56 protein-coding genes and 1 tRNA gene (1 of these 57 running past the window's edge) are annotated in these 57,671 nt (G+C 45.3%); 21 read left to right on the top strand and 36 right to left on the bottom strand.

What is annotated here, in order from left to right:
• The 11 genes from BUB19_RS21970 to BUB19_RS21920 form a co-directional block, all read right to left on the bottom strand.
• Nucleotides 1-132, bottom strand: partial view of an RHS repeat-associated core domain-containing protein gene (locus BUB19_RS21970; RefSeq protein WP_073097784.1) — the start only. 711 nt of this gene lie to the left of the window's left edge; only the first 132 of its 843 coding nucleotides appear in the window; it begins with the start codon at nt 130-132; the stop codon falls past the left edge of the window.
• On the bottom strand, nt 114-260 hold the full coding sequence (locus tag BUB19_RS24290; RefSeq protein ID WP_178371553.1) for a hypothetical protein: 147 nt from the start codon (nt 258-260) through the stop codon (nt 114-116). The genes BUB19_RS21970 and BUB19_RS24290 overlap by 19 nt, the downstream gene beginning before the upstream one ends.
• Nucleotides 261-659: 399 nt before the next feature.
• Nucleotides 660-893: a type II toxin-antitoxin system HicA family toxin gene (locus BUB19_RS21960; RefSeq protein WP_073097782.1), complete on the bottom strand. Its 234-nt coding sequence runs from the start codon at nt 891-893 to the stop codon at nt 660-662.
• Nucleotides 890-1,126 carry a type II toxin-antitoxin system HicB family antitoxin gene (locus BUB19_RS21955; protein ID WP_205603658.1) on the bottom strand — a complete coding sequence of 79 codons (237 nt, stop codon included), beginning with the start codon at nt 1,124-1,126 and terminating at the stop codon, nt 890-892. The genes BUB19_RS21960 and BUB19_RS21955 overlap by 4 nt, the downstream gene beginning before the upstream one ends.
• 36 nt (nt 1,127-1,162) lie before the next feature.
• Nucleotides 1,163-1,312, bottom strand: coding sequence for a hypothetical protein (locus tag BUB19_RS24285; protein ID WP_178371552.1), 150 nt, complete (start codon nt 1,310-1,312; stop codon nt 1,163-1,165).
• A 763-nt stretch (nt 1,313-2,075) separates the two neighbouring features.
• Nucleotides 2,076-2,813: an alpha/beta hydrolase gene (locus tag BUB19_RS21945; protein ID WP_073097779.1), complete on the bottom strand. Its 738-nt coding sequence runs from the start codon at nt 2,811-2,813 to the stop codon at nt 2,076-2,078.
• 157 nt (nt 2,814-2,970) lie between these two features.
• On the bottom strand, nt 2,971-4,422 hold the full coding sequence (locus BUB19_RS21940) for a c-type cytochrome domain-containing protein (protein WP_073097778.1): 1,452 nt from the start codon (nt 4,420-4,422) through the stop codon (nt 2,971-2,973).
• Nucleotides 4,423-4,426: 4 nt separating this feature from the next.
• Nucleotides 4,427-5,917, bottom strand: a complete 1,491-nt coding sequence (locus BUB19_RS21935) for a DUF1501 domain-containing protein (RefSeq protein ID WP_073097776.1) — start codon at nt 5,915-5,917, stop codon at nt 4,427-4,429.
• Nucleotides 5,914-8,730, bottom strand: a complete 2,817-nt coding sequence (locus BUB19_RS21930; protein ID WP_245802925.1) for a DUF1553 domain-containing protein — start codon at nt 8,728-8,730, stop codon at nt 5,914-5,916. The genes BUB19_RS21935 and BUB19_RS21930 overlap by 4 nt, the downstream gene beginning before the upstream one ends.
• A gap of 161 nt (nt 8,731-8,891) precedes the next feature.
• The gene (locus BUB19_RS21925) at nt 8,892-9,140 is read right to left on the bottom strand and encodes a hypothetical protein (RefSeq protein WP_073097774.1); all 249 of its coding nucleotides are present in this window, start codon (nt 9,138-9,140) and stop codon (nt 8,892-8,894) included.
• A 74-nt stretch (nt 9,141-9,214) separates the two neighbouring features.
• Nucleotides 9,215-11,056, bottom strand: a complete 1,842-nt coding sequence (locus tag BUB19_RS21920) for a rhamnogalacturonan lyase (RefSeq protein WP_073097773.1) — start codon at nt 11,054-11,056, stop codon at nt 9,215-9,217.
• 363 nt (nt 11,057-11,419) lie between these two features.
• Here BUB19_RS21920 and BUB19_RS21915 point away from each other — a divergent pair, with 363 nt between their 5' ends.
• Genes BUB19_RS21915 through BUB19_RS21890 form a run of 6 tightly spaced genes read left to right on the top strand, consistent with a single transcriptional unit; the run spans nt 11,420 to nt 15,449 of the window.
• Nucleotides 11,420-11,983 (top strand): RNA polymerase sigma factor, encoded by a 564-nt coding sequence (locus BUB19_RS21915; RefSeq protein WP_073097772.1) that lies wholly within the window; start codon nt 11,420-11,422, stop codon nt 11,981-11,983.
• Nucleotides 11,955-13,139, top strand: a complete 1,185-nt coding sequence (locus BUB19_RS21910; protein ID WP_073097771.1) for a hypothetical protein — start codon at nt 11,955-11,957, stop codon at nt 13,137-13,139. Before BUB19_RS21915 ends, BUB19_RS21910 begins: the two co-directional genes overlap by 29 nt.
• Before the next feature lie 12 nt (nt 13,140-13,151).
• A complete protein-coding gene (locus tag BUB19_RS21905; RefSeq protein WP_073097769.1) occupies nt 13,152-13,658 on the top strand; it encodes a CHRD domain-containing protein in 507 nt (168 codons plus the stop codon).
• A gap of 28 nt (nt 13,659-13,686) precedes the next feature.
• Nucleotides 13,687-14,013, top strand: coding sequence for a hypothetical protein (locus tag BUB19_RS21900; RefSeq protein WP_073097768.1), 327 nt, complete (start codon nt 13,687-13,689; stop codon nt 14,011-14,013).
• A 6-nt stretch (nt 14,014-14,019) separates the two neighbouring features.
• Complete coding sequence (locus tag BUB19_RS21895; RefSeq protein WP_073097767.1) at nt 14,020-14,562, top strand: YceI family protein; 543 nt, start codon at nt 14,020-14,022, stop codon at nt 14,560-14,562.
• Nucleotides 14,559-15,449 carry a DUF5777 family beta-barrel protein gene (locus BUB19_RS21890; protein WP_073097765.1) on the top strand — a complete coding sequence of 297 codons (891 nt, stop codon included), beginning with the start codon at nt 14,559-14,561 and terminating at the stop codon, nt 15,447-15,449. The genes BUB19_RS21895 and BUB19_RS21890 overlap by 4 nt, the downstream gene beginning before the upstream one ends.
• Before the next feature lie 2 nt (nt 15,450-15,451).
• Here the strand turns inward: BUB19_RS21890 and BUB19_RS21885 are convergent, their stop codons facing one another.
• The gene (locus BUB19_RS21885; protein ID WP_073097829.1) at nt 15,452-15,838 is read right to left on the bottom strand and encodes a VOC family protein; all 387 of its coding nucleotides are present in this window, start codon (nt 15,836-15,838) and stop codon (nt 15,452-15,454) included.
• Between the two features lie 271 nt (nt 15,839-16,109).
• The gene (locus BUB19_RS21880; RefSeq protein ID WP_073097764.1) at nt 16,110-17,513 is read right to left on the bottom strand and encodes a Gfo/Idh/MocA family protein; all 1,404 of its coding nucleotides are present in this window, start codon (nt 17,511-17,513) and stop codon (nt 16,110-16,112) included.
• Between the two features lie 401 nt (nt 17,514-17,914).
• Between BUB19_RS21880 and BUB19_RS21875 the strand changes: the two genes are divergently transcribed.
• The gene (locus BUB19_RS21875; protein ID WP_073097763.1) at nt 17,915-18,919 is read left to right on the top strand and encodes a Gfo/Idh/MocA family protein; all 1,005 of its coding nucleotides are present in this window, start codon (nt 17,915-17,917) and stop codon (nt 18,917-18,919) included.
• 3 nt (nt 18,920-18,922) lie between these two features.
• Here the strand turns inward: BUB19_RS21875 and nagA are convergent, their stop codons facing one another.
• The 10 genes from nagA to BUB19_RS21825 all read right to left on the bottom strand — a co-directional run bounded on the left by nagA (nt 18,923) and on the right by BUB19_RS21825 (nt 30,227).
• Entirely contained in the window at nt 18,923-20,116 is a 1,194-nt protein-coding gene (gene nagA / locus BUB19_RS21870; protein WP_073097761.1) for an N-acetylglucosamine-6-phosphate deacetylase, read from the bottom strand.
• A gap of 15 nt (nt 20,117-20,131) precedes the next feature.
• Complete coding sequence (locus BUB19_RS21865) at nt 20,132-21,559, bottom strand: sodium:solute symporter family protein (protein ID WP_073097760.1); 1,428 nt, start codon at nt 21,557-21,559, stop codon at nt 20,132-20,134.
• Entirely contained in the window at nt 21,556-21,783 is a 228-nt protein-coding gene (locus BUB19_RS21860; RefSeq protein WP_073097759.1) for a hypothetical protein, read from the bottom strand. The genes BUB19_RS21865 and BUB19_RS21860 overlap by 4 nt, the downstream gene beginning before the upstream one ends.
• Nucleotides 21,784-21,897: 114 nt before the next feature.
• Nucleotides 21,898-22,668, bottom strand: coding sequence for a 3-ketoacyl-ACP reductase (locus BUB19_RS21855; RefSeq protein ID WP_073097758.1), 771 nt, complete (start codon nt 22,666-22,668; stop codon nt 21,898-21,900).
• 15 nt (nt 22,669-22,683) lie between these two features.
• Entirely contained in the window at nt 22,684-23,826 is a 1,143-nt protein-coding gene (locus BUB19_RS21850) for a Gfo/Idh/MocA family protein (RefSeq protein ID WP_073097756.1), read from the bottom strand.
• Between the two features lie 16 nt (nt 23,827-23,842).
• Nucleotides 23,843-24,673 carry a sugar phosphate isomerase/epimerase family protein gene (locus tag BUB19_RS21845; protein ID WP_073097755.1) on the bottom strand — a complete coding sequence of 277 codons (831 nt, stop codon included), beginning with the start codon at nt 24,671-24,673 and terminating at the stop codon, nt 23,843-23,845.
• On the bottom strand, nt 24,670-26,052 hold the full coding sequence (locus BUB19_RS21840) for a glycoside hydrolase family 88 protein (protein ID WP_073097753.1): 1,383 nt from the start codon (nt 26,050-26,052) through the stop codon (nt 24,670-24,672). Before BUB19_RS21840 ends, BUB19_RS21845 begins: the two co-directional genes overlap by 4 nt.
• 152 nt (nt 26,053-26,204) lie before the next feature.
• A complete protein-coding gene (locus tag BUB19_RS21835) occupies nt 26,205-27,101 on the bottom strand; it encodes a helix-turn-helix domain-containing protein (protein WP_073097752.1) in 897 nt (298 codons plus the stop codon).
• 633 nt (nt 27,102-27,734) lie between these two features.
• Nucleotides 27,735-29,114: a TIGR00341 family protein gene (locus tag BUB19_RS21830; protein WP_073097750.1), complete on the bottom strand. Its 1,380-nt coding sequence runs from the start codon at nt 29,112-29,114 to the stop codon at nt 27,735-27,737.
• 210 nt (nt 29,115-29,324) lie between these two features.
• The gene (locus BUB19_RS21825) at nt 29,325-30,227 is read right to left on the bottom strand and encodes a DUF3078 domain-containing protein (protein WP_073097749.1); all 903 of its coding nucleotides are present in this window, start codon (nt 30,225-30,227) and stop codon (nt 29,325-29,327) included.
• A 147-nt stretch (nt 30,228-30,374) separates the two neighbouring features.
• Here BUB19_RS21825 and BUB19_RS21820 point away from each other — a divergent pair, with 147 nt between their 5' ends.
• Together BUB19_RS21820 and BUB19_RS21815 are read left to right on the top strand one after the other, a co-directional pair.
• On the top strand, nt 30,375-30,650 hold the full coding sequence (locus tag BUB19_RS21820) for a DUF202 domain-containing protein (protein WP_073097747.1): 276 nt from the start codon (nt 30,375-30,377) through the stop codon (nt 30,648-30,650).
• A gap of 84 nt (nt 30,651-30,734) precedes the next feature.
• On the top strand, nt 30,735-30,944 hold the full coding sequence (locus tag BUB19_RS21815) for a hypothetical protein (protein ID WP_073097745.1): 210 nt from the start codon (nt 30,735-30,737) through the stop codon (nt 30,942-30,944).
• A gap of 327 nt (nt 30,945-31,271) precedes the next feature.
• On the opposite strand, the gene ppk1 is transcribed toward BUB19_RS21815, so the two are convergent.
• From ppk1 to BUB19_RS21785, 6 genes are all read right to left on the bottom strand, one after another.
• Nucleotides 31,272-33,395, bottom strand: coding sequence for a polyphosphate kinase 1 (gene ppk1, locus BUB19_RS21810; RefSeq protein WP_073097744.1), 2,124 nt, complete (start codon nt 33,393-33,395; stop codon nt 31,272-31,274).
• Nucleotides 33,396-33,504: 109 nt separating this feature from the next.
• A complete protein-coding gene (gyrB, locus tag BUB19_RS21805) occupies nt 33,505-35,466 on the bottom strand; it encodes a DNA topoisomerase (ATP-hydrolyzing) subunit B (protein ID WP_073097742.1) in 1,962 nt (653 codons plus the stop codon).
• Nucleotides 35,467-35,814: 348 nt separating this feature from the next.
• Nucleotides 35,815-36,198, bottom strand: coding sequence for a CoA-binding protein (locus BUB19_RS21800; RefSeq protein ID WP_073097741.1), 384 nt, complete (start codon nt 36,196-36,198; stop codon nt 35,815-35,817).
• Between the two features lie 20 nt (nt 36,199-36,218).
• Nucleotides 36,219-37,802: an NAD(P)/FAD-dependent oxidoreductase gene (locus BUB19_RS21795; RefSeq protein WP_073097739.1), complete on the bottom strand. Its 1,584-nt coding sequence runs from the start codon at nt 37,800-37,802 to the stop codon at nt 36,219-36,221.
• Nucleotides 37,803-37,805: 3 nt separating this feature from the next.
• Complete coding sequence (locus BUB19_RS21790) at nt 37,806-38,768, bottom strand: tryptophan 2,3-dioxygenase family protein (RefSeq protein WP_073097738.1); 963 nt, start codon at nt 38,766-38,768, stop codon at nt 37,806-37,808.
• A 189-nt stretch (nt 38,769-38,957) separates the two neighbouring features.
• Nucleotides 38,958-40,055 (bottom strand): DUF1573 domain-containing protein, encoded by a 1,098-nt coding sequence (locus BUB19_RS21785; RefSeq protein WP_073097737.1) that lies wholly within the window; start codon nt 40,053-40,055, stop codon nt 38,958-38,960.
• 69 nt (nt 40,056-40,124) lie between these two features.
• On the opposite strand from BUB19_RS21785, the gene trpS reads away from it, so the two are divergent.
• Nucleotides 40,125-41,099 (top strand): tryptophan--tRNA ligase, encoded by a 975-nt coding sequence (gene trpS, locus BUB19_RS21780; protein ID WP_073097735.1) that lies wholly within the window; start codon nt 40,125-40,127, stop codon nt 41,097-41,099.
• Between the two features lie 69 nt (nt 41,100-41,168).
• Here trpS and BUB19_RS21775 read toward each other — a convergent pair whose 3' ends face one another.
• Complete coding sequence (locus BUB19_RS21775; protein WP_073097734.1) at nt 41,169-42,752, bottom strand: glycoside hydrolase family 99-like domain-containing protein; 1,584 nt, start codon at nt 42,750-42,752, stop codon at nt 41,169-41,171.
• A 61-nt stretch (nt 42,753-42,813) separates the two neighbouring features.
• Entirely contained in the window at nt 42,814-43,236 is a 423-nt protein-coding gene (locus BUB19_RS21770) for a hypothetical protein (protein ID WP_073097733.1), read from the bottom strand.
• Between the two features lie 30 nt (nt 43,237-43,266).
• Here BUB19_RS21770 and BUB19_RS24280 point away from each other — a divergent pair, with 30 nt between their 5' ends.
• Nucleotides 43,267-43,419: a hypothetical protein gene (locus tag BUB19_RS24280; protein WP_178371551.1), complete on the top strand. Its 153-nt coding sequence runs from the start codon at nt 43,267-43,269 to the stop codon at nt 43,417-43,419.
• Nucleotides 43,420-43,433: 14 nt separating this feature from the next.
• Nucleotides 43,434-45,161 carry a phospho-sugar mutase gene (locus BUB19_RS21765; RefSeq protein WP_073097731.1) on the top strand — a complete coding sequence of 576 codons (1,728 nt, stop codon included), beginning with the start codon at nt 43,434-43,436 and terminating at the stop codon, nt 45,159-45,161.
• A 51-nt stretch (nt 45,162-45,212) separates the two neighbouring features.
• Here BUB19_RS21765 and BUB19_RS21760 read toward each other — a convergent pair whose 3' ends face one another.
• The 4 genes from BUB19_RS21760 to BUB19_RS21750 all read right to left on the bottom strand — a co-directional run bounded on the left by BUB19_RS21760 (nt 45,213) and on the right by BUB19_RS21750 (nt 47,988).
• Nucleotides 45,213-46,055: a universal stress protein gene (locus tag BUB19_RS21760; RefSeq protein WP_073097827.1), complete on the bottom strand. Its 843-nt coding sequence runs from the start codon at nt 46,053-46,055 to the stop codon at nt 45,213-45,215.
• Nucleotides 46,056-46,334: 279 nt separating this feature from the next.
• Nucleotides 46,335-46,511, bottom strand: coding sequence for a hypothetical protein (locus BUB19_RS24275; protein WP_178371550.1), 177 nt, complete (start codon nt 46,509-46,511; stop codon nt 46,335-46,337).
• Entirely contained in the window at nt 46,508-46,930 is a 423-nt protein-coding gene (locus tag BUB19_RS21755; RefSeq protein ID WP_073097730.1) for a DUF2141 domain-containing protein, read from the bottom strand. The genes BUB19_RS24275 and BUB19_RS21755 overlap by 4 nt, the downstream gene beginning before the upstream one ends.
• Nucleotides 46,918-47,988, bottom strand: coding sequence for an AMP-binding protein (locus BUB19_RS21750; RefSeq protein WP_073097729.1), 1,071 nt, complete (start codon nt 47,986-47,988; stop codon nt 46,918-46,920). The genes BUB19_RS21755 and BUB19_RS21750 overlap by 13 nt, the downstream gene beginning before the upstream one ends.
• Before the next feature lie 113 nt (nt 47,989-48,101).
• Here BUB19_RS21750 and BUB19_RS21745 point away from each other — a divergent pair, with 113 nt between their 5' ends.
• The 7 genes from BUB19_RS21745 to BUB19_RS21710 all read left to right on the top strand — a co-directional run bounded on the left by BUB19_RS21745 (nt 48,102) and on the right by BUB19_RS21710 (nt 55,616).
• Entirely contained in the window at nt 48,102-48,938 is an 837-nt protein-coding gene (locus BUB19_RS21745; protein ID WP_178371549.1) for a 1,4-dihydroxy-2-naphthoyl-CoA synthase, read from the top strand.
• Between the two features lie 253 nt (nt 48,939-49,191).
• Entirely contained in the window at nt 49,192-50,454 is a 1,263-nt protein-coding gene (locus BUB19_RS21740; RefSeq protein WP_073097727.1) for an NAD(P)/FAD-dependent oxidoreductase, read from the top strand.
• Between the two features lie 129 nt (nt 50,455-50,583).
• Nucleotides 50,584-52,161 (top strand): phosphoenolpyruvate carboxykinase (ATP), encoded by a 1,578-nt coding sequence (gene pckA / locus BUB19_RS21735; protein ID WP_073097726.1) that lies wholly within the window; start codon nt 50,584-50,586, stop codon nt 52,159-52,161.
• Nucleotides 52,130-53,131 (top strand): 6-bladed beta-propeller, encoded by a 1,002-nt coding sequence (locus BUB19_RS21730; RefSeq protein WP_073097725.1) that lies wholly within the window; start codon nt 52,130-52,132, stop codon nt 53,129-53,131. Before pckA ends, BUB19_RS21730 begins: the two co-directional genes overlap by 32 nt.
• A 15-nt stretch (nt 53,132-53,146) precedes the next feature.
• Nucleotides 53,147-53,326: a hypothetical protein gene (locus tag BUB19_RS21725; protein WP_073097723.1), complete on the top strand. Its 180-nt coding sequence runs from the start codon at nt 53,147-53,149 to the stop codon at nt 53,324-53,326.
• Between the two features lie 272 nt (nt 53,327-53,598).
• Nucleotides 53,599-54,786, top strand: coding sequence for a patatin-like phospholipase family protein (locus BUB19_RS21715; protein WP_073097720.1), 1,188 nt, complete (start codon nt 53,599-53,601; stop codon nt 54,784-54,786).
• Nucleotides 54,783-55,616: an alpha/beta hydrolase gene (locus tag BUB19_RS21710; RefSeq protein WP_073097719.1), complete on the top strand. Its 834-nt coding sequence runs from the start codon at nt 54,783-54,785 to the stop codon at nt 55,614-55,616. Before BUB19_RS21715 ends, BUB19_RS21710 begins: the two co-directional genes overlap by 4 nt.
• Before the next feature lie 523 nt (nt 55,617-56,139).
• On the opposite strand, the gene BUB19_RS21705 is transcribed toward BUB19_RS21710, so the two are convergent.
• A complete protein-coding gene (locus tag BUB19_RS21705) occupies nt 56,140-56,832 on the bottom strand; it encodes a VIT1/CCC1 transporter family protein (protein WP_073097824.1) in 693 nt (230 codons plus the stop codon).
• A 446-nt stretch (nt 56,833-57,278) separates the two neighbouring features.
• On the opposite strand from BUB19_RS21705, the gene BUB19_RS21700 reads away from it, so the two are divergent.
• Together BUB19_RS21700 and BUB19_RS24805 are read left to right on the top strand one after the other, a co-directional pair.
• A tRNA-Asp gene (locus BUB19_RS21700) sits at nt 57,279-57,352 on the top strand.
• A 34-nt stretch (nt 57,353-57,386) separates the two neighbouring features.
• Nucleotides 57,387-57,641, top strand: a complete 255-nt coding sequence (locus tag BUB19_RS24805; RefSeq protein ID WP_073097717.1) for a GIY-YIG nuclease family protein — start codon at nt 57,387-57,389, stop codon at nt 57,639-57,641.
• Nucleotides 57,642-57,671: the final 30 nt, after the last annotated feature.

The following is a 57,671-nucleotide window of genomic DNA, read 5'->3' as shown; positions in this document are numbered from 1 at the left end:
ACCCAGCATGACGTAGGGAGACGAATACTGATTCTTGGGGTCCCTGCTCCAGGTCCTGCCAATCCCAGGATCATGCTGCCTGAAATGCGTCGTGTAGGACTTTCCTGAACCTTTTATCTCGTCATCAGCCACCCAGCCTTGAAACCCATAACGGTATGCTCCCGCACAACAATTTCCAAAGCTTTTCCAACCTTCTCACAACCTTTTTCCGGGCCTGCCAGCAGGTAAACAAAGAACGTTTCGCCCCATTGGACAACCATAAAGATAGTTTTTTTCTTTCAGTTGAAAAGTTTTTCAGTTGAAAAAAAAGAAGGCGTGCGCCGGCTGCCTCTTTGTAAAACATTCCTTAAAAGAAATAACGAAAAAAAAGAAAACCCCCAATCCGGCGGGTATGGGTAAAAAGCAAGGGAGTGGAGCGGTCTAAGGAGCGCAAAAGACATGACAGGCTCGGAGCGTAGCGGAGACCCGGAGGACGGTGCAGCTGCCTGGAACACCTTGTTTTTTAAACTGACCGTGGAAGGCTGCCGCGCCGGGCTGGCGTGGCTTTTTGCCCGATGACGATGACGAACGCCGCTTTACCTGTGAACGGTGTCGCTACTCCAGGCGTCATTTCGGAGCGTCCGGCTGTGTCGCTTGAGAGGAGATGTGTAACGGATGGTTTATATACCGCCTAACAGTTCAATGAATTCCTCTTGCGTAATTTCTACCTGCCGAAGCACCGCCCGTAATAATGAACGGCTGATATCTCTGCCCTTATGATGTGGTATTGTGGTATAACGGCCATCGGGATGACGATAAAAAACATGGCTTCCTTTTTGCCTTTTTATTTCAAACCCCAACAGTAAAAGAACCTTTTCTAAGGTTTTGGCATCTACCAACGGTAGTTTACTCATACAGCTATCGATATCTGTTGGAAGCCTATAAACTCGGACAGGTCGCTTAGTTCTTCAGGGCTCAGCTCTTCCAGGCACAACTCAATAACTTCTTTTAAATTAGTTTGTAACTCGTCTAATGTGGCTGCTTGGGTATAGGCACCCGGCAGGTTAGGAACAAGCCCCACATAGAGGCCTGTCTCCTTATCTTTTTCTATTTGGGCCGTAAACTGATAAGTTTTCATAGTAATCATAAAGGTAAACATTTTATATGGTTATTTAAGTTTCTTTCACCCCAAAGGATGGTGTTTCTGTACAGCCCTTTTCAACTCTTCCACCTGTGCCTGTTTGTATTTCTCCGTTGCCGAGGGGTATTTATGTCCGGCAAACACCTGGACAATCCTCAGGTCCTGCCCTGCCTTAAGCAGGTTGCTGACCACACTTTGACTGATCGTCCGGCAGTTGACCTTTCTGGGTGCATAAAGCCTCTTAAAGCTCCTTGTGACCTGCTTGGTGATATCTTCCGAAGTTACCGGGGTTCTGGTCCAGTATACCCCTGCACAACAATTTCCAACCTTCTCACAACCTTTATAAAGAACGTTTCGCCCCTTTGGACAACCATAAAGATAGTTTTTCTTTTTCAGTTGAAAAATTATTTGCTAATAAACATAAAAAGAAGTTGGGTCAAATTTATTGCCTAATCACTCCCATCCAATACTGAAGAAGGTGGAGCTTATCACTAATGCTTCGATTAGTCCTACCAAAAATCGGGCTGGTGTTATGGGCCGTTGCGTATGTATCAATGGTTATATTGTTGTTCAACGGACTAGTGAATAAAACTATGTAGTGAATACTCCACCTTGAGGAGGCTTTAACATCATGTTTTATCCTAAAAGAAAATATTACCATCCCATGGACTTAATGTTCCTCTAAGAAAAGTCATCTGAAGTAAAACCCACAACATAAATGTACCTGCAACAATCAAAACTAATTTTTGATTATTGTGAAAAAAACCAGTTCTTCTCAAAGACAAAAGATAGGCTATATCAATAACCACAACAAATACGAAAATAATTCCAAATATGATAGCATCACCTAAACCGAGGCCAAAATGGATACTTCCTTTTGCAGTTAATAGTGCGATTGACCATAGGATAAGGTTTCAAAAACCCATCAAAATTTTATTAACCATCTCAATTTATTTCATTCTTTGTTTAGTAATTGAGGATTATTCCTATGAATTGAATGTGACTCAACCGGATTATTTAGCGGTACATCGACCTTTTCCTTCATGCCTGGGTTCGTGGCATCAGGAAACGACACCTTCTTTATGTCATTAACCTTAAAATTTTTGGTTAGAGTACTTTTGTAGGTACGGGAGGCATCTTTGGATCCAAATAAGTTGGCACCAAAAGTCTGAATAATGTCACTCTCACTATAAAAATGAGTATGCGAATCCATTCCCGAGTTAGCCGGATTTCCTAGATCAAAAGCTCCGTTGTATGCTGGAGTAGCTATTGAAATAATATTTAATTTTCTATTATCTCCCTCTTGAAGCTGGCCTTTAATCAACTTTACAGCTTGCAGCGCAACATTTCCACCGTGACTATACCCTATTATGGTACTATCTTCTCCACTTTTCATATTCGAAATGACGTGCTTTGAAAGTGCTTGTGCGGCCTCATATCGATCACCTTGATCATTAAAAAACGAATTATTAAAACCTCTATCAGACTCCCAAGAAAAATCTCGATTTACAGTCTTGTTGCCAGATAATCGCTTAATATCACGATCCGTCATTTTATTGAATGTCGCCGGATTTGATGCTGTACCATGAACGGTAAAAGCTTCGAGCCCTTCAAGTTCAATAGCATCAATTAGCCTATTCTCACTAAACGCATAAGGGGTATTCCAAGGAAATAAATTAATTAAAGGATCCAAACTTAAAAACCTACCTACCCTCAGGTCATGTATCCTAAAGGTAAAATTATATAAGTTTCCTAAGTCCTTTATTCCATCATCCCTCTCCTGACCCTGGAACCCATAGCGGTACACCCGTGACCATTTTCCGATCGCACCTGGTCGTACCTGCTATCTTTTACTCCTGATTGGCTACCGGCAGGACTTTTACCGTGAGCGAATCGATGACTTCTACCTCATAGCCCAGGTTAATGTCCAGCTGGGCAGACCCCTCCTTAAGCCTTGCTGCTCCTTCCCTGCTGACCTGGGTATCCCAGGCATACAGCCGCCGCAGATTGGGCAATTCGGCCAAATGATCCAGCCCCTCATTTCCTACCTCTGTGCCATAAATATTAAGGGATTCCAGGTATTCAAGATTTTTCAGGTGGGCAAGACCCGCATCCGTTATCGACGTTTTCTCCGCCCGCAACCGCGTCAGGTGCTTAAACCGGCCAATGGCAGCCAGTCCTTCGTCCGTCAGAGGAGTATCCTTGACATCCAGCCAGGTAATCTGCTCCGGGAAATCTGCGACCAACCGGCCCAGAATTTCATCCACCGGATCCTTTTTGTAAAGGGTGACCTGCAGCCAGTTCGTATCATTGGAAAGCGGCTTGATGGCGATACCTTCCTGCACATAGGCGTTCAATTTCTCCTGATCCGGAGCCGTTGTCCCCTCCGCCAGGAGAATCTCCACGGCAGTCTTATTGGCATTCGGATCGGTGAGGGTGAGCAATACAGTCTGTACCTCCTGGTCGGCCTCTAGCTCAGCTACTTTCTTGTCAAAGGGTGCTCCTTCATTGATCCACCATTCCAGCAACAAAACCTGTTCGTCAGACAGCTGGGATTTGCCTTTTGGAGGCATGTGATCGTCATGGTTTGGATCCAGGTGGATTCTTTTGATCATTTCACTTTCCGCAGCATTCCCTGCCGTGAATACAGGCCCATTTTCACCTCCCTTCATCAGGGCCTCCCGGGTATGCATCTGCAGATCTCCTTTTTTCTTGTCTGCATTGTGGCAGGAGTTGCAGCGAATTTCCATAATGGGGTGGATGATGTCGGTGTAGACCACTGCTTCATCCAGATTTTCGATTAGTTTTGGCCCTTTTTCTTCTACCGGTATACCGGCCAGCTTCTTAAGCCCATTTGGCATGTACTGGGTCAGGTAATTGGACCCATGGGTCAGCGAGCCGCCATAGTGTCCCGCCACTCCCAAAAATAGCATCATCAGGACCAGTGATCCCAGGTAGGCCCGCTGTAGTTTCAGATCGCTTTTCTTCTGCTTTTGTGCATAAAACCACCAGGAACCAAAGGCAAAGAGTACCAGCAGAATACCAGCCCACTGGTGGATGAATAAAAGGTCCTCTCCGTAGTCACCTGCCTGGGCCAGCATCAATCCCAGAATGGCGGTACCCAATGCGGAAATGGCGCCCAGCCCGAGCACAAAGCCAATGGCAGGTTTCAGGTAAGCAAACTGCTCCTTTCGGGACAACAATTCCATAAGGAATCCCAGAACGAGAAAGCCTATGGGAAGATGTAACAACAAGGGGTGAAATCTTCCGAAGAAGATGATGATTTCTGACGACTGCTCCATGTATTTATGCGATAACTTTTCTTACTACTTTTCCTGACACATCGGTCAGCCTGAAATCCCTTCCCTGGGAAAAATAAGTGAATCTTTCGTGATCCATGCCCATAAGATGCAAAATGGTGGCCTGCAAATCATGAACGTGAACCTTATCTTTGACCCCATAATAACCTATTTCATCGGTTTCACCAAGTGTAAAGCCGCCTTTTACGCCTCCACCTGCCATCCAAACCGGGAATGCCTCGGTATGGTGGTCCCTGCCCTTATAGGGCCACTCTCTGCCACCCCTGTTTTCCTGCATGGGCGTGCGACCAAATTCTCCTCCCCAGACCACCAGGGTTTCATCCAGCAAACCCCGCTGCTTCAGGTCCTTTACCAAAGCTGTCATGGCCTGATCCACTGGTTTGCACTTAATGGGCAGCCCTTCATCCAGCGATTCACGCTCCGCTACACCGTGCATGTCCCAGCCCCAGTCAAACAACTGCACAAAGCGAACGCCTTTTTCCACCAGTCTTCTTGCCAGCAGGCAATTGTTGGCAAATGACGTTTTACCCGGCTCCGTGCCATACATCTCGTGAATATAAGCCGGCTCATCCTTTATATCCATAACCTCCGGTACGGAAGTCTGCATGCGGTAAGCCATCTCATATTGAGAAATCCGCGTGAGGGTTTCCGGATCGCCAAATTCATGGTATTCCTTTTCATTGATGCGGTTGATGGCATCTATGGTTTGTTTGCGCAAACTTCCATCCATGCCTTCCGGGTTGGAAACGTAAAGTACCGGATCTCCCTCAGAGCGGCATTGCACACCCTGGTATACTGAAGGCAGAAAGCCGCTTCCCCAGACAGACTTTCCGGCATCCGGCGTATTTCCACCGGATACCAGGACCATAAAGCCCGGCAGGTCCTCATTCTCAGAACCCAGCCCGTAGGTTACCCAACTCCCCATACTGGGCCTTCCCAGCCTCGGAGAACCTGTCTGCAGCAGCAACTGCGCGGGTGCATGGTTGAATTCATCGGTATGCATGGTTTTGATCAGGGTCACATCGTCTGCTATGGTGGAAAAATGAGGCAGGTTGTCTGAAATCACCATGCCTGAATCTCCCCTGGGCCTGAATTGTGCCTGAGGACCGAGCATCTTGGGAATACCCTGAATAAAAGCAAATTTCTTACCTTCCAGCAGCGATTGCGGACAATCCTGTCCGTCCAGTTTGGCCAGTTCCGGCTTGTAATCAAACAATTCCAGTTGTGAAGGAGCACCCGCCATGTGCAGGTAGATGATCCGCTTGGCCTTGGGTGCAAAATGGGGCACCTGTCGGAGCAATTCATCCACCTTTCCTTCCATTTCCCGGGGATGGGGTGAACTGCTGTTGCATCCCACCAGACCACCCAATGCAAGTGCTCCCAGCCCTGTGGTACATTGCTTGAGAAAATGCCTGCGTGTCTGGAGCTGCAACAGGCGGTATTGATGTTCGTCTGCTATATTAATTCTTTTGCTCATGATTTCATCAGGAATTCATCCAAATTCATTACTGCATTGGCCACCACTGTGTAAGTGGCCAGGCTTTCATCTTCTTCTCCTATCAATTGGCATACTGCCTGAGGCTGGTTTTCAAAGTATATTTTCGTCTGCTCGTAAAGTGATTTCAAATCCGCCAATTTTTCCTGACTGACTCCCCTCCTCACTGCCAGGCTGTACATCAGGGATAACCTCTGCTCTTCATTCCAGGAAGTTTCTTTAAGCACCCTCCTTGCCAAAGCCAGGGAGGCCTCCAGATAAACTGGGTCGTTTAGTGTCACCAAAGCCTGCAGGGGTGTATTGGTCGGGATGCGCTCCGGAAGGCAAAACTCCCTGCTGGGCGCATCAAAGGCAATAATTGAAGGATAAGGACTGGTTCTTCGCCAAAAAGTATACATGGCCCGGCGGTATTTGTCCTCTCCTTTGCTGGTCTGCCACTTTTCTCCGCTATACACTACCTGCCAGATGCCCTCCGGTTGATCAGGCATGACACTGGGCCCGTACATTTTTTCGCTCAACAGTCCGGATACGGCGAGTGCCTGATCCCTGATTTGCTCGGCTGTTAGCCTCAATCGTGGACCTCTTGCCAACCATTCGTTCAATGGGTCAATTTGCACAAGCTCTTCCCTGAAGTGTGACGATTGTCTGTAACTGGCAGACATCACCAGCTCTTTGAGCAACCTCTTAATATCCCAGTTCATATCCTCCATAAACCTAAGGGCCAGCCAATCCAGCAATTCCGGATGGGTGGGAGCAGATCCCTGAGAACCAAAATCCTCCAATGAGGGGACCAGACCTCTTCCAAATAATTGCTCCCAAAGCCTGTTTACCATTACCCGGGCAGTTAAGGGATTAGCCGGGCTGAATAACCACCTACTGAACCCCAATCTGTCAGCCGGATATTGGTCATCAAAAGCATTCCATATTTCGGGTACTCCCGCAGATACCCTGTCCCCGGGAACCATCCAGCTTCCCCGCTCAAAAAGGCGTGTTTCCCGCTGGTAACGCTCCGGGAGGGATACCATTACCGGGGTGGTTTCCTTGTCGGCTTCAGTATTGTACAGTTCGTAAAATGTCCTTTCTACCTCCTTGTATCCGGGCTTTTCATTTCCAGGCAAAGAATGGTGAAGCAATACCCATTCGAAAGTGCAGGTTATCTCCTCTTCCGAACCTTCGTAAACCAGATACAAATCATGTTTTCCCTCCGTGGGAGTTATGGGGATGGAAAGGACCTCCATTATCGCATAGGATTCATCTTTCTTTGTTTCTTCGTTAAACCTCGTTTTTGTCTTGCTCCGAACTTCCCAGTTTCCCACCTCTCTGCCATTGATGCTATCCAGGCGAAAGGAAATATTGCCTCCTGAATCACTGGCGCGTACTTTAAACATCAGCCGATCCTCACCTGCAAAAGGCAGTGCCCTGGTACGGGAAGGAATGAGCGGATCTACTTTGAAGGTTGCGGTGCCCTTTATGGGTATACCCTTATCGATTTGCTCAAAATAGTGGGGATGAAGTTTGGGCTCGCCCAGGCGTATCAGATCCGTGAAATATTGTTCACCGGGGCCTTGTTCTGCAGCCATGCTGTCACTCACCCATGATTGAATCTTTGTCAGCCGCTCGATATCTTCCTCCGACTCAAAATTGATCAGTACCGGTGCTTCGCTGGGAATATCTGCGTCCGCTGTCTGGTTAAAAAAAGCCAGGCTCCGGTAATAATCCTCGTGCCTGATCGGGTCATAAGGATGACTGTGGCATTGAACACATTCCATGGTGGTACCCTGCAGGATGGTCCAGGTAGTGTTCACCCGGTCCAGGATGGCGGCCGTACGAAATTCCTCGTTGTCCGTCCCTCCCTCATCGTTGTTCATGGTATTCCTGTGGAAGGCTGTAGCAATGTACTGTTCATCCGTGGGATCAGGCATTAAATCCCCTGCCAGCTGCTCGGTAACAAATCGATCAAAAGGCATATTGTCGTTAAAAGCATGAATCAGCCAATCCCTGTATTTCCATATGTTGCGTGGCCTGTCTGCCTCATAGCCCTTGGAATCTGCATACCGTGCCAGGTCCATCCACATGGCTGCCCATCTTTCTCCATAAGCGGGAGATGCCAGGTAGTGGTCTACCAGTTTTTCGTAGGCATTTTCCGAAGTATCACTGAGGAATTCCTGAACTTTCTCCAGTTCAGGCGGAAGACCAGTAAGATCGAAACTCAATCTTCGTATCAAAGAATAGCGGTCTGAAAGCGGGTTGGGTTGTAAACCTTTCTGGCCCATTTTATCCAATACAAACCGGTCGATTTCATTGATAATCCATGGGCTTTGAATATCGGGTATTTCCTGCTGCTTTGGAGGTTTATAGGCCCAATGATCGTCCCATTTCGCCCCCTGGTTGATCCACCTGGTAAACAATTCGATTTCTTCCCCGGAGAGGGGGTCAGATTCCAGCGGCATTCGGAACTCAGGATCATGGTGTTTGATCCGCCTGAGCAATTCACTTTTTCGGGTATTTCCGGGAACAATAGCGCGTTCTCCGGATTCATTTACTGCCAGCGCCTCCTCCTCAAATAACAAACTAAAACCACCGGATTTCTTCACCCCTCCGTGACAGGCAATGCACTTATTGTTTACGATCGGGCGAATATCCTGATTATAATCCACAGCCTCACCCAATAAGATAGCCGGAATAACCCGGTGTTTGTTTTCCAGAGGTACTATTCGCAATATCCAGATCAGTAGCGCAAGGAGTAACACGCCGGAAAAGGCGCAAACCATTATTTTCTTTTGGGTGAGCATCATCAATTATTGCCGAGGGCCTGAAATTCAAAACAAAGTAATTAAAAAAGGATTCATTTCAAATAGCTATTAGGGCTATGGTACTAATTTGGCTTCTAACGGAAAAAAGGCAAGCACAGAAGCACTTGCCTTTTCCAAAAAAGAACAATAAAAAAATCACCAACTTAATCTATAATTCCATTTTCATTCGATTTTGCGCGTGTATCACCCATTATGTAGACAAGCTCTCTCCCCTCAAACAGGCGCTTTTGTACCCCTTCAATTGACTCCGGAGCATTGCCAGAAAAATGAACCTGCTCTTTAAACGTATAGCGCTGATTTTCCTCCACATGTGTCATCTCATTCCGTTCACAGGTGAAGCATATCAGCAGAACCAGGAAAATATCCGGCAAAAACAACCAGTTGCTTTTCATTGCAATGACTTCATTTAGGTTACACTACCTGTACGCAGGCCAAACCCGCTTTGTCCTGAAACAATGAAAAAAAATTATTTTTTTCTGATAATATGGATTTGCCGGGACCGGGGAGCAGCCATATTCATCCCCAGATAGAAATCTGTATGTGGGGGTTGATTGTATCCGACATTCTGCCAGGCGATACTCAGCCGGTATTGGGGATTGTGCATGAGGCTGGTAATGCGGTGATCTGACGGTATACGGGTGCTATAAATCCGCAGCGCCGCGTTCTCCTCTGTTCTGAAAATAACCTCCTCCCGCCAGTCACCCAGGATATCGGCAGACAAGGCCGGGGTGGCTTTCGTGCCATTATTGGAAACACATCCTACTGCTGTCATCAGGCGTTCCAGGGCACCATTTTCGTAATCCCATTTATCGATATGATTTTTATCCAATAATTCCCTCAACAAGTCTCCATCCCACCAGATGGCAAAATTGATGCTATTGGGTTTCGCGCCAATGTCCTCTCCGCTAAAGTTATACATTCCCGCGCTGCCGTTCCACCAGTATTCAGCACCCTTATACCGGGGATCAATATCAGCCGCCAGGCCTCTTCCCACATCTTTCCCTTCTTCACCGCCCCATAATATTTCTCCGTTGCGGGCATTGAACAGAGCTACCCCATATCCGGCTTCATTGGTTTCATTTTCGTGGATGCCCCAGACCAACTGGTCCGGATATTCCGGGTGAAAATAACTTACATGCAGGGCATCCCCATGTCTGAGACCTGTACTATATAACCCCCTGCCATTATCATCAATGACCATGGCCCCATAGACAATTTCGTCCTTCCCATCCTGATCAACGTCATTGATGCTGAGGCTATGATTGCCCTGACCGGAATAGGGGTTTTCCCTACCTTCCGAATCAAAAACCCAACGCGTCTGCAAGCGACCGTCCCGGAAGTCCCAGGCCGCAACCACTGACCTTCCGTAATAACCCCTTGCCATCAGAAGAGAGGGTTTTTCCCCATCCAGGTAGGCCACCCCTGCCAGAAACCGATCCACTCTGTTGCCATTGCAATCATTTCCTCCATTTCCTCCTTCCCCGCCCCAACCGCACAAATCACCTCGGCCGGGAATATAATCTACTGTGGATAGTGCTGCTCCCGTACTGCCTGAAAACACCGTCAGATACTCGGGACCTTCCAGTATTTTACCTTCTTCATTACGCCAATCCTTCGTTTCATCCCCTATTGCCTCTCCCATTGCATCCTTACTGCCATCTGCAGTTTTGCAAGCTACTTCGGCCAGGCCATCCCCATCCAGGTCATATACCATAAATTGGGTATAGTGTGCTCCCTCCCTGATATTGATTCCCAAATTGATTTCCCAAAGCATATTTCCTTCCAGAGTGTATGCTTGCAGGATCGGGGAATCCGTAAATCCATCCTGGGAATTGTCTCGGGACCTACCTGTCATGTGTACTACCAATTCGTACTGCCCATCGCCTGTCAGGTCTCCTACTGAGGTATCGTTGGGGCGGTACCCTTCCGGAGTCTGCAGGGGAATTTCGAGATAGGCATTTTCCCATACGGCTACTTCCCCGCTTTGTTTCCCGGAAGTGCTCCTGATAAAATAGCAGGGATGGCGGCTAAGATCCACCTCTAAGTCCTCAAAATTACTCACATGTGTTAGTGCAGAAGGGTTGATTTTTTCGGCCTGCCCATTTTTATATCTCCTGAAAACGTCAAACCCGGTGTCCGCAGGTTCATCCCCCAATATGCGCCAGCTAAGAAATACCCCTCCTTCTGTCTTCTGGACCACCAAACCTCTGTCCAGGTATTCCATTTGTCGCTGCGCATTCAGCGAAAGACTCAGCGTGGTCATTAGGAGAAAGGAAATGACTATTTGGATCACTTTTTCTTTTTTCATAACACAGGTTCATCATTATTTCTTAGCTGCCCCTGACCTTCAGGACAGTCTTGCAGAAGAATATCGCCAGTCGCTGAGCCGTTTTGACAGGCCTGTACCCGGGACGATTTCACCACAATGGAATGGTTGGAATTTATTCCCCAAACCCGATCCAAAAATCAATTTAGCACAAAATCCCTGAACGACTGCCCGCTTTATGACCAATGGTAGGCCGGATATACATTGAATTCAGAGCAGTAGCCCGTCCTTCCCTACCAGAGCAAGTGTATACCTACAATTTCCCATTAATATTTTGTAAATTATATAGTCCCACGCAACCTAATTCGGTCCGCTCTTGTACTGGCGGATATAAACCCGGCAATTGTGGAAAAATTCCTGTCAAACAAACTAAAAAAAGACCTCTCCAAAGGCGACCGGAAAAGCCAGGAATTGCTGTACAAGCAGTTTTACAGTTATGGCATGAGCATATGCCTACGGTATACCTCAAGCAGGGATGAAAGCCTGGAAATACTTCACGATGGCTTTCTCAAAGTCTTCCGGCACATTGACCAGTACGATACACAACGTCCCTTCACAGTCTGGTTCCGAAGAATACTGATCAATGGAGCCATCAATTGCTATAGGAGGAATGCCCATCAGGCTGGCAATATTGATATGGCCCAACTACTGAATATTCCCGATCCCGGGAAAAACGGCCCGGAAACACTCGAATACATGGATATGATTCAGTTGATTCAGGCCTTACCTCCCCGGTACAGAACGGTCTTTAACCTGTATGCCATTGAAGGTTACGACCATCAGGAAATAGCCGAGATGCTGAGCATCTCTGCCGGTACGTCTAAATCAAATCTTCACAGGGCAAGGCAAAAATTAAGGGCAATGTTAACCACAAGAAATAATGAAAAAGCAGGTATCAAACATGAGTGATAAAGAGCTGGATGATTTCTTTAAAGAATTATCCTCCAGGCCTGACATTCCATTTGTACCTGAAGATTGGGTCAAAATGGAAAAGATACTGGACCAGAATACGGCTCCCAAACCAGTAAACGGATACAAATGGATCTTTTTTGGTCTGCTAATGCTTCTCGGCATCACTATCACTGTTTGGTTAGGAGACGCATACCGGCAGTCACCGGAAGGCCATGTATCCCGTGCTATTGCCGACGGGTCTCTGCTTACGCATTTAGATCCTGTAAAAAATATCGATATCAACATCAAAAAACCCGAATCTATCCTGGGCCCTAACCGTGGCACCAGGGACGAATCCGTCACTCCAAAGTCTAACATTGTTTCCGTTGTGGGTACGGCGTATCCAGACATTACAATGGCCAATCCCAAAACACAAAGGCCGATAATCGGGGATCTTATACGGGTACCTGATAAAAAATCCGAGGGGTTTGAGAAATTTAACCGGATTAAGTCCAAATCCCCAAAACGCATAATCCAAACATCGGAATTTACCCCAATAAAAGGGGGGGCACCAGATAATCTAAAAAACAATATTGCCCTTGCTTTACAGGTATCTCCCGACCTCAGCGCAGTGAAGTATACGAATTTCCCTCCCTTTGGCAGAAGTATGGGAATGAGCCTGGAATATTTTCTCAGCGGCCGGTGGAGCATTTCAGGAGGAGCCTTGCATTCAAAAAAAAGCTACCAACAGGGCCCCGGCTACTGGGAGGGTTACTCAGCCCATGAATCGCTAAGGGGCATCTGCTGGATTCTTGAAGTGCCGGTTAATTTCAGATATTACCCCATAATGGGTGCAAACGACAAATGGTTTGTAAGTACAGGCCTGTCTTCCTATTTCATGATAAAGGAAAACTACACGTTGACCTATAGCAATGATGGAGGCTATCCCTATTCAAAGGATTTGAAAATAACCGGGAATAACCAGCATGTATTTGGTATTTGGAACATCAGCTTTGGCTATGAAAGAAGGCTGAGTAGAAAACTGGCCGTCCAGGTGGAACCCTATTATCGCTTACCCTTAGAGGGGATCGGAGAGGGACGCCTGGATTTAAAAAGTTTGGGAGCCTTCTTTGGAATCAAATATTATCCCTCAAGTCAAAAATTAAAATTTTAAACATCAGAAATCATGAAAACGATCAAATTAACGCTTAACATGTTTTTCCTGCTCGCTTTTTTCACCCTCGCCTGTGAAAAAGAGGATGATGGCCCCCGAATTATCCAAAAAGAGTATGTATTGAATCCGGTGTCGGATCCCATGATACAGGGCTCTATTACATTTACAAAAGAAAGTGAAACAAGCACTTTAATCCGGATTGAATTGGAGGGTACTGAGGCCGGAAATTCTCACCCGGCCCATATCCACAACAACGCTGCCAGCGAAGGTGGTGGTATCGCCATTGGATTGAGCGACGTAGATGGTGCCAGTGGTGTAAGTGAAACTACCGTTACCCAAACCGGCGATGGCACCGCCATCACCTATGAAGAACTGCTGAATTTTGACGGGCATGCCAACGTACACTTAAGTTCAACTGCCATGTCTACTTTGATTGCGCAGGGTAATATCGGTAGCAATGCCAGTAGCAACATGCCCAACGATTCCAATCCTGACAACAACAATAATGATGGTTATTAAAAACCCTTGTTCAACCTGCTTATGGGTAATGCTTGCCTGCACCTTATGCTACTGCACAACAGAAAATGAAGCTGATTTATTACCTGAGGAAGAGCGATGTGGCGAGCAACCTGCATCGCTCGCAGGTGATATCATACCTATCATTAATCAGAATTGTGCCATTTCCGGATGCCATATACTGGGATCAGAGCGGGTAAACCTCTCTGTTTCTGAAAATATTATTCAGTATGCGAATCAGATCAGGGATTTTACCCAAAGTGGTTTTATGCCGGCCCCCGAATCGGGCAAACAATTGACTGACGCCGAGTTAGAATCCGTCTACTGTTGGGTAGAAAACGGTGCAATGGATAATTAACCCGTTATGAAAAATTGCTATATAACCCTCTTTATTTTCCTGTTATCACAATCCCTTCAAGCCCAGGGTCACAAAACGGTGTCGGGCGAAATTGAGTTCTTTAGCAGTGCTCCGGTTGAGGATATTCAGGCGGTAAACAATGGCCCGACCGGTTTATTTAATGAACAAACCGGTAGTCTGGCCTTTCTGGTACCTGTCAGAGCCTTCCGATTTCCAAAATCCCTGATGCAGGAACATTTCAATGATAAATTCATGGATTCGCATACCTATCCGGAAGCCAGCTTTGAAGGAAGACTGAGTGGCTACGATCGGCGGAGATCCGGATCCCAGGAGGCTTTTGCGGAAGGAAATTTAACCATTCATGGGCAAACCAATAAAGTCAGGGTTCCTGGTAATATCAATTTCAAGGGTGACCAAATCATCATGGATGCGGTTTTTCCGGTAAAACTCGAAGATTATAACATTGAGATACCAAAGGTGCTTTTTTATAACATTGCGGAGGAAGTAGAGGTAACTGTAAGCTTTGTATTTGAAAAAACAGACCGATGACAAACAAAATTCTGGTAATTTTTCTGATCTTTTATTTTCTTTTTCTCAGCACTTCAGCCCAGGACAATTTATTGGACCAGCTCAGGGAAGAAGATAAAACCGAATGGAATACTCACACCACCACCTTTAAAGCCATCAGATTGATCAACGGCCATACGGTTGAAACCAGAGAAAAAGGTAATCTGGAATTTTTAATTTCCCACCGCTTTGGAAGGATCAATTCCGGTGCGTATCAGTTCTTTGGCATGGACCAGGCCAACATGAGATTGGGATTGGATTATGCCTGGCAGGATTGGCTTACACTGGGTATAGGTAGAAATTCCTTCAGCAAATTGTATGATGGCTTTGCCAAAATCAGCCTTTTCCAGCAAAATGAGGGCAAAATCAAACAGCCGGTAACTCTGGTCTGGCTGTCAGGCGCCTCCATCAACACGATTAGACGTCCGGAGATTCCCATGAACCTGAATAGAAGGCTTCAATATGTCCATCAACTGTTGGCTGCCAGCAAGCTGTATCAAAATATAGCCTTACAACTGATGCCGACCTATATTCACCGAAACCTGGTTCGGGAACCTTCAGCGCCGAATGCTTTTTTCGCCGTAGGCGCAGGATTAAGCTATAGGCTTAGCAAAAGTGTATACTTAAACGTTGAATATTATCACAGATTCCTGGACCAGGAAAATGGCACCGCCAATCCCATTGCTATCGGTGTAGACATTGAAACCGGGGGACATGTTTTTCAGTTGCAGCTTACCAATGCCCAGCAAATGACAGAGACAGGCTTTATTCCTTCCACTTCAGGTGATTTTTTCAATGGAGACATCCATTTTGGCTTCAACATTACCCGTAATTTCCAATTGGGAAATACAAGGCCGATCAAGAAATAGTTTTATTTGAGCATGGGTTTGGCCCTTTTACAGAATTGAATGGCCAGACCCCAGGGGTCACGAAGCATCAGCAGCCTGGTCCCATCTTCCAGGGTATCATCGCTGACCAATTTTGCACCTGCCGCTACCAGCCGCTCTTTCTCCTCCTCAGGCTTTTCCGATACGAAGGCCAGGTGCAACATGAGTGGATCAAGTCCGGCATAATCCAATACCGCCGCTTTGGCATTTTGATACAGCTCAACCATAACCTTACCACTATCGTCTGCCAGGAATGTCATGTAAGGTGCCTGATCCATTTTTTTAACAACTGTTAAACCCAGATTCTTTTCGTACCAGTCTGAAACTGCCTGCGGATCTTTTACATTAAGAGCGATGTGTTCAATTTTCATAATTGTATTGAATTTTTTACAGGTCAATGGCATTTGCTCCTGATGGGGCCAGGAAATCAATACCTGCTGTGTTTAAAGATGATAGAAATCGTGTGTTTTTACAGGTCTTTGTGCTATGGTTAAAGACCATAACTTGTCCGGAAAGGTAAGCCGGACAATCTGACTAACTTTCTCCCGAAGAATTTTCCAAAAATAATTGAATCGGGAGAAAAACACAAAAAACCCCTCCATGGGCGAAAACAACCGTATGGAGGGGAAAAATTAATGTGATCTATCCCCGGTTTGGACTGGGTTTGATACTGGTCAGGTCTGCTATTTTCACAGGCCCCTTGGATGTAATACTTTTCCGGGCTGCAACGCCTACCAATACAGACATGATACCATCCCGTAATCCTGCCGCATGTTTGTAGGGGTCTGCCGCATTGGGAGTCTTAAAGATTTTATCGTGGAGCCTTTTGTCTCCCCCACCGTGTCCTCCGCGCTCGCTGACTACCTGTATGATCTGGGGCTTTTCCCAGTTTTTGTGCAAAACCAGTGGTTCCCGGTTCATGTCTTCTCCTGCATTGTTTTGGTTCATTTCCGCCGCATGCAGGGCCTCTTGATCCAGGGTTTCGTTGCTCATAAAAGGTATGTCCAACCAGGCGTCAATCCGGCCCTTTTGTCCGTTAAAAGCAATTTTCCAGCCCTCATAGGGGCTATAGGTGGTAAGCGAATAATTCACCACCACATTATTGGCATATTTGATATTTGCTGACATTTTATCATAGATATCGATTTCGTGGCGATACACGCAGCCGTCTCTGAAATAACCGTCATGGTGCTCATTCTCAACGTACAATTTCATGTCCCGGGGGCTTTTGGTAATGTCCCAGTAATACTTGCAATCCGCCTTGTGTCCACAAGACCTGCAATTTTCCGCCCTGAAGGGCCCGTTGCTGCCGTAGTGCTCCAGAGAACCATAGGCAAATACCTCTTCCGGGTCAGAATCCAGCCACCAGTTCAACAAATCAAAATGGTGGGTGGCTTTATGCACCCAGAGCGTCCCCCCGTTTTCAGCCACTCCATGCCATCTGCGGAAATAGGAAGCTCCGTGATGAATATTCAGATACCAATGAAAGTCAACAGAGGTTATCTCTCCGATCTCCTTGTTGTGTAGCAATTCTTTTATCTTGGTGATATAAGGGCTCCACCGGTAATTAAATCCTACAATCAGGTTTTTATCCGCCTTCCGCTCTGCTTCCAGGATCTGCCGGCATTTCTCTTCGTTGGTAGTCAGTGGTTTTTCGGTCAACACATCACAACCGGCCTCCAGACCTTTGATGATAAACTCATGATGGGTAGAGTCCATGGTGGTGACAATGACCAAATCCGGTTTGGTTTGGGCTAGCATCTCATCAAAATCAACAAATGTAGGGCAATCCACCTTCATGTATTCCAGTGCATATTCGAGCCGGCCCGGATTAATATCACTCAATCCGACAAACTCTAATATGTCAGGGTACTGCTCCACCAGTCTCCTTCCCCAAAAGGACGTCCCCCTTACCCCTGTTCCAACCAGGGTTACCCTGAGCTTTCGGTTCATGCCGAAGCCCTTCAGGGGCGCAGTCAGGGCCGTTCCGGCAGCCAGCAGACTGACAGCATGCAGAAATGACCGTCTTGAAAATTTATTTTCCATGATGCTAATGTTGGTTTATGTTTGATTTTAAATTTCCCTTGCGAGTAAATGGCTTCAGCCCTGCGCAATCGATTGCATGATAGCGAAATTTTAACTAATTGTCAAATCAGTGATACCGTAATCCGCCAACTATATCTTTTCTGAATTTTCACAGTTCGGTATTTTGATTTATTTACTACAAATAATTAGAATTTTATTTGTTTTTATCCACATTATCTACCTGGAATGTCGCTACATGCGCTATTACTGCATTGCAGTAATAAAGCGGTCGAATGCTAATTTATAATTAGTATACATAGCAATCCTTTATCGGGATTGGGTTTGATGGCCAATAATATTAAATTGCTTCATACTATCATTTCCAGTCTTCGAACCGAATTTTTCACAAAACAAAAAGCATCATGAACAAAAAACTTAAATGGGGTGTATTGGGCGTTGCTAAAATTGCCCGGGAAAAGGTAATACCGGCCATGGCAAACAGTGACCTTTACGAAGTGTATGGCCTGGCATCCAGGGACCTTGACAAAGCTACCGCTGCAGCCCGGGAAATGGGGATCCCGAAAGCCTATGGATCTTATGAGGATTTGATCAACGATCCGGAAATCGATGTGGTATATAACCCCCTGCCCAATGACCTGCATGTACCCTATACGCTGCAGTGTATCCGTGCCGGCAAACATGTACTCTGTGAAAAACCACTCGCCTTAAATGCTGAAGAAATCGACGAATTGATCAGGGCAAGAGACGAAAAAGGTCTTAAGGTAGGAGAAGCATTTATGGTAGCCTCCAATCCCCAGTGGATCAAAGCGAGGGAGCTGGTACGGAAAAATTACCTGGGTAAAATAAAAGCTGTCCATGGATTTTTCAGCTATTTTAATGTCAACGAGGACAATATCCGCAATATCCCGGAAATGGGTGGTGGCGGGATCTGGGACATTGGCTGCTATCCGGTATTTACCTCCCGCTTTGTGTTGGAAAAAGAACCCGGAAGGGTGGTATCCATGTTGGAATTTGATCCTCAATTCAGAACCGATAAACTGGGTTCGGTTCTGATCGATTTTCACGAAATACAGATGACTTTTACGGTCAGTACCCAGTTGACGCCCTATCAGCGCATGTTGTTTTATGGAGAGGAAAAAATAATGGAAATCAGGATCCCGTTCAATGCACCGGCAGATCAGAAAAATGAAATCCTGATACATGACGGCAATTTTCTTCAGCCTGACCCGGAGAAAATTGTTTTGCCGCTAAGCAATCAGTACACCGAACAGGCCAATGATTTTTCGAAGGCCATCCTGGAAGACAGGGAAGTGCCTGTGTCTCTTGAAAATGCTCAGGAGAATGCAAAGGTACTCCAGGCCATATTCGAATCCGACCGGAACGAAAGATGGGTCAATATCGACTAAAACTTACCGGGCTGTTCTGTACACTACCTTGCCCCCGACCATAGTCAGACTGACCTGTATGTCATTATCAAAAAGCACAATATCGGCGTCCATTCCTTTGCGGATGGCGCCTTTTTTATGCTGCTGACCCATAATTCGGGCAGGTGTTTGGCTCATCATTTTTATGGCCTCTAACAGAGGAACATCTGCTGTCCTCAGCATGGTGCGGACCAGGCGATCTGCGGTAGCCACGCTTCCGGCAAAGGAACTTCGATCCGGAAGCTTTGCCACAGCATCTTCTATGATTACTTTCAGCCCATCATCTTTGTGCCCCAGAATACTTTCGCCTTCGGGCATCCCTGCTCCTCTCATCGCATCCGTGATCAAAGCGATTTTTTCCGGGCCTTTAACCTTATAAATCAATTTTAACAAGGGAGCGGGCAAATGCACCCCGTCTGCGATGATCTCCACATCAATTTCATCCAGCAGCAAACTGCTTTCGATCACTCCAGCATATCGGAACGCATTTTTCCGGCTAACTCCTGACATTCCTGAATACAAATGCGTGGACAAGGTATACCCCGATGCTATCGCTTCCAAAACCTGCTCGTATACAGCATCTGTATGGGCCATAGCCGCCAGGACTCCTTTTTCCCGCAACCGTCTGCCAAATTCCATTGCCCCGGCCCGTTCGGGAGCCGCACTCCAGCGGGCGATCAGATGGGCATATTTCAATATCTCTTCATACTCTGCCGGGTCCGGATCACGGATATACCTGGGATCCTGTGCGCCACGCTGATTCATGGCAAAATAGGGACCTTCCAGATGCAAACCCAAAAATGCTGCGCCATCCGTATTGTCCTTTTCGGCTTCCCCATAGGTTTTCAGCAAGGCTATTAATTGGTCTTTTCCACTGGTGAGTGAGGTAGGCACCATGGCCGTGGTACCATGCCTGGCATGCAGCCGGGCGATTTCCAGAAAACCGTCCTTTTCTCCGTCCATGAAATCATGACCTGCCCCTCCATGCACATGGATATCAATAAAACCCGGAGACACATACTGTCCCCGGGCATCTATGATCTGCGCCCCCTCACGTACTTCATTGTCCCTGCATATTTCTTCTATGCTGCCGTTCCGGATCAGAACTGCAGTATTGAACAGTATTTCATGGGGGGTAATGACGTTACCATTAATAATCTGGGTCAGGCCCGTGTTCATGCTTAGGTCTTGTTTTTAATTCTTTTCATCAGTTTCTGGACGGATCAGCCTTGGCTTGGTACCGGTAAGGTGACTGATTACAGCCGCTATTCCCAGAGAAATAAACAAGATCAAATCCAATCTGATTCCAAAATACATATCCGGAATAAATCCTCCAAGAGAAAGCAGGAAGATCAGCAGACCTGCCAATGACAGGTAGATGATTGCCGAAGACACTTTCCGGTTACTCAATATTCCCAATATGATCATGGGGCCCATAATGCCTGTGCCCGCAAAACTCACCCTTGCCAGTAATACCAGTTGGTCAATCACAATAATGGAAAAGAAAAAGGCAATCAGAGAAAAAACAAAGATACCAATTTTGGTTTTTGTCATGATGCTGTTTTCATTTCCCCTTAACAACCCTCTCAACTCAGATCCCAAAGCAAATATCTGGGCATTTGTCGTTGACAATCCCGCAGCAATGAGACCGATAATGGCCAAAGCAGCTACAGCATTGGGCTGGTCATAGAGGAAGGCATTGGCAAAGAATTCATCTCTTCCGTACTCACTGTACAGATCGGCTCCATACATACCGATAAAAATCGTAGGCAAAATCACCAGAATAGCGAATGCCCCAAGCGATACCGCCATCAATTGCATGGTCTTCATGCTCTTCATTACAACTATCCGGGTCGTAAACTGGGGTTGCGTGACCGGAATCATCAAGATGGCGATCAGTGAAGCAAACAAAAACTGAGGAGTGAGTAATCCCTGGGGTCCGGGACTCGAAAGCAAATCCTCCTGAACATTACCTATTTTGTCAAACATGGCTCCGATTCCGCCAAAGTGACTCAAACAAGCCCAGCCGATAATCCATATTACTGCCAGTAGCAACAATCCCTGTATGGCATCGCTGAAAATGATGGCTTTCAATCCACCGATTTCACTATATATCAACATGATCAGTACTATACCGGCAGACCAGCCCCATGCTGGTAGCGAACCGGGAAAGGCGGCATCCATAAAAATGGCTATCCCCTGAATTTGTATGCCTACATAAGGAATCAAAAACAAGAAGGAGCTTAGGAAAAACACATAACCTGCCAGTCGGTTTTCATAGCAACGGGAAATTAGTCCAGCTACGCCACGAAACTCCATACCCTTTACTTTCATACGGATATGGTAGCCAAACCAGAGCAGCAGAAAAACCATGGCTCCATCCGACACGGCCAGAAATATCCATGCTGCGACCCCGTTGATGCGAAAGAAATCAGGCATACCCAAAAAGGTGAAGGTGCTGAATAGGGCTGCAGCAAAGGTCAATACGCCAAGCGTAAGACCAATATTAGAGCCGGCCATCATGAATTCTTCTGAAGACCTGTTTTTCTTATAGGATTTTAAAGAAGCAAATACCAAAAGACCTGCATAGATGAGGCCAAATACCCATACCCAGAAAATCATAAGTCCTCCTCCTCATTTTGCATACCCGGATGTACCCTCGTACCGATATAGGTGAGAATAACCAAAAGTACAGTGATGATAAAACTTGTCCAAAGGCTGTAGGGTACTCCGGCAAGTTCAGGCGTAGATACTCCCTGCGGAATGACCAAAGGGGTGAATGTGATCATACTGAGGATGATCGCTGCTGCACAGCTGATCTTCCAGTAAAGTCTCTTTTTTTCCATTGAAAATTGGGTTTAAACTATTGAATTGACAATATATACAATTGTTGGCTGAATCGTAAAGAAGATGGATAGGGAAGCATGAATGACCGGCAAAATATGCCGGTCATGTGGTGTCTAAAGTCTCGGAATTGTCAATCCTCCATCCACCATGATCACCTGCCCTGTGGAGTAGGGAAAGTCTCCTTTTGCCAAAGCCGCTACTGCAAGGCCTACATCTTGCGGCAAGCCCCAGCGTTGCTGCACACAAAGCCCGGACCCAATCAGCTTGTCGTATTTTTCGGTTACACCAGCAGTCATATCGGTAGCGATTACTCCGGGCCTCACTTCATATACCGGTATATCGTATTCTCCAAGCCTCACCGCAAAAAGCTGTGTAGCCATGCTCATTCCGGCTTTGGCCACACAATACTCTCCCCGGTTGACCGAGGCTACAGTAGCTGAAATCGAAGAAACATTGATAATAGCTCCTTTGAAATCCTCTGATTCGCCTTTTTGTGCAATCATCCAATTGGCTGCGAGCTGAGAAAGAAAATATGCTGAGTTTAGATTGGTCTTCAGCACATATTCGAAACTCTCCTCAGTGGCTTCCAATATGTCATTTCTTTCTTTGGGCGCCACACCGGCATTATTTACCAAAACATGAAGCCGGTTAAAGTGAGATTGGACACTATCCATGATCTGCTGCCTTTCAGATGCGCCTCCCACATCCCCCCGGCAATACAATACTTCGGCTCCCAGGGCCCTTAATTCTTCCAGACTTTCGGAGGTATCCTCTTCCTTGCGCATACCATTGATGGCCAGATCAAAACCCGATTGGGCCAGGCATTTGGCGATACCAAGGCCTATGCCTCTGGATCCTCCGGTTACTAATGCTACTTTCTTCATATTCCCTTATTTCAATTAAAGCTCAGGTATATCTACCCAGGCCCTTTTTTCCCAGCTTTCCAAGCCTTTTTCGGCGAGCTGAACTCCCCTGGCCCCTGCTTTCATGTCCCAGGGAAAGGGTTCATCTGCTACTACATGCTTCAAAAATAACTCCCACTGTACCTTAAATGCATTGTCCATAGGCTCCTGCTCGGGTACTTTTGCCCAACCTTCGTAAAAATCAATAGGCTGTACGATATCCGGATTCCAAACCGGTTTGGGGGTATTGCCATAGTGCTGTATGTAGCACTCTCTCAGGCCCGCCACGGCAGAACCTTTGGTACCGTCTACCTGCACTGTGAGCAAATCATCCCTGCGCACCCTTACGGTCCAGGAAGAGTTGAAGTGGGCGATGATATCACCTTCCAGTTCAAAAGTAGCGTACGCAGCATCATCTGCAGTACACCTGTAAGGTTTTCCCTGCTCGTCTACACGTTCTTTGATGTGCGTGGCCCCCGTACAGGACACTGCCTTTACGTTGCCAAAGATATTGTCCAGAACATACCTCCAATGGCACAGCATATCCACAATAATGCCCCCGTCATCTTCCTTCCTGTAGTTCCAGGAAGGCCGTTGTGCGGGTACGGTATGACCTTCAAAGACCCAGTAGCCAAATTCCCCTCTTACCGAGAGTATTTCTCCTAAAAAGCCGTTTTCAATGAGACGCTTCAGCTTTCTTAAGCCCGGAAGCCACAATTTGTCCTGTACTACGCCGTTTTTTACGCCTGCTTTCTTGCATATTTCGTGTAATTGAAGGGCCGTTTCGGTATCTACTGCCACTGGTTTCTCACAATAAATGTGCTTTCCGGCCTTTACTGCCTGCTTGACAGCATCCGCTCTCCTGCCCGTTGTCTGGGCGTCAAAATAGATACTGTATTCATCATCATTCATGACCGAATCCAGATCGGTAGTGTATTTCTTAACCCCCGATCTTTCACTAAGGGCCTTTAATTTGGCTTCATTTCTTCCCACCAATACCGGGTCCGGCATAATGGTGTCTCCATTTGAAAGTTGTACCCCTCCCTGCCTGATGATTTCAACAATACTTCTCATCAGGTGTTGATTGGTGCCCATTCTTCCAGTGACACCGTTCATGATAATTCCTATTTTATGTTCCATAAGTTTATTGGTTTTACTAGCAATGATAATAATGGGAGACAATCTTGTCCAGAAAATCGTTTTGATCTCCAGCCCAGTGCCGGTCAGAAAAAATTTCCACTTCATTGTAACCGGCAAATCCAGCTTCTTCTGCCCATCCCCGTATGGTAGGAATGTCGATACAGCCGTCCCCCATCAGTCCGCGGTCATTGAGGAAGTCGGTGGTTGGGCTAAGCCAATCGCAGATATGAAAAGCAAACAGATTTCCGTTTTGCCCACAGCGCAGCAATTCGGTCTTGAGATCAGGATCCCACCAAAGGTGGTACACATCTGCTGCCACGCCCACATGGTCTGAGTCAATGGCTTCGGCCATCTCATTGGCCTGCCGGAGTGTATTGACCGCCGAACGTGTGTCCGCATACATGGGGTGAAGTGGCTCTATGGCTAGTTTTACACCCTTGGAAATGGCCTGGGGCAAAACTTTCTCGATACCCTCCCGGATTTGCATCCTGGATTTCTCCAGAGATTGACCAGGGTCAGCACCGCACACCAAAACGATCATCGGTGCTCCCAGTGCTGCAGCCTCATCTATAGCTTTCAGGTTATCCTGAATGGCCTGCTCCCGGGTCTTTGCAGATACAGCGGGAAAAAAACCACCCCTTACCAAAGATACAATCTCCAAACCATGGCTCCTCAGCAGATCGCCTGAGGCTGCGATGTCCCTGCCTCCAAGGTATTGCCGCCATATCGATATCCCCTTCACACCCGCTTTCTCATATTTTTCTGCCGCCTCCTCAAGGCTCCAGGGCTTGGTGGTGATGGTGTGTATACAAAGCTTACTTAGGTCTTTTATTGGTTGTGCACTCATGACAGACAATTAAAGAAAGTGTAATAGGGATCCTTATCGATGATGCGTTGAACATAAAGTGCCAGCTCACGGGCATGATAATCTCCCCACATGCTGGATTCATTACAGGCAATTTTCTGTCCCCTGGGCACGTTATCCCATCCATTTGGCTGGTGATAAATGGAATGCAGCAATATGCCCTGATGGGTTTTGTCTGTGCTCAGGTAAGGTTCCTCCAGTAGCGTTTTGAGTACTGTGAGGCCGGCCTGCCAATATTTTTTTCCTTTTTCGGCCTGCCCTTTTCTTTGAAGAAAATGACCCAGACGCAACAAGCCCTGCGCGCCAATGGCCGCCGCAGAACTGTCTACCGGCTCGTATTCATTGAATGGGTCTGCAGGTTTGGAGAGATAATCTCCCAATTTATGCAAAGAGGGAGCTCCGGTATCCCAGTAGGGAATGCCATCTGTTGGCGTGTGGGCAATGTAAAAATCGCAACTGGCTGTAGCTGCCTTCAACATAAATGCTTCAATCTCCACCGGAGATCCGTAGGCTTTGAGGGCATCATCTGACAGGTTGTCCAAATATTCAAGTTGCTCTGCAAAACCACACATGGCCCAGGCGAGTCCACGTGTCCAGGTAGAAAATCCCGTATACCCTTGTTGAGAATTGGGACAACGGTAATTGCCATCATTGGTATTGAAAACACTTTCATGGGCTGTCCTGCCCCAGGTATCGAAACTGTCCCTCCCTTCTCCATAGTAAACAGAATAATCGGCTGTGGCTTTGGCATGCTGCAGGCCCCTGACCAATAGGTTTACTTTCCGGTCATTCTCCTCCTGGAGCACGTGTCCAAGGCTATAGCTAAGCATGAGTATTCTGACTGTCCTGATGGTGTCTACAAAAAGTGAATGCGGGCCATTAAACGAATACATAAAGCCCCCGTCCCGGATGGATGTCCATCTACTGGCCTGCACTGCACCCGAAATTTTCAAAGCCAATTCATAAAAATTTTTCTCCCATTCTACATAGGGTATTTTCTCCTCTACCATGAGCCGCAATAAATTGCCATAGGTACTCACATTATTAAATCCATGGTCATGTACACCGGTGTGACTGATGTGGGGAGCCATGACTTGCAGGGTTTTCATTTTGCCTTTTTCCAGGAAACCTTTCTCTCCTGTGGCATCAAATTGCAATATGGATGATCCGAACTGAAAACCCTGTGTCCATTCGGTCCAACCTCTGGTGGTGTATTTCCCATTTACCGTAAATACCGGTGAGCCTTGATTTTGAGGGTATTCTTTTTCTATGGCCGTGATTTTTTCAGCCGAGAGCTGCCAAAACCGTTCAAGACCCTTTTTCAGGTCTTCCGGTTGAATTTCAGAATCTATTGCTATCATTTTTTTAAAGGGTTTTAATATGTTTCGAATTATTGATGAGAGGATGGAAATTCAGAATTTTTGTCTGGTTAATCCTCCTCCCTATCATGTACTTTTTATTCAGGCTTCTAAAGGTATCTTTAAATGCAGTCATTATAAAGGTATTTTTTGCGCTAATGCTGGTACTTTTCGTTTTCTACCCTCCTAAACTCAGAGGGAGAAAACCCGGTTTTCTTTTTAAAAATCCGGCTGAAATAGGACGGATCCTGATAATTGAGCTGATAGGCAATTTGCTTGCTGGAAAGATCCGTATAGATCAGGAATCGTTTGGCTTGAAGCATCAGGCGATCCAGAATAATTTCTCCTGCCGTATAGCCGGTGATGTTGCGAACATGCTTGTTCAGGTTGGCCGCTGAGAGCCCCATCATATGGGCATAGTCCTGCACCTGATGGATACATTTAAATTGTTGTTCTACAAGTGCATTGAACTGTTGCACCAGGGCAAAATGGGGGTCCATGGTTTTGTTCTGTTCGGCAAAATAGCGCAGGTAATACTGCTTGCATTTGATCAGGAATATCTGCAGGTAATTCCGCAGAATATCTGAGGTAAAGCCATTCCATTGCAGGTATTCTTTGCGTATCTGTACGATCAGCTCATGCAATTCCCTGAAATCTGCCGGACTTAAATTTAATATGGGTACCAAGGTGGGGTTGTTAAAGAAGGGCATCTGAAACAACAGGTCTTCATGGTTTGCTTCAAGTGCGTAGAAATCTCTCGAAAAAACCATCAGATAACCATGGTAGTCATTTTCCCGGCTGATGAGGTGAACCTGTCCCGGTGAAAGAAAATGCACGCTATTGGAATGGATAAGATGGGTCTCAAAATCTATCTCGTGCCGTCCTGCTCCATTCACAAATACACAGACCTCATAATACTTGTGCCGGTGAGGCCGGGTGGTTTCGTGGGGATAGGTCTTGTTTTGAATCGTTTTCCCCTGAACTTCATAGATCTGAAAGGCCCGTTGATTGGTGACTTCTGGCATTTCATAGGTCTTGATCGGTTCCCCCATCTGCTTGTAGTTCTGGTTTGTGGCAAGTTAAGGAAAAAATGAAAGGCCTCCGTTTTAAATTCGGTAAAGAAGGTCCGATTTTGGTATTTTAATTTATCATATTTAAAATTAAAATGGTATTTTTTTAATTAATATATATTTTTTTCAAATATTTGTTAAATTATTTTCAAAATTAAGGTACTTGTATTACCTTTGAAATATCAAACAAAGACAAAAGGTCTTGAGCCGGTAAAAGTTAAGAGACCAGATCTCCGGTAATTGACACGATACTGTAGGATGATGAAACTGGCAGACATGCCCTCCTGTCTCGGGGGTGGGGAGCCCAGGATAAAGCAAGTAGCGAGCTCGTATTTTGCCTAACTGCCCCGTGGAGGTTCGACTCCTTCTCCTACAGCAGGTTATTTTGGGTTTATTGTTAATTGACTAAAGCTATGAAACTTTGTTTCATGGCTTTTTTTGTTTAAACCAAATTTTAACCAAAACTATATCCCTGCGAGATCAATGCCGGCTGTCCCGCTTATTTTTTCCAGCAGCCGTCTGTCCCCTACCAATACGCACCTGTGAATATAGCTCGTTACTTTCTGCACCATTAGGTGCTCTGGCAGAAAACGAAAAACAGCAGTGTTGAATCAGCTACCTGACAATTAAAGCAATTGAATCTGCCTTGGTCCTTACTTTAAGCCATTCTTTCAATCTGTTTTCTTCCGACACATTGGGTTTATCGCTAAAGGTAGCGATCGCCACCATGATGGTGTCCTGTCTATTTTCAGTAAGGTTGGCTACCACCGACCTGTTGATAGAAAAGGAAGTGAGGTCGGAATGGTTTACTCTGGCTTCGCGGGCCAGATCGCTAACCATTCCCGTGGAAGCCGCATATTGAGCCACCTCCCTTTCCAGAAAAGCAATTTTTTGATCTTTATCCTGAATCATTGCCTCATTCCTTTCATACAGATCTTTGAGCACGTCCGATCGCAAAGTATTCATATCCATCCCGCTATCTCCACTTTGCTTGACGATCAGGTAGGTGCGGTTTAACTTAAATGCTGCAGTCTTCTTCTGAATAATGGAGATTTCGTCATTAGGGATACGCTGCCCCACCAGCGCTACCTCAATGACACTGCTATCCGGGGCATACCGGTAGTTACTGGTAACTATCTGGGTACTCGGAAAATCAAATTCGGTCTGTACGAATTCTTTTGCTGATTTTTCCCAAATGGTCCTTCTCACGATGTTATAAGCCAGGTAAATGCTTGGAACTACGGTTAACAGAATAAAAATGGTAATGTAATTTCTCACTTTCTTTTCTCGCTGCGCATCTACAAATTCCTTTTTGGGAAATCCCATGAAGCGGACGATGAGGTAAGTGGATAAACTAATAAAAACCGAATTGATAAAAAACAGGTAAAATGCGCCTAAAAAGTAATACAAATTCCAGGTAGCCAATCCATAGCCTGCAGTACATAAAGGAGGCATCAGTGCTGTGGCTATGGCCACGCCGGGTATGGCATTGCTTTTTTCCTTTCTAGAGCCGGCAATGATTCCGGCCAGGCCTCCAAAAAGTGCTATCAGTACATCCCAGATGGTAGGCTCTGTTCTGGCCAGCAGCTCAGACTGTGCTTCATTCAAAGGTGTAAATGAAAAATACAATGTAGAAGTCATGATACTGATCAGCACTGCTATGCCCAGGTTTTTCAGGGATTTTTTAATCAATTCAAAATCATTTATCCCCGCTCCCATTCCAATGCCCATAATCGGGCCCATCAGCGGAGAAATCAGCATGGCACCAATGATCACCGCAGTAGAATTGACATTAAGGCCAACGGAAGCTACAAAAATGGCAAAGATCAGGATCCATAGATTAGCACCACGGAATTCCACGTTTTTTTTGATGTAAACGATGGTTTCAATCTCATCTTCCTTCCCTTCGTGCAGGTCAAACCTGTCTTTAACAAAGGTCAGCAAAGCTGCAATTTTCTCCGACAACAGGGATAATTTTTGTTTCTCAGTCTGCATTGAAATATGTTCTTTCGGTAAGGTAAAGGCGAAAATAAAGAGAAAAATGAAATACAGGAATAAAAGCCCTGAAAAGCAAAAAAGCAGGAGAATATCTCCTGCTTTTTATTTTGAAAACTAAACCAACTATTATTTAACTACCATAATGCAAACAAAATTAACAATAACTGATTAAAAACCAAATTTACTGGCCAAAAAGTAAACAAATATCTATTTTTTGTTACCTACCTTGTATAGAATCCCCAATGCCAGCGCCTGGCTGTATTGTACACCAGGGTCCTGATCACGGTCGTAAAGCCCAATTCCGGTGAAAGTTACGTTGATAATGTCAGTAATTTTTGCGGTCAGAGTTATGTCCAGGCGATGGTCAATATTTTCAAACGACAAGGTTTGATAATTGGCGTACATGGCATAACGGGATTTAAGGTTGAGGTTTTCGCTCAGGTCCTTGTCCAATCCTGCGAACACCTGCATGGCCAGCCATTCAACCCTGACCTGCTCTCCTGCGGGAACTCCATAGTTTGACGGAACATTGTCTACGATATTGGAATCATACACAAAGGTAAAACGTGGAGAAAAAGGCCCAATTCGTAGGAAAAAAGTATTGTTTGGTTTGTATTCAAAGCCCAGTGAGGATGTGAGAAATCCCGGCGCCATAAACCTGGATATCAAGGTCCGGCTTCCATCGTCATTAAAATTGTATCCGGGAGCAAATTGGCTAAGGTAATTTACCGAAAAATAAGAAGACCATTTTTCAGTCATCTGGTACCCTAATTTCGAATCCAAAAATATGCGGTCATTGGATTTCCGGGTTTGCTCCCCTTCATTTCTTACGATACCAAACAGAAGCTCGATCTCATTATCCCAGGAAAAGCGATCCTTTTTGTATGAGGCCTTCCCGGCTATAATGCTACCAAAAGCAACGGAATTTACCCCCCCGGCTTTCCAATTATTACTAAAACCCGCCTGATTGAAATTCAGCCCCGCACTGAATTCTGATTCCCAGTAGGTTGTATCGCCGGGTATGCTATCCGCGGCTGTACGCTGTGCCCTTGCAGCGGCCAAAGCGAAAAAGATGAAAGTTGCTGTTAGTAATAATAATTTATTTTTCATAAACAATACTGATTTTGTTAAATTTAATAGGATGTGACGAAACACACCTGATATTTAAAATTTAAAGCAGAAATTTGATTTTAAAATCTATTGAATTGAACTATTTGAGTAAAATCAAAATATTTAATCACCTCAAAAAGCAAATTTATGGAAAATCAAACAGAAGACTTGTTGATCGTAAGAGATTTTTTAGCCCGGCAAAGGACCAAGCTGGCCAATGACAGGACGCTTTTGTCTTACATACGCACAAGTCTTTATTTTATCGTCAGTGGTACGGCATTGATCAAGGTGGAAGACCTGGAAAATGTAAAGGAGCTGGGCTATTTTTCTTTCCTGATAAGTGTGTTGCTATTGGTCCTTGGCTTTATTAATTTTTTCAGGCTGAAAAGAAAGTTGAAAAAAGGGAAATACGAGAAAATGTAAATTATTATTTTGATTTTTCCCGTATACGTGATAATTGGTAAGCTATTTGTAAAAGGTTAGCTCTAACCAATCTTTTACAGTACAATGAAAATTATAGGAATAATACTTATTGTGGCCGGGATTGTCATGTTTTTGGTGACCGGGATATCTTATACCACAGAGGAAACAGTCATTGATGCAGGGCCTATAGAAGTAAATGCAGAAAGTGAGGAAAGTGTCAACTGGCCGCCCTATGCGGGTGGTATTGCGGTCATCGCCGGGTTTGTCCTGCTAGCGGTAGGGAGAAAAAAATAAAGAAAAAACCAATAGTAGGACCTTTCAAATCGATTTGATTTGAGGGGAGTTGTTTCTTGTGTCCTGTGCATGAGCAAACAACTCCTCTTCAATTGCGTTAAAACGACTGGAAAATTACTCAGCCGCAGATAGCATCAATCTGCTTCAATCGAATGAAGGCCGGGCCGATGTGGTGGTACCTGCCACCAGTATCTACCTGGCCACATTTTCCACTATCCGGGTAGAAAACGTAATGGTGCCGTCTCTGTGTCTGAAGTCAGTATGGATTGATTTAGCAGTTGTTTGAAAAGAAGATCAAAAGCCGCGGAAAAGCCCCCGAATCTACCCTCATTCGATTAATTTTACTCCTGCAATCATATCCGGGCTCAACCTGAAAAACTGCTGATGGATGTTAAAGGGTTCTTCACCCTCTTGAGGAAATTTACTGATATACTGTCCGTCCTCCTGCATTACGTATGCATTCTCATTGTCTTTGAGATTAAAACGAATGATATTCATGAGTTGCTTCTGAAGAAATTCATTTTCCACCCTGAATAAGGATTCCAGTCTTTTGTCAAAGCTGCGTACCATGGCATCTGCACTCCCCACATAAGTCCTGAGGTCTCCATTATTGTGAAAATGATATATTCTGGAGTGTTCCAGAAAATCCCCGACTATAGAAATCACTTCTATATTTTCACTCAAGCCCTTTCTGCCCGGTCGCAGACAGCAGATACCCCTGACAATTAATTTGATCGGCACTCCGGCCTGAGAGGCTTTGTAAAGCGCAAAAATAAATGCGGAATCTTCCAGTGAATTGATTTTTATAAAAATTCCGGAGGGCAGACCATTGCGGGCGTGCTGCGCTTCAGTTTCAATGAATTCTATCAGCTTGTTTCGCATGTCCCGCGGGGAGGTGATCAGGTTTTGGTAATTAGTGGGTGAAGAGTGGCCGGTGATGACATTAAAAAACTCAGATACATCGTTTGCCAGTGTCTCGTTGGTAGTTAATAATCCAATGTCCGTGTAAATCCGGCTGGTTTCTTCGTTGTAATTACCGGATCCAACGTGCACATATCTGGTCACCCGGTTTTCCTCCTTTTTCACAATCAGCATGAGCTTGGTATGGGTTTTAAAATTGCTCACCCCGTATATCACAAAGCAGCCTGCTTTTTGCATTTTCTTTGCTTCCCTGATGTTGTTTTCCTCATCAAATCTGGCCTTGACTTCAAACAGCACAGAAACGTGCTTTCCATTTTCCACAGCCTTCAATAGCGCCCCGACAATCCTTGAGTTTTTTGCCAGGCGGTAAATGGTCATTTTAATGGCCATTACATGTGGGTCGTCTGCCGCCTTGTCGAGCAGATCAAAGATAGGCTCCATGTCATTATACGGATGGTGGAGCAACACATCCTTATTTTTCAATACCTGAAAGATATCTTCTGAAGCAGCTTCCGGATAGGAAAGCGGAGGAACGGGATCAGGGCTGGCTGGTATCCTGTCTTTAAAACGTTTGTTGCCAATGATCTGCCAGAGCCCGGTAAAATCCATCAGGCTTCTTCGCTCTATTTTAAAGATACTGTCGTCCTGAAGTGTCCAACGCTGCTTCAGCAAGTTTACCATCCATTTGCTGTATCCTTCTTCTATTTCTATTCTAACTACCCGGCCGGTCTTTCTCTCGTTGAGTTTTCGTTTCACCTCCTCCAGAAAATTGGAATCCATATCTTCACTTTCTTCCAGGGTAAAATCTCCATTTCTGGTAATGCGGAAAAGATTGATAGATTCTATGGTTACATTTCTGAAAAGCGAAACGATGTGTTCCCGGATCATCTCTTCGATAGGGATATAAATGATCAAATCCTCCCTTTCCAATTCAAAAAACCGGGGAATATTGGAGGGGATCTGTACAAAAGACAGCTTCTTATTGTCTTTTTTCTCACCGGGTCCGATAGTAACCACACCGAAAATCAACAATTTGTTCATTAGAATCGGAAAGGTATGGTAACCATCAAAAACCATTGGAGTCAGCATGGGATAGACAGCTTTGAAAAAATAATCCTTTATGGTTTTTTGCTCCTTTTCCTGCAGGTTGGCTACATTGCTCATCAGGAAGCCCGCATCTGAAGTCTTTGGCAGAAGCTCCTTTACAAAATGACGCTGAAGCCTTTTGTGAAAATTCTGGGATTCAATCATCAATTTCCGTTTGAAGTCGTCCTCCCTCAGACCTGAATAATCTATCCTCACCTTGTCATAATCCAGGTAATTGTATAATGAGCCCACCCGAATCATAAAAAACTCATCCAGATTAGAAGCTGCTATGGCCAGGAATTTGAATTTTTCGAATATATTTCTTCTGTCCTTCTTTATCTGATCAAAAACCCGTTCGTTAAACTTGAGCCAGCTCAGGTCGCGGCTGATAAGTTCACTATTGTGAATGGTTTCCTCTATTTTATCGGGTTGGATAATTTTCATAGTTATTTTCTTTTTCAGGAAAAAAGTAAACCAATGATACTAAATAATTCATAGAATAAAAAAAGGGCAAAGCGCCCTTTTTTTATTCTATAACGGAAAATCAAAGCGATCAGGTGTCGATTTTCGCATATTTCGCATTTTTTTCTATGAAATCTCTTCTTGGTGCCACCTCGTCTCCCATCAACATACTAAAGAGATGATCTGCCTCAGCGGCCGACTCTATGGTCACTTGTTTAAGAGAGCGGGTTTCCGGATCCATGGTGGTGGTCCAGAGTTGTTCGGGATTCATTTCTCCGAGCCCTTTGTATCGTTGAATACCCACGCTATCCACCTTTCCATCAGGCGCCATCTCCTGTGTGACCCGCTTCCTTTCCTCTTCAGACCAGCAATATCGCTCGTCTTTACCTCTTTTGAGCAGGTAAAGCGGTGGAAGGGCGATGTATACATAACCACTTTCGATGAGATTTCGCATGTATCTGAAAAATAAAGTCAGGATCAGCGTCCGAATGTGGGAACCGTCAATATCGGCATCGGTCATGATGATGATCTTATGGTATCTCAGGTGAGAAAGATCAAGTTCTTTCTCGTCATTTACGGTACCGAATTTAACGCCCAGCGCCGTAAGGATATTTTTGATTTCGTCGTTATCGTAAATCTTGTGCTCATGTGCCTTTTCCACATTGAGGATCTTTCCTTTCAACGGCAGGATTGCCTGAAAATCGCGGTCTCTCCCCTGCTTGGCAGATCCACCCGCAGAATCTCCCTCCACGAGATACAATTCACAGACAGCAGGATCAGAATTCGCGCAATCGGCGAGCTTGCCAGGCAAGCCCCCCCCGCCGAGGACATTCTTACGCTGAACCATCTCTCGGGCTTTCTTTGCGGCGAGCCGGGCCTGAGCAGCCAACACTACTTTACCCACGATCACTTTGGCTTCCTTCGGATGTTCTTCCAGCCAGAACTGCAGGGCTTCAGAGACTGCATTGTCCACTGCACCGGTTACATCAGAGTTGCCAAGCTTGGTCTTGGTTTGCCCCTCAAATTGCGGCTCAGCGACCTTAACAGATATCACCGCCGTCAATCCCTCCCGAAAATCGTCTCCGGAAATATCAATTTTCACCTTGTCCAGCATGCCGGATTTATCGGCATAGCTTTTTAATGTACGGGTCAACGCGCGCCGGAATCCCGAAACGTGCGTACCGCCTTCGTAGGTGTTGATGGTATTTACATAGGACACCACATTTTCGTTGTAGGAATTGTTGTAGCTCATGGCCACCTGAACCGGCACCCCGTTTTTCTCAGTATCTATATATACAGGGGTCTCGATGATTTTTTGTTTGGTCTCGTCAAGATAATCCACAAACTCAACCAGACCTCCCTCCGAATAAAACTCATCGGAACGGTGCAGACCATCCACATCTTTTTCCCTTAAATCTTTAAGTTGAATTCTGATACCTGCATTCAGGAAAGACATTTCACGAAGCCTTGTTGCTATCGTCTCATATTTAAAGTCCAGCACCTGGAAAATCTCATGATCAGGTTTAAAGTGAATGTGGGTACCCCTCCTTTCCGTTTTACCGATTTCCCTAACCTGGTACTGTGGCACGCCTCTGACGTATTCCTGCTCATAAACCTTGCCCTGCCGGTGAACGGTAGCTTTTAACGATGATGACAGGGCATTCACACAGGACACACCCACACCATGAAGTCCACCGGACACCTTATAGGTATCTTTATCAAATTTTCCCCCGGCATGCAGCACCGTCATGACCACTTCCAAGGCAGATTTGTTTTCTTTGCTGTGAAAATCTATCGGAATACCCCGACCGTTATCTTCAACAGTGATGGAATTGTCTTCATTGATGGATACGGATATAAAATCACAATGCCCGGCAAGTGCTTCGTCTATGGAGTTATCTACGACCTCCCAAATCAGGTGATGAAGGCCTTTGACTCCAATATCACCGATGTACATGGCAGGCCTTTTTCTAACTGCTTCCAACCCCTCCAGAACCTGAATATTCTGGGCCGAATAATCATTTCTGCTTGACGACTTTTTTTCCTTACTCATAAATCAATTATATGGCAAAAGATAACCCCTGGCCATTTCAAATTTTAAAAACTGAATTAAAGACAAAAATAGTGAAAAAAACCCAATTCTTTAAGCAAATGCCTGCTATTGTTCAGTAAAATATGCTTACCAAATATCATATTTTGAATTCAGTTTATGCACATACATGTACGTCTTGTTCTGACTGGCAGAGGGCGTATTTTCTCGTTGTCCCGGGTCTTTTTCAGTATATCAAAGCTGCTTATTATATATCCTGTACTCATGAATCTGCTGCCCGCTACTTATATCTCGTAAATGTAAAAGGTCATCCAAAATCATTAAGCTAAATTTTGATTGCGCAAGGGAGGTTTAGAATTGCCCGGTTTGCAACAGTACCAGGCTGCAGGCGGCCAATACTTCTACCCCCTGATTTTTGGCCATTTCCATAAATTCCTGATTCTCTGTTCCCGGATTAAAAATCATTCTTTTGGGATTAAGGGAAAGAATATAGCCGTACCACTCGGGCTGGTTTTGGGGACCAATATAGAGGGTGACAGTATGTACATCCTCAACAGGGGGTTTTTCTCTCAGGTTTTTGATTTCCTCTCCAAAAACTTCTCCTTTCTTGATTCCAACCGGAACAATGGGTACCTCCCTATCTTTAAGCATCCTGGCAGCAGTAAAAGCATATCTGGATGGGTTGGGGCTTGCGCCGACAATTACTGTCTTTTTTTCTTTATTTGCTATTGTCATAGTCGGTAACACCTCAAGCATCAGGCCAATTTTCCAGCGTACTTTGCAATCAGTTTTTCGGCACAACGTTCTCCGTCCATGGCCGCTGATACGATACCACCGGCATAACCTGCCCCCTCACCGCAAGGGTATAACCTGCTGACCTGAGGATGTTCGAAGGATTCTTTGTCCCGGGGTATCCTTACGGGAGAGGACGTTCTGCTTTCCACTCCGATCAATTGTGCTTCATTGGTATAATACCCCTTCATTTTTTCCCCCATTTGTGGCAAAGCCATTGCCAGCCGCTTGGCAATAAATCCTGGAAGGATGGCATGCAGGTCCAACCCCTGAATGCCTGGCTGATAGGAAGTTTTCAGCAATTGATCGCTTGGCCGGCCTTTTACAAAATCTACCATACGTTGAGCAGGTGCCGTCTGGGTATTCCCGGCAGCCCTGCAGGCGGCCTGTTCTACCTCTTGCTGAAAATACATGGCCGCCAACGGACCGTGGTGGCGGTATGCACTTAGATCTTCTAACTCCACGGCCACCACCATGCCGGAATTGGCAAACTTCCCATCTCTGCGGCTCGGACTCATTCCATTAACCACAATCTCGCCCGGGCTGGTGGCTGCGGGTACAATAAAGCCTCCCGGACACATGCAGAAAGAAAATACGCCCCTTTGCTTTCCATCCAGGACCGTCTGTTGTACCAAACTGTAAGCAGCCGGGGGCAAATACTCCCCCCTGTCTACTTTACAATGGTATTGTATCCGGTCAATGAGCTGTTGATCGTGTTCTATCCTTACTCCGAGAGCGAAAGGTTTTGCAGCTATCTGTACCCTCCGGTCCAGCAGGAGCTGGTAAATATCTCTGGCAGAGTGGCCTGTAGCCAACACAACTCCAATCCCTTTAATACGCTCTCCCTCCCGGGTAACCAGGCCCCTGATACTGCTGTTTTCTAAGATAAAGTCTGAAACCCGCGTGTTGAAGAGAATTTCTCCCCCGCTCTCAAGAATTCTCTTTCTTAAATTTTCTACCAATACCGGTAACTTATTCGTGCCAATATGAGGATGAGCATCAACCAGGATATCTTCTCTCGCTCCATGGGCCACCAATATCTCCAGTATCCGACGTATATCTCCCCTTTTCTTTGAACGGGTATATAATTTACCATCGGAATAGGTGCCCGCCCCGCCCTCACCGAAGCAATAATTCGAATCCGGATTTACCAGATGTTGCTTGTTTAAATCTGCCAGGTCTCTCCTTCGGGACCTTACATCTTTACCCCTCTCCAGTATAATGGGTTTCACGCCGAGCTCTATGGCCCGCAGTGCGGCAAACATACCTGCCGGACCGGCACCAACGATCAGCAGCGGTTCCTTTCCCCGAACATCGGGATAACGTCGCGCTTCGCCAGCCAGCGGCGGAGGTACCTGACCGGAAAAAACTTCGACGGTCACATTGACCTTAACCCGCTTTCCCCGGGCATCCAGGGATCTGCGTATTGGCCGGAATACCAGATTTTCACCTTTTGATATGCCTGATTTCCGGCGAACGATCTCTTGAAAAAGTTGTTCATTGTAGGCTTCCTCAGGGCTGATGATCAGATTCAATTCGCTTTTCATTCCCTATTTCTCCCTTCCCAGCAGCTCTCTTTCTACCCAGTTCTTACCCCAGTTGTGGATTTCATCTTCAGACCACAATTCCGGATAAAAAATTACTTTCTGAAATCTGGGCGGAAGAAATTTCTGCCAATTTGTCCCGCCGGTGGCCGCGATATCCATAGGGTCTTTCTGCAGGTATTTTACTGCAGATTTGTAATGGGCCAGGGGCCAGTAGACATTTGCTTTTTCATCCAGCTCCCGCATCAAACCTGTCAATTCTTCATCTTTTTCAGGAAGGTACAAATATTTTTTCCACAGGTTGTTTTTCCTGAATTTCGCAATCAGTTCCTTCAGGCTATCGCCATATTTTTTTTCAAAGGATTTTAATGTAAGTGTTTTTTCTCCTGTCGCCAGCTCCTTGGCTCCGTACTGCCAGTAAAGGATATCAAAAAGGCTGTCGATGCTGGTCAGGTTAATATCTTTGTAATCTTCTCTCTCTTCAAGGTACACCAGATTCTGAATATCGGTACACATGATCTCAATCATCCTGTATTGTGCACTCTGGAAACCACTCGCCGGAAGGAGGGACATGCGAAACTTCATGAACTGCTCCCTCTCCATCCCTTTCCACATCACAGCAAATGAGGATATCAACAGGTCGAAATACATGATAACCCGCTTCAGGCGGTTCTTGAAAAAATCGATCTCGATATGCTTTATCGCAGCCATCTGCTCCAATTCCCAGAGGATCAGATTGAAATACAGCTCCGTGATCTGATGGTATATGATAAAGATTTTTTCGTCTTTAAAAGAGGTCCTGGGCTGCTGCAGGGTCAGCAGGGTGTCCAGGTTGATATAATCCCAGTAATTGAGGTAGTCGGCATGAAGCAATCCTTCCAAATAGGAGGACAAATCCTGACCAGAAGCCCTGAACTTTTCTTCCAGTTGCCTGATTTTATCGATTATTTCTTTCCTGGGGGTTTCCATTCTAATGTTGCGAATTAGCAGTCACCAGGTATGCAGCAATAATGCATGCAAACTTATTATCGTGCCCTTGGTGAAAGTGACACCAAAATTCAATGATTAATATCAAAATAACAAGTCTGTAAAGCTAAATGGGCGACTTTATCCCCGTCTTTAAAAATAAGGAGGCTTTATTGCTGCTGTTTTCTAACTTTAATCTATCCTGCTTTTGATCAATATGGTCTGCGTTGGATTAAGTGGATCATTGCTGAACAAAGTAATGGTTTTGTGATCAATCCCCCTTCTGCCTTTTGTGTCAAAGGTGAATACCAGGTCCATCTTTTCTCCCGCTGCCAGGTCTTCGCCGGGTAAATCGATGGAGACGCAGCCACAATTGGACACCACTTTTCTCAGATTTAGCGGCCTCGGACCTGCATTTTCCAGACTGATCAATTTGGAAACCTTTTTTCCCGAACTGATATTTCCCAAATCCACTTCCAGTTCGCTTATCTTAAGTTTAGGGACACTATCCAACTGGCTTACCGGAACGGGATCAAAGTATTCGTGTATGATCGCAATCAGATCCAGATCCAGGGATATTCTCTCCGAAGAGATCAGCGAGAGATTGATCTCTTCTTCCACAAATCCAAGATCATTTTTGAGTGCCGGATCATAAATGATCTCCAATACCCCGCGGGTATTCGGAGGCACTACAGCCGGAATCATTTGCACCTGCACATACTCTGGAAGATCTTCCTGCATTTGATTCAACTGAAGTGGATAATCATTAAAGTTATAAAAGTCCAGTGGTTTGATTTTGGCCTTGTTCGTAAATAGTGTACCCAGATTATTCGTTTCAAAAACGAAACCCAAACCGCCCTTCCGTACTTTATAATGCGATGCGGGATCATTGGGAAAAGGAACGTTTACGCCCTCTAAAAACAAGGTATCCCCGTCAGTGTCCACATTTGACCTGACCAGAATCATCTTCGAAAAAGTTCCTCCTCTGGATTGTTGGTCATAGTTGACCCTGACCATCCCTACCTTGTCTTTGGGGATGGTATCGGCCGAATATTCGGCCAGGGTACATCCGCAATCTGTTAGTACCTCTTCTATCAAAACCAGCGTATCCGTTTTGTTCACGAAATAGAAGTCGGCTGATGCCGTCCCATTTTCCTCCAGTACTGCCCCGACATTGATCATTGTCTGTTCCCAGACCAGCCCGGAACCTTCAACCTCCTGACTCTTAACATCTGGCGAACAGGAAAACAGTAAACTTCCCAAAGCCAACAAAAATACAGTCCTCTTCATACCAGCAAATAACGTTAAAATTGCCGCAAATTATCCTTTAATTACTTAATTTGCAACAAAATTAGAGTAATGACCAGAGTACTTACAGGAATACAAAGTTCAGGAAAACCCCACCTGGGAAATATATTGGGGGCCATTCAACCGGCCATCGATCTTGCCCTCAGAGACAACCATGAATCATTTATTTTTATTGCCGATTTTCACTCCCTGACTACCATCAAGGATGCGAGGCAAAGGGTGGAAAATGTGAATGCCGTAGCCGCTGCATGGTTGGCTTTCGGTCTGGACATTGAGAAAACCGTTTTTTACAGGCAATCAAGAATTCCGGAAGTGACAGAACTCACCTGGTATCTGAGTTGCTTTACCCCATTTCCCATGCTGGCCAATGCCCATAGCTTTAAAGACAAATCGGACCGGCTCTCAGATGTGAATGCAGGTCTTTTTACCTATCCGGTATTGATGGCTGCGGACATCTTGCTGTATGAGGCAGATCTGGTACCTGTGGGTAAAGACCAATTGCAGCATCTGGAAATTGCCAGAGATATTGCCAGTGGATTCAACCACCGAATGGGTGAGGAGCTACTGACCATTCCGGAGGCCCGCATCAGCGAAAATGTAATGATCATTCCGGGTACTGACGGGCAAAAGATGAGTAAATCTTACAACAATTACATCGACATCTTTTTACCGGAGAAGCAACTAAAGAAAAACATCAACACCATCATTACCGATAGCACTCCCCTGGAAGAACCAAAGGATCCTGATACCTGCACCGTTTTCAAATTGTTTCAGCTCATGGCGGAAGCCTCCCAAACCCAGGATCTCAGACAAAAATACCTGGGAGGTAATTTTGGGTACGGGCATGCGAAAAAGGAATTGCTGGGCCTGATCCTGGACAAGTACAAAGAGGAAAGGCTTGCTTTCGATCATTTGATGGACAACCTTCCCGAGCTGGAGGCCAGGCTGGAGGCAGGCGAAAGAAAAGCGCGTAGCACGGCCAATGTGCTGTTGAGCAAATTGCGGAATCGTCTGGGGTTCGATTAAAAGCCAAAAAAACCAAGATCATCCGTAATGGTAGTATCAGATAATTCTGACAGGTGGTCTCGATTCGGCTCAAAAAAGTGCGTCTATTGCTTCCAGGTAGTCAAAACCATGGCCCTCGGTGGGCTCGATGTGGTTGCCTTCCAGGTACTCGTTCCAGCAACATACCATCAGGGTTTTGCCATTGCTCTCCCGGTTTTCCACCAATACCTTTCTTGCATCACTAAGCTTGGACAGAAAGGAGGCTTTGTCGGAAATTACGTTATCCTTCAGGGGCTCACTGGGAATTCCGCTCTGTTGTGGCCAGGTACCTCCGGCAGGCCGGCGGTCCCAGCCCATAGCGACCGGAACCTGGTACTCGAAGCTGCTGTCCTTGCTGAAGTATTCCGTCCATTTATTCCAATGCCCCTGGTAGGTTTTCCGCATGTCGGCGTAACTTTTGTTATTTTGCTCATAAAAATCATGGTAAATGTAGGCGGTCATTCCGTCAAAGCCAAGGTCGGGCAAACGGGTAGCATAATCCTGAAAAAGCATCCGCTGCGTGTACCGACCTCCCTGCCAGGGTTGCCTGTCATCTAGTGGCTCCCAGGAGGTAGGCATGGCATATGCCTTTAAGGAAGCGGTCATGGCACCCGAAGTTACGGCAATGAATTTAATTCCGGGAAACCCGGCCTTTCTGGCAAGTCCCTGAGATCTTTCCAGCAATTCATCCAACCCTATTCCATAGTAGGCTGCTCTTGCCTCAGTATCGTGAGGGAAATAAAAATAGATTACCGGTCTTCCCGATTCGTCCTTCAAATAGTCCTTCCGGTGAAAATATTTGTCGATCCACAATAAGGTGATTTTGTCGTGGACTTTCAGGTACAAGTCCCTGTTGGGGGTTTCTCCGGTATAATTGGTTCGGGAGGCTATATTCTGAGGAGAGTCCATCTGAAGCCAGGCCAGCCACCTGTCCTCACTGTCATCACACCAATTCAATGCAAATTTCACTTGCTTTTCTGCAGGTCTTTTGGCGTTTTCCTGCAGCAATACCGTCAACTGTTCATTCCATACTTCCACTCCCGGGACTTTTACCCGCCCATCCCGCTGGGGATCGGTAGGCCAACCTTGCGGATAATACAAGGCTGCCTGTGGAGCAAAGTTTTTGTGGTAGTAATAGTGCCTTCCAAAAAACCAATTGTATGCAAAAAAGTCTATCCCGTAATCGTGCATGTAATCGAGTTGCCTCCGCGCTACCTCGGGATCATCACGCCGGTAGAAACCTTTCAATTCGGATATGGGTTTTTTGTCCAGAAAAGGACCTTCATACGGGTACCGGGCATTGTATATCCTCCCGTTCGGCCCCCAGGATCTTTTATCTGCCAGAAAGCTGCAATTCTCTCTACCCCGCAGACAGGACCAAAAGCTATCAATATCCTGATTTTCATTTCCCGATACATTCCATGAAGGCATAAAAAAAACCCCCACCTGCAGATCCTGTATTTTTTCCCTGCCGGCAGTACTGCCCGCTACTTCTTTCTCCGGAACCGGTTGCATTCCGGAGCCCGCTACACTATTGTCCGAGCCGGCATTTCGGTTTTGCAAGACTCCAGCACACCCGGTAAAAACGAATGGCAAAAAAAGCATGAACATGAAGGGATGCATTCTTAGAGTCATACTTTTGCATGATTTTCATTACCATAAAAGAGTAATTCGGACACTGATTTTCGAAAAAAACCTACCTCGAACGCCACAGGTCCTTGAGCGACCTGCCATTGATGACCATTACAAACCTCACGGGATTGGGTACCAGAGCAATGCGAACATCCTGCCCATCAAATTGTTCTGACTCCACCGGCACTCCTTCCATGCCCTGTACATCGTATGTCACCACTCCTCTGGCATCTGGCTGCATGGGAATGTATTTGTTGGCCAGATAAGCTGAAGGAAGCAAAACGTCGTTATCAGAGGACAAAGTAGCATATATTTCTGCCAACTTTTCTTCCAGCAAATCACCGTATTTTTCGTTCAGCGTGTCTTCCAGATCATGCAATTGCTCCTCTATTTCGTCATAATCAGGATCTGCATAGGTTATTTCACTCAACCTGATGCGCAATTCTACAATACGTGAAAGTTCCTCGTCTAATTTATCAAAATCCATAAAATTGATCGGCTATTTTTCAATTAAAATATGAAGGTAGAGAATAAGCAAAAATATTCCAACCCGGGTATTTCAAAAATTGAAGGCGCTTTCGTCAAATACGAGCAGCTTCTAAAAATCTCCGCAGCCATAAAGGGTAAATCCATATTATTGCTTATCTTTTGGCTCAAAACCAAAAACTAAAACTTTTTCTACACATGACAGATGCATCCATAATTCACAAAGCGCAATCCTGGCTGGACAGCAACATTGATGCTCAGAGCAAAGCTCAGATAAGTGCCTTGTTGAACGCCGAAGACCCAACTGAATTGATCGATTCTTTTTACCGGGATCTGGAATTCGGTACCGGAGGCTTGAGAGGGATCATGGGGGTGGGCTCCAATCGAATGAATGTCTATACCATAGGTATGGCAACACAGGGACTTGCCAACTACCTGAAAGCAAGTTTCCCCAATCAGGAAATCAGTATCGCCGTGACCCATGACTCCCGTATAAACAATACTCTTTTTGCAGAAACTACCGCCAACGTAATGACAGCAAACGGAATAAAGGTCAAATATTTCAGGGAAATGCGGCCTACACCCATGCTTTCCTTCGCCATCAGACACTATGGCTGCGAAAGTGGCGTAATGGTGACGGCATCCCACAACCCCAAAGAATACAATGGCTACAAGGTTTATTGGAACGATGGTGGACAGGTAGTAGCTCCTCATGATAAAAACATCATTACTGAGGTATTGAAAATAAAATCAATTGATGATGTCAACTGGAACAAAAACGACGAATTGAAAGAATTTATTGAGGAAGATTTCGACCTGATTTATCTCAATGAGTTAAAAAAACTCAGTCTTTCGCCCCAGAAGAATATTCTCGCAAAGGATATGCCCATCGTCTTTTCTCCTATCCATGGTGCCTCAGGAAAAATGGTTCCGGCAGCTCTGAAAGTATTTGGCTTCGAAAACATCCACGTGGTAGAAGAACAAAGGGAACCGGACGGCAACTTCCCCACGGTCGTCTATCCAAACCCCGAAGAAGCCGAAGCGTTGAATTTATCAATCAAACTTGCAGAAAAAGTAAAAGCTGAGCTCGTTTTGGCATGTGATCCAGATGGTGACCGCACGGCAGCGGTGGTTCCCAATGAAAAGGGGGAATATGAATTGTTGAATGGCAACCAAACCGGTGCCCTTATCATTTATTATCTGCTGAACATGTACCGGGAACAGGGTCGCCTGACCGGCGACCAGTTTACCGTCAGTACCATCGTTACTACTGATTTACTGGGTGTGATCAGCAAAGATTTTAAGGTTGAATACTTCGATGTGCTTACAGGTTTTAAAAATATTGCACAGGTTATTCTTGCCAATGAGGGCAAAAAGGAATTTATCGCCGGGGGTGAAGAAAGTTACGGTTTTCTGGTTGGGGATTTTGCCCGGGACAAAGACGGTGTATCGGCTTGTGCTGTAGTGGCAGAAATTGCTGCCTACTACCGCCAGAAAGGCATGAGCCTGATCGATGTGCTGGCAGAAATATACCAAAAGTATGGCTTCTATAAAGAATCATTGATTTCGATCACAAAAAAAGGTAAAGATGGCGCCGAACAGATTCAGCAATTGATGAAGGGATTTCGTAACAACAAACCGTCGACAATCAACGGCATAAAAGTGGACAAAATCATCGATGTCCAGGAGAGCCGAATCTACGACATGAAGGAAAACAAGGAATACCATCTGGACCTTGACAAATCCAACGTTATTCAGTTTTACCTGGAGGATGGCAGCAAGATATCTGCCAGACCTTCCGGCACAGAACCAAAAATCAAGTATTATATTTCCGTCAACGAACCTTTACCTGACAGGGAAGCATATAGAAAAACGGAAGCTTCCCTGGAGCGCAAAATAAATGCGCTCAAAGAATTTTTTGCCTGAAAATTTGTCTGCGACCACTCAAGGCCGGCCGATAAAAACGGCCGGCCTTTTTTAATGGTCTTTAGCTGTTACATTAAGGCTGATTACAGGTTTATCGAGATAGGTGACAAGATTTTCCGTAACAGAAGGGGAAAAGAGCTGCTGCAAATCAGTTTTCCCATGAGTCACTACCGCCACGGCGTCTGCGTTTGCTGCTTTTGCATATTGTATGATTCCCCTCTCCACATTGTATGCACCATAGATATGGACCTTATGGGTGTAGAAGGAATATTTTTCCAAAAACTTCGCTCCCAGTGACCTGATCTGCTCTTCCTCCATAAAATTAGCAGGAGTATTTACGAATAGTAGTTCGGGTTCTCCTCCGATGAGCCGTATAGTATCCCCCAGTAGCTGAAAAGCCTTGCCGGAATCCTCCCTGAAGTCTGTGGCCAGCACCACTTTTTTAAAATTGTAATCGCCCTTGTCAGGTTTAACTACAATAACGGGGATATCCGATTTTCTCAATACGGTGTAGGTATTGGATCCGAGCACATGTGATTTGAATCCGTATCTGCCATGTGAGCCCATAATCACCATATCTATTTTTTCAAGCGCCAGATAGTTAATGATCCGCTCCTTACCATCGCTGAAATGAATCTGCTCGCGCACATCCAATCCCAAAGCGCCGACTTTGTCTTTCCTGGTCTTTAATTCAATCTTTGCTTTCCTGATCACATCAAGCGTATCCGGAAACAGTTTTTCCTGTTCTTTGCTTAGTTTCGCCCAATTGACAGGAGTGAGGACGACATGGATGATCAGTATTTCAGCTTCTACTTTTTTTGCCAGTCGTATGGCAAGATCCAAAGCGGCGTCCGCATGTGGAGAGAAGTCAGTAGGAACCAATAGCTTTTTCATAATTTCCTTGCGTTTTAGCAGCCCCACGCCTTCCAGCCGATAGAAGCGCAGGCAAAGTACCCGGAAGGTGGACACCATCTGCTCCCAGATACCCTTAGCGACCTATATAGTCTGGTAGCCGGTTGTGATTGAATAGGTATATTTAACTGAATCAAATATCGTCATCAAAGCCGAAACGATACCACATATCGGTCAGCTAAAAATATGACAAACATCATAAAAATGCACAGGTAAAGCATTTTTATACATCTTCCGCACGATGGATAAGATCATACAGACTCAGCCGCTCTGCTTTTTTGCGTAAACTCCAAAAAGGTAGGCAGCGACAGCAAGTCCGCCGCAAATAGCCGGGATATAGGGGTGGTAGATCAGCCCGAAGAAGTGCAGAATGTATATCAGTGCTGCGAACAGTCCTACTGAGGCAACAGCTATCCGGAGAGATTTATTGACTTTCATTTGAGCGAAAAACTAATGGCTAATCCATCCGGGGGAAGTTGGACGGCCGCGCTTTGGAAACTGGGTGCCGAAAAAGGATTTCTGACATCGTTGGAAAAACCATACAGGTCTTTTGGAACACCAAAGATGTTCTTCCTCATTTTACCATCACCATCTTCATCGTGAAATGCGGAAATGGCATAGTTGCCCGGTTTTAAACCGGTGAAATGAAAAACAACCTCCCCGCCTCTTACGGGCGCTGCCTCTCTTCTGATGGCCTTTGAAGGCTGATCCGGAAAACCCGCCGCTGCTTCGAAAACCAGTAGCTGCACCAGGCCCCTTTCCTTGCCCTGGACCAATACTGAGACAGAAAGCTCCGCACCGGAGTCGTCGGTTTGAAGAAAAGCTGCCATAAATAATACGATCATTAATTTTTCCATGATGCTAAAGTTTGCAGTTGATCGATCTTCCCGGACTGGGTCATTTTAAATTCAGACACAAAGAGTATTCTTTTCGGATTCGAAAACCGGGGGAGGAGCGCACGCGCATGCTCCAGAAAGGTCTTCTCCCGTTCGGGGATTGGATTTCCCTCCACAACCAGTACAAGAATTTGACCCAATTTGTTGTCCGGCAGACCTGAGACAAAATATCTCCTCCCGGGGAAGCAGTCCTGAACCAGCCCGCTGACTGCCTCGGAAACCTCTTCAGGGTGTATTTTTACCCCTCCGGAATTGACAATAAAGTCTGCCCTTCCCTTCCAGCAGAAAGAATACGGGCTTATCAGGTCTACGACATCCTGGGTCTGCACCCATTGATTACCGGTCATCGGCGCCTTTACAGCAAGCTTATTCCCGGCGTCAATCCTCAATTCCACCTCTGGCAGGGCCTGGTATATCAGCGGACCAGGATTCTTGACATTAGCCAATGCGATATGTGAAACGGTTTCGGTCATGCCATAGGTTTGATAAACGTTTCCCTTCAGTTGTTGCATTTTTTTTCGCAGGGAAGCCGATAGCGGGGCACCACCTACGATCAGATTGCGCACTTGATTCAATACAGCGCTGCTCCCTGGCTCAGAAAGACAGGCCTCGACCTGAAGGGGCACCATAGCTACAAAATCGAAGGCATCCTCCACGACATTTTTCAGGGGATTAGCAGTTGGAAGCTGAACCAGCGCCTCACCTTCCCATTCCATTGCCCTGATGAGCATCATTTTTCCAGCTATCTTTTCTACATCCAGGCAACACAGCAATTTCCATCCCTCTGTCACTTCAAAAAATCGGCCGGTCGCCCGTACGCTGGAAATAAGCTGACTTCGGTTTACTTCTATTTGCTTCGGCCTGCCGGTAGAACCGGAAGTCTGCATGAAAAAACGTTGGGCTCCATTCAGCCAGTCCCGGCAAAATTCAAATCCACGCGCATATTCGGAAAGCAGGTCAGTTGCCACACCAGACTTAATCTGCTCTTTGGTGTAGGAAGTATTTCCGAAAATAATCATGCCTGTCTTTTGAAAACAAAATAACTAAAAACAGGTCAGTCCATGATTAGTTTGGCAATTATTTCTGAAAATTAATTTCCCCTGCTATCTTGCCAGCTAAAATTATCCTACAGATGATCAATTGGAAAAAAGTAAAGGAATACCAGGATATCACTTATCACAAGTGTGATGGAGTGGCAAGAATTGCCTTTAACAGGCCAGAGGTAAGAAATGCTTTCAGGCCACAAACCACCTCTGAATTGTATGAGGCTTTTCTGGATGCAAGAGAGGATACCGAGATCGGTGTGGTATTGCTATCTGCAGAAGGTCCTTCCCCCAAAGACGGTGTTTATTCCTTTTGCAGTGGCGGCGATCAGAAAGCGAGAGGTCATCAGGGCTATGTAGGGCAAGATGGAATGCACCGACTGAATATACTTGAAGTACAACGTTTGATCCGGTTTATGCCAAAGGTAGTCATCGCTGTGGTGCCCGGATGGGCCGTAGGTGGTGGACACAGCCTTCATGTGGTATGTGACCTTAGCCTGGCCAGTAAGGAACATGCGATATTCAAGCAAACGGATGCCGATGTGACGAGCTTTGACGGTGGGTATGGCTCTGCCTACCTGGCCAAGATGGTGGGACAGAAAAAAGCACGTGAAATTTTCTTTTTAGGCAGAAACTATTCCGCTCAGGAGGCCTTTGATATGGGAATGGTAAATGCCGTTGTGCCCCATGAAATCCTTGAAAGCACTGCATACGAATGGGCACAGGAAATTCTGGCCAAATCTCCGACGTCCATCAAAATGTTGAAATTTGCGTTTAATCTCACCGACGACGGATTGGTAGGTCAGCAGGTATTTGCCGGGGAGGCTACTCGTCTGGCCTACATGACTGAAGAAGCCAAGGAGGGACGGGATGCCTTTCTCCAAAAGCGAAAACCTAACTTCAAGCACATCAAGTGGATCCCCTGACGTAAATGCCGGCTGATTATCTGCTATTTTTTTTAAAATTTCCGGCTTAATGGCAACAGAGGTTTTCAGTTAGCTTGCCAGGGTTTGATGCTTTGGCTATTTCACCTGTAACATCAACATCTGTCTTCGCTGCGTGCATGTGATGCTTCATGGATAGACAGTGCATCGATTTTTTTGAACCGGGTTTGTGATGTTTATTACATACCCTTTGGTTTATTTTTTATTTTTTTAAACCCTATAACCAAAAATACCCATGAAAAAATACAAAATTTTAATAATCGGCGGAGGAACGGCGGGGATTATGGTAGCCGCCAGATTGAGAAGGGCAAATAAAAACCTGCAAATTGGTATCATAGAACCTTCAGAAAAGCACTACTACCAGCCTGCATGGACGCTTGTGGGAGCAGGCACTTTCGACATGAAAAAAACGATCCGGGAGGAAAAAAATTATATACCAAAAGGAGTGGATTGGATCAGGGATAAGGCGACCGCAATAGACCCTGTGGCAAAAACAGTCAATACCGCAGAGTCAGGAGAAATGGAATATGAATACCTTGTGGTAGCGCCCGGTTTGGTCATGAATCTGGATGGTATAGCAGGTTTGAGAGAGAGCCTGGGAAAGGACGGGGTTTGTTCAAACTATGTGGATCCGGAATATACCTGGGAAGTACTGCGCAATTTTAAAGGAGGAAATGCCGTATTTACCCAGCCGGCCACTCCCATCAAGTGTGGGGGTGCTCCCCAAAAAATCATGTATCTGGCAGAAGACTATCTCAGAAAAAATGGTCTGAGAAGCAGGTCAAACGTTATTTTTGCGACCCCGGGAACGGTTATTTTCGGGGTAAAAGATTTTGCAAGGACCCTCAATCAAATTATTCAGGATAGAGACATCTATTTCAAACCCTATTATACTCCCATTAAAATTGACCCGAAAAATAAAAAAATTCATTTTAAATATTCCCAATCCGGGATAAATAGCTGTGTAGGCACCGCTGACAACAGCATCAATGAGGAGCTTGTCAGGGACACGGAGATCGTTATGCCCTACGACATGCTTCACCTGGCGCCTCCCCAGGAAGCCCCAAAATTCATTCAGCAGTCAAAAATCGCATTTCAGGAGGGCCCTTCAAAAGGATGGGTAAAAGTAGACATCAACACCTTACAACATCCAGACTATCCCGAAGTCTTTGCCCTGGGAGACGTGGCCGCACTTCCCACGGCAAAGACCGGTGCCGCAATACGCAAGCAGGCACCTGTGGTGGCAGGCAATCTGCTCCAACTGATTAAAGACAAAACGCTCGGAAAAAAGATATATGAGGGATATTCAAGCTGCCCTCTGGTAACTGGCTACGGAAAAATGGTCCTGGCTGAATTTAAATATGACAATGTAAGGGATAGTGACCCCTTGCTAAGCAAGCTTTTTGATACCAGCAAAGAACTGTACCCCATGTGGCTGCTCAAAAAATTTGGCCTGCCCTACCTTTACTGGAACCAAATGCTGCGTGGCAGGATGTAACGCTGCGGATCTCAGCTACCGAAAAAGAAAGAAAAAGCCTGATTTGTTTCAGGCTTTTTGCTAATACTTTGAAAATATAAAGATAAGCTTGTATTTTCATTTTCCGGATTGGGTAAACCAAAATAATTTATGGATTTTAATTTGCAAGCTTACGGTATTGAGGTCAGCAACCTTTTAAGAAATAGCGAACGAGCTATTTTGTATGAATCTGCATTGAGATTGGAAAATGGCTCCGCTATCTCAGACAAAGGAGCACTGATGGTTTATTCGGGAAAAAAGACCGGAAGAAGTCCCAGAGACAAGCGGGTTGTCAGACATCCTGCATCAGAGAAAAATATCGACTGGGGCCCCGTAAATTTTGGCATGGACGAATACACCTTCATGGTAAACAGAGAGCGGGCCATTGATTACCTCAATACCAGAGAACACCTTTATGTAGTAGACGCTTTTGCAGGCTGGGATCCCCGATACCGACTTAAGATCAGGATTATTTGTACCAAAGCTTATCATGCCTTGTTCATGCAAAACATGTTGATCATGCCCGACAGGCAAGCGTTAAAGTCTTTTGGAGAGCCGGATTATGTAGTTTTTAATGCAGGAAGTTTTCCCGCCAATCAATACACCACCACCATGACATCCAAGACCAGTATTGGCTTGAGTCTGGAAAGAAAGGAGGTGGTGATTCTGGGGACCGAATATGCCGGAGAAATGAAGAAAGGCATTTTTTCCATTATGAATTACCTGATGCCGCTAAAGGATGTACTGCCCATGCATTGTTCGGCAAATGTAGGTGGGGAAGGTGACGTATCTTTGCTTTTTGGCCTTTCCGGTACAGGAAAGACTACATTGAGTGCTGATCCAAACCGAAAACTCATTGGAGACGATGAGCATTGCTGGCACCAGGATGGTGTGTTCAATATAGAAGGAGGATGCTATGCGAAAGCGATAGACCTGAGCGAAGAAAACGAGCCGGATATTTTCAATGCCATCCGATATGGAACCGTACTGGAAAACGTGGTCTTTGACCCGGAAACAAGGGAAGTAGATTATACGGATACATCTATTACGCAAAACACCCGTGCTTCATACCCTATTGATTTTATCAGCAACACCCAAATACCCTGTATGGCCGGGCTACCAAAAAACATCATTTTTTTGACCTGCGATGCCTTTGGTGTCTTACCGCCGGTAAGCAAACTCAGTCCCGAACAGGCCAGTTATCATTTTATTTCAGGGTATACTGCCAAGGTAGCCGGAACCGAAATGGGTATAAAGGAACCACAGGCCACTTTCAGTGCTTGCTTTGGCGCTGCCTTTATGATGTGGCACCCTAACCGCTATGCGGAACTCCTCGCCAAAAAAATGAAATCTAGCCAGGTATCTGCATGGCTGGTCAATACCGGATGGAGTGGAGGCGCCTACGGGGTAGGATCCAGAATAAAACTAAAGTACACCCGGGCTATTCTGGATGCCATACATCATGGTGAATTTGATGCCGTGAAAACTCGAAGGGAGGAAGATTTCGGATTGGAGATTCCTTTGAGCTGTCCCGGTGTGCCTTCCGCCATATTGATTCCCGAAAACACCTGGAAGGATCAAAACCAGTTTTCAGATACTAAATCCGGCCTGGTGAAGCTATTTCGGGAGAATTTTAGAAAATTTAAAAACCATGTTGATGAAAGCATCGTACAGGCCGGACCGCATTAAAAAAATTTCAATTCTGCTGATAATCATTTTGACACCCGGATGGATCTTCTTTCAGTGTCAAACCAGACCTGCTGATTCGGATCCAGGAGCAAGCATTTTACTGGACGAAAGCTCACTGTTTGCCTTCGACGATTGTGTTTCAGAAGTTGAATTTATTTCCCTGGAGTCCCCCAAAGATACCTTGATCAACCTCTCTTGCAGTATTTATGAGTTGGTGATCAGCGACAAGCTGTATTATGCCAGCAGATGCCACAACGACCTGTCCATACATTCCTTCGACTGGAAAGGGCATTACATCAGGAGTTGGAACCGAAAAGGTGATGGTCCTGAGGAATATCCCGCCCTGCATGGGCTGCTGGTAGAAAAGGATCAAATGTATATCAATACGGGCCGTGGCAGGGTTATAAAATATGTGCTACCGGAATTTGAATTTCTACAGCAGATACCCATCGGAGACTTCGATTTTGTGCCGTCCATCTCAATGATAACGCCGGAGAAATTCCTGATATCAACCGAACATACCGGTCAGGAAACTGAACAGATTTTCCATATTGTAGATTTGCAATCTGCAAAAGCAAATACCCTACCAGTACTTAGTTTGCCCTACAGCGGAGAGCTGAATCCGGGAATGCTCGCAAAAACAGAGGATGGCCATTTGCTGAACTTCGGGCTTTCTGACAGCATTTATCAGTACCGGGATGGTGCCCTATCCGTTCTGGCTAGCCTGGACTTTGGAGAAAGAAGCATTGATCCGGCAGATTTTGAACTGGAAGGTGGGGTATTTATTGAAAAGGTTCTTCTCTCACAGGATTATGCCTTTAACACCGGTCATATAGCCACGAGCGGTGAAATATTTAAAATAATGGCTTATGGAATAAAAAGAAGTCCGGAGTTCGATAGCGATAACCTTACTACATTTCCCTTTTACGATGTATATATTCATCCGGAATCCGGCAAGAAAAAGATTTAAGAAGCCCTGCTGACGGTGCGAAACAAAACCTATGCAAAGGACGGATATTTTTATCAATTGCTGCGGCAGGAAGATTGGCAAATGGCCTTGGACAGGTCCTATTTCGGCAAATATGAAAACGAGCTACTGGAGAGCATTCAACATTTAACGGACGAAGAAGATCCGATAATTGTTAAATACAAAGTTAGCTTGTAACTTAAACCATGGCTCTCCCCTTATAAAAACCTGTTCGGTGTGAGCGATCCCGGATCAATGGAAATGCATGAAACCGAGGGGTGCAACTATCAGGCAGGCATGGTGATCGGGAACGATGATAAGCCATGCCACTTCTGTCCAATCAGGTACCGGGAAAAGCCACGATTGCCAAATGGCATCTCAGGTTGTATAAATCAATTCATTGAAACCAAAGATACAAAAGAGAAATTGGTTCAGGTAAGGGTACGAATCCCTAACGAAAATAAAAGTCTATGAAAAAATTAGCTTTGGTATTGAGCGGGGGTGGATTCAACGGAGCGTTTCAGATTGGAGCGCTGAATTATATCAAGGAAAATTGGGATGTACTGGGCTGCGACCGCGAAGTCCTGAATTTTGATATTGTAGCGGGGGTCTCTGTCGGATCACTCAATGGAGCATTGATTGCCAGTAGACAATTTGACGAGTTGAGTGACATCTGGGCTAAGGTGCGTACTAACGGAGTAGAAGAAATATATACCTCAGATTTTATCGATACCCGGTCAAGTTCCGAGATGGTCACTTTTAAAATCAACCCCTCCTTTCTGATCGACAGATTTTTGCCGGATGTGAAACCAGACCTATCGGTTTGGCAAATCCTGCCGCTTTTGTTTTCCAAAAGAAAACAGAGCGAGTTTCTGCATAAAACACTCGATCAGGCAGCTGAAACTTTCACTTCAAATTTTAGTGACTTTAAAGCCCTGGCAGATAACAGTCCGTTGGAAAAGAAGCTACGGCAACATTTGAGGCGAGAAAATGTTAAAGATAGCTTGTTCCGTTGCGGTTTTGTTTCCCTAAATGATGGCAGGTACCATGCGGTAGAAAGCCAGGAATTTTCATCAGACGAGGATTTTCAAAAAGGCGTTCTCGCTTCCTCAGCTATACCACTTATTTGGGCACCCGTGCCGGAGATTCATACCAGCCGGGGACGGTTGGACCAACTTATAGACGGAGGCATCAAAAATGTGTCGCCTCTAGGCGATGTTTTGAAGGACATTAACCGGGATCCTGAGCATGACTATACGCTATTGATCATCAATTGTAATGCACATGAGCCTGTACCGGGCAATTACCAAGACGCCAATATTGCACAAATCGCATTGAGGGCGCTGACAGATATCAGCTTGAATGAGATATTCAACAACGATATCAGAGAATATTTAAGAATAAACGACATCCTTGATCAGCTGGGTGAGGACCGTCTCATTTATAATTATGACTACAAGCTCAGAAAAAGAACTTCTGAGCAACTTAAAACCTTTAAAACCATCGTTATCCAGCCTGACCCCGATTTCCTTGGCGACAGCCTGGTGTCGACAAAAAAACTTTTTGACATCAGAATAGCGCACGGAATAGAAAAAGCCGCAGAGGCACTTGGGCAGATCAAACAACAGGGAATAAAGTTCCAAACCATTATCACATGATTCTTAAAAGCATTTATTCCCGGGCCATAGCCTCGTTCCTGACCTTATTGTCTACCGTCTTGATTGCTTATGCACAGGATACACGCAAAGAAATATACAAAATCGCTTCTTCAGACAGCCTGAGCCTGGAGCTTTATGTTCCTGAGGATACCCAGCCTTTAAGGCCGGCCATGGTATTTTTTTTCGGAGGAGGATGGAATGGCGGCTCAACTGAGCAATTCAGGCCCCATGCAAAATATTTTGCCAGGAAGGGCATGGTTACCGTTTTGGCAGATTACAGGGTTCGTTCACGCCACCAGACCGACCCGTTTCAGGCCCTGGAAGATGCCAAATCGGCTATTAGGTATCTCAAAATACACGCTGAGCGATTTGGAATAGACAGTTCAAAAATTATCGCCTCAGGTGGATCTGCAGGTGGACACCTGGCAGCAGCTACAGCACTTGTATCCGGATTTGACTCACCGGAAGATTGGGAAATAAGCAGTAAACCGGCTGCCCTGGTACTTTTTAATCCAGTCATTGACAATGGTCCGGGCGGTTACGGATACGAGAGAATAGGTTCAAGGTACAAGGAATTTTCTCCACTCCACAATATTTTGCAGGGTGCACCCCCCACCCTCTTATTTTTAGGCACAGCAGACAGATTAATCCCTGTAGTCACGGCGGAGTATTATAAAACGGTCATGGAAAAGGTTGGAAGTTATTGTGAGTTGATACTGTATGAGGGAGAAGGGCATGGCTTTTTCAATTTTAAAAATCAGGAAATTTATCGGCAGACCATAAAGGAAACAACAGCTTTCCTTACCAAACTGGGGTATATTGCGGATTAGTCGTCCCGAATTCACCTAAATATATCGTAGGTTTTGAAATTACCAATTCTGGCAAGTAATCATATGCCTGATCATTTTCACATCAAGGGTAGCGAAAATTCCCAGGAAACCTTTTTTCTGGTTTACTCAATGGTTTGCTGCGCAAACTCAGCCGGAACCTAATAGGTATGGTTTTGGTACTGGCAGGTCATGGTCTCTACTCAATACAGCGCCAAACATTTCTGCATTTTAAGCTGTCGCTCTATCGGCAATGAACTTGTTTAAATGTATTTTTAACATTTAAAGATGGTTGTATCTCGGTATTTGTAAAAATAAAATTTCATTTTTTCTATTATTTACCAATAAAATTTCTTTATCAATTTTTTTGTAAATATTATGTTACCGAGATATTGTGCTTACGTTTCTTTTTACTAAGTTTAAAATTATATTTCATTCAATACTTACTCAGTATTTGCAAAAAAATAGCTGCGGTCAGTTAAAATAAACCCATAACGGAGTCTCTGAAGGTCATTGGCTCCTTTTTTTATTGCAGCAGAAAAGCCTCCAGAAAATCACCGACATAGTAGGCCACCAAAGCGGCTACCAGTCCCAGAGATAGCGTTTCGAGTAGGCTTTTGAGTATCCCGGTTTGGTTTGCCCAACTCTTTAGTGTTCCGACCACCAAAAATGCGACGCCAGTCAGGAGGCAGGTCCAAAAAAACACATCAAATGAGGCAGGATAAAAATAATCCCAAACGTAAACGGTAAGCGGAATAAACCCGACGATAATAAAAGAAATCAAGGTGGCCAGGCCAATTTTAAATGGACTTTTGCTTTCCTCCATCATATTGAGTTCATCTTTCATCATTTCATTTACCCACCTGTCTTTGTCGGAGACAATTACGTCCACTACTTGTTGCAGCAAATCACCTTCGAATCCCTTTTGCCGGTATATTTCCTCTATTTCTTCTCTTTCTTTTCCGGGCAAATGCTCAACTTCCCAATACTCAATGCGTTTGTGTTTGCGGTAATTTTCTTTTTCAGATTTGGAAGAGAGATAAGCACCGATAGACATGGACAAACCATCCGCAAAGAGATTTGCAAAGCCGAGAATGATAATAATCAGTGGGTCCAGTCCGGCACCCACAGCCCCTGCGACTACGGCGAAGGTGGTCACTGCACCGTCGATCCCGCCATATACAAATTCGCGAAGGTATTCCTGCAGGCCTTTTAGCATGCGGCTTTCCTGATGCAAAACAGATTCTTTCACAAGCCATTCGTTTTTAATGTAACAATAACAATGTATGGGTAAGCTACAAACAATTCATGTTTCAGTTCCTGACCTCAGATACAAGATAACAATAAATGTTAACATGTTGCCCGAAAGCTAAAAACGCCCTTCTCTGCGGCCTGCTATCCTTCCAGAGGGTATTTTACTAGCGCCAGGTTTTTACTGGTGACAAAATCGAAAAATCAATCTCATTGAAAATGAAAGTAATAAACGGAAAGGTTACATTTTTTTACTATTGCCCTTGTGAGAAAAAAAACAAAAACCTACCTTTGCATCACTTCAAAAGAGAAGTACAGAAAAGACAAAATTTGGAGTGGTAGTTCAGCTGGTTAGAATGCCTGTCCCGACCCGTCGGGAAGGTCGCCGGTTCGAACTTTGAAATATAAAACAATGGAGTGGTAGTTCAGCTGGTTAGAATGCCTGCCTGTCACGCAGGAGGTCGCGGGTTCGAGTCCCGTCCATTCCGCTTAAAGCCCTGGGATACCGGGGCTTTTTTGTTTATGACCCATTATATCTACATATTAGAATCAGAAAATGATGGATCTTTTTATATAGGTTCTTCGCAAGACCCTGTAGAAAGACTAAGCAAACACAACAAACCTCATAAGGGGTATACGGCAAGAAAACAGCCATGGAAATTGGTACATACTGAAGCTTTTGAAACCAAAGCCGAGGCCATCTCGAGAGAAAAATATTTAAAAAAAATGAAAAGTAGAAAATTGGTCTTTTCTTTGATTGAAAGAAAGACAAAATAATATAATGCCTGTCCCGACGCGTCGGGAAGG

The organism is Cyclobacterium lianum (assembly GCF_900143075.1).
Lineage (GTDB): Bacteria > Bacteroidota > Bacteroidia > Cytophagales > Cyclobacteriaceae > Cyclobacterium > Cyclobacterium lianum.
This window is presented reverse-complemented; position numbering and strand designations above follow the sequence as displayed.

Excerpts from the sequence above, each read along its gene's own strand:
- BUB19_RS21895 (WP_073097767.1), top strand. The coding sequence starts at position 14,020 with ATGAAAAATTGCTATATAACCCTCTTTATTTTCCTGTTATCACAATCC.
- BUB19_RS21745 (WP_178371549.1), top strand. The coding sequence starts at position 48,102 with ATGATCAATTGGAAAAAAGTAAAGGAATACCAGGATATCACTTATCAC.
- gyrB (WP_073097742.1), bottom strand. The coding sequence starts at position 35,466 with ATGAGTAAGGAAAAAAAGTCGTCAAGCAGAAATGATTATTCGGCCCAG.
- BUB19_RS21845 (WP_073097755.1), bottom strand. The coding sequence starts at position 24,673 with ATGAGTGCACAACCAATAAAAGACCTAAGTAAGCTTTGTATACACACC.
- BUB19_RS21875 (WP_073097763.1), top strand. The coding sequence starts at position 17,915 with ATGAACAAAAAACTTAAATGGGGTGTATTGGGCGTTGCTAAAATTGCC.
- BUB19_RS21865 (WP_073097760.1), bottom strand. The coding sequence starts at position 21,559 with ATGATTTTCTGGGTATGGGTATTTGGCCTCATCTATGCAGGTCTTTTG.
- BUB19_RS21765 (WP_073097731.1), top strand. The coding sequence starts at position 43,434 with ATGACAGATGCATCCATAATTCACAAAGCGCAATCCTGGCTGGACAGC.
- BUB19_RS21715 (WP_073097720.1), top strand. The coding sequence starts at position 53,599 with ATGAAAAAATTAGCTTTGGTATTGAGCGGGGGTGGATTCAACGGAGCG.
- BUB19_RS21900 (WP_073097768.1), top strand. The coding sequence starts at position 13,687 with ATGCTTGCCTGCACCTTATGCTACTGCACAACAGAAAATGAAGCTGAT.
- BUB19_RS21880 (WP_073097764.1), bottom strand. The coding sequence starts at position 17,513 with ATGGAAAATAAATTTTCAAGACGGTCATTTCTGCATGCTGTCAGTCTG.
- BUB19_RS21770 (WP_073097733.1), bottom strand. The coding sequence starts at position 43,236 with ATGGATTTTGATAAATTAGACGAGGAACTTTCACGTATTGTAGAATTG.
- BUB19_RS21815 (WP_073097745.1), top strand. The coding sequence starts at position 30,735 with ATGAAAATTATAGGAATAATACTTATTGTGGCCGGGATTGTCATGTTT.
- BUB19_RS21905 (WP_073097769.1), top strand. The coding sequence starts at position 13,152 with ATGAAAACGATCAAATTAACGCTTAACATGTTTTTCCTGCTCGCTTTT.
- BUB19_RS21710 (WP_073097719.1), top strand. The coding sequence starts at position 54,783 with ATGATTCTTAAAAGCATTTATTCCCGGGCCATAGCCTCGTTCCTGACC.
- BUB19_RS24280 (WP_178371551.1), top strand. The coding sequence starts at position 43,267 with ATGAAGGTAGAGAATAAGCAAAAATATTCCAACCCGGGTATTTCAAAA.
- BUB19_RS21755 (WP_073097730.1), bottom strand. The coding sequence starts at position 46,930 with ATGGAAAAATTAATGATCGTATTATTTATGGCAGCTTTTCTTCAAACC.
- pckA (WP_073097726.1), top strand. The coding sequence starts at position 50,584 with ATGGATTTTAATTTGCAAGCTTACGGTATTGAGGTCAGCAACCTTTTA.
- BUB19_RS21790 (WP_073097738.1), bottom strand. The coding sequence starts at position 38,768 with ATGGAAACCCCCAGGAAAGAAATAATCGATAAAATCAGGCAACTGGAA.
- BUB19_RS24275 (WP_178371550.1), bottom strand. The coding sequence starts at position 46,511 with ATGAAAGTCAATAAATCTCTCCGGATAGCTGTTGCCTCAGTAGGACTG.
- BUB19_RS21955 (WP_205603658.1), bottom strand. The coding sequence starts at position 1,126 with ATGATTACTATGAAAACTTATCAGTTTACGGCCCAAATAGAAAAAGAT.
- BUB19_RS21730 (WP_073097725.1), top strand. The coding sequence starts at position 52,130 with ATGAAAGCATCGTACAGGCCGGACCGCATTAAAAAAATTTCAATTCTG.
- BUB19_RS21840 (WP_073097753.1), bottom strand. The coding sequence starts at position 26,052 with ATGATAGCAATAGATTCTGAAATTCAACCGGAAGACCTGAAAAAGGGT.
- BUB19_RS21940 (WP_073097778.1), bottom strand. The coding sequence starts at position 4,422 with ATGGAGCAGTCGTCAGAAATCATCATCTTCTTCGGAAGATTTCACCCC.
- BUB19_RS21785 (WP_073097737.1), bottom strand. The coding sequence starts at position 40,055 with ATGAAGAGGACTGTATTTTTGTTGGCTTTGGGAAGTTTACTGTTTTCC.
- BUB19_RS21890 (WP_073097765.1), top strand. The coding sequence starts at position 14,559 with ATGACAAACAAAATTCTGGTAATTTTTCTGATCTTTTATTTTCTTTTT.
- BUB19_RS21855 (WP_073097758.1), bottom strand. The coding sequence starts at position 22,668 with ATGAAGAAAGTAGCATTAGTAACCGGAGGATCCAGAGGCATAGGCCTT.
- BUB19_RS21885 (WP_073097829.1), bottom strand. The coding sequence starts at position 15,838 with ATGAAAATTGAACACATCGCTCTTAATGTAAAAGATCCGCAGGCAGTT.
- BUB19_RS21935 (WP_073097776.1), bottom strand. The coding sequence starts at position 5,917 with ATGAGCAAAAGAATTAATATAGCAGACGAACATCAATACCGCCTGTTG.
- nagA (WP_073097761.1), bottom strand. The coding sequence starts at position 20,116 with ATGAACACGGGCCTGACCCAGATTATTAATGGTAACGTCATTACCCCC.
- BUB19_RS21925 (WP_073097774.1), bottom strand. The coding sequence starts at position 9,140 with ATGAAAAGCAACTGGTTGTTTTTGCCGGATATTTTCCTGGTTCTGCTG.
- BUB19_RS21750 (WP_073097729.1), bottom strand. The coding sequence starts at position 47,988 with ATGATTATTTTCGGAAATACTTCCTACACCAAAGAGCAGATTAAGTCT.
- BUB19_RS21830 (WP_073097750.1), bottom strand. The coding sequence starts at position 29,114 with ATGCAGACTGAGAAACAAAAATTATCCCTGTTGTCGGAGAAAATTGCA.
- BUB19_RS24805 (WP_073097717.1), top strand. The coding sequence starts at position 57,387 with ATGACCCATTATATCTACATATTAGAATCAGAAAATGATGGATCTTTT.
- BUB19_RS21835 (WP_073097752.1), bottom strand. The coding sequence starts at position 27,101 with ATGGGGGAACCGATCAAGACCTATGAAATGCCAGAAGTCACCAATCAA.
- trpS (WP_073097735.1), top strand. The coding sequence starts at position 40,125 with ATGACCAGAGTACTTACAGGAATACAAAGTTCAGGAAAACCCCACCTG.
- BUB19_RS21775 (WP_073097734.1), bottom strand. The coding sequence starts at position 42,752 with ATGACTCTAAGAATGCATCCCTTCATGTTCATGCTTTTTTTGCCATTC.
- BUB19_RS21860 (WP_073097759.1), bottom strand. The coding sequence starts at position 21,783 with ATGGAAAAAAAGAGACTTTACTGGAAGATCAGCTGTGCAGCAGCGATC.
- BUB19_RS21820 (WP_073097747.1), top strand. The coding sequence starts at position 30,375 with ATGGAAAATCAAACAGAAGACTTGTTGATCGTAAGAGATTTTTTAGCC.
- BUB19_RS21930 (WP_245802925.1), bottom strand. The coding sequence starts at position 8,730 with ATGATGCTCACCCAAAAGAAAATAATGGTTTGCGCCTTTTCCGGCGTG.
- BUB19_RS21800 (WP_073097741.1), bottom strand. The coding sequence starts at position 36,198 with ATGACAATAGCAAATAAAGAAAAAAAGACAGTAATTGTCGGCGCAAGC.
- ppk1 (WP_073097744.1), bottom strand. The coding sequence starts at position 33,395 with ATGAAAATTATCCAACCCGATAAAATAGAGGAAACCATTCACAATAGT.
- BUB19_RS21795 (WP_073097739.1), bottom strand. The coding sequence starts at position 37,802 with ATGAAAAGCGAATTGAATCTGATCATCAGCCCTGAGGAAGCCTACAAT.
- BUB19_RS21920 (WP_073097773.1), bottom strand. The coding sequence starts at position 11,056 with ATGAAAAAAGAAAAAGTGATCCAAATAGTCATTTCCTTTCTCCTAATG.
- BUB19_RS21760 (WP_073097827.1), bottom strand. The coding sequence starts at position 46,055 with ATGAAAAAGCTATTGGTTCCTACTGACTTCTCTCCACATGCGGACGCC.
- BUB19_RS24290 (WP_178371553.1), bottom strand. The coding sequence starts at position 260 with ATGGTTGTCCAATGGGGCGAAACGTTCTTTGTTTACCTGCTGGCAGGC.
- BUB19_RS21740 (WP_073097727.1), top strand. The coding sequence starts at position 49,192 with ATGAAAAAATACAAAATTTTAATAATCGGCGGAGGAACGGCGGGGATT.
- BUB19_RS21705 (WP_073097824.1), bottom strand. The coding sequence starts at position 56,832 with ATGCTAAAAGGCCTGCAGGAATACCTTCGCGAATTTGTATATGGCGGG.
- BUB19_RS21825 (WP_073097749.1), bottom strand. The coding sequence starts at position 30,227 with ATGAAAAATAAATTATTATTACTAACAGCAACTTTCATCTTTTTCGCT.
- BUB19_RS21960 (WP_073097782.1), bottom strand. The coding sequence starts at position 893 with ATGAGTAAACTACCGTTGGTAGATGCCAAAACCTTAGAAAAGGTTCTT.
- BUB19_RS21910 (WP_073097771.1), top strand. The coding sequence starts at position 11,955 with ATGAAAAAGCAGGTATCAAACATGAGTGATAAAGAGCTGGATGATTTC.
- BUB19_RS21850 (WP_073097756.1), bottom strand. The coding sequence starts at position 23,826 with ATGGAACATAAAATAGGAATTATCATGAACGGTGTCACTGGAAGAATG.